The organism is Streptomyces sp. NPDC001450 (genome assembly GCF_053597295.1).
On the sequence record NZ_JBSFHY010000037.1, the window covers coordinates 1 to 55,543 of the forward strand.

The 55,543-nt window shown below is 70.8% G+C and carries 56 protein-coding genes; 26 read left to right on the forward strand and 30 right to left on the reverse strand.

Annotated features, from left to right (window positions below; all coding sequences use genetic code 11):
• Positions 1-127 precede the first annotated feature (127 nt).
• The 12 genes from ACWC5O_RS32920 to ACWC5O_RS32975 form a co-directional block, all read right to left on the reverse strand.
• Positions 128-1,159, reverse strand: coding sequence for a YIP1 family protein (locus ACWC5O_RS32920; RefSeq protein ID WP_450590697.1), 1,032 nt, complete (start codon positions 1,157-1,159; stop codon positions 128-130).
• 173 nt (positions 1,160-1,332) lie between these two features.
• On the reverse strand, positions 1,333-2,811 hold the full coding sequence (locus tag ACWC5O_RS32925) for a VCBS repeat-containing protein (protein ID WP_450590695.1): 1,479 nt from the start codon (positions 2,809-2,811) through the stop codon (positions 1,333-1,335).
• A 193-nt stretch (positions 2,812-3,004) separates the two neighbouring features.
• On the reverse strand, positions 3,005-4,267 hold the full coding sequence (locus ACWC5O_RS32930; RefSeq protein ID WP_450590694.1) for an FG-GAP repeat domain-containing protein: 1,263 nt from the start codon (positions 4,265-4,267) through the stop codon (positions 3,005-3,007).
• A gap of 159 nt (positions 4,268-4,426) precedes the next feature.
• The gene (locus ACWC5O_RS32935) at positions 4,427-4,681 is read right to left on the reverse strand and encodes a hypothetical protein (protein ID WP_094215896.1); all 255 of its coding nucleotides are present in this window, start codon (positions 4,679-4,681) and stop codon (positions 4,427-4,429) included.
• On the reverse strand, positions 4,678-4,908 hold the full coding sequence (locus tag ACWC5O_RS32940; protein WP_450590693.1) for a hypothetical protein: 231 nt from the start codon (positions 4,906-4,908) through the stop codon (positions 4,678-4,680). Before ACWC5O_RS32940 ends, ACWC5O_RS32935 begins: the two co-directional genes overlap by 4 nt.
• A gap of 12 nt (positions 4,909-4,920) precedes the next feature.
• Positions 4,921-5,763, reverse strand: a complete 843-nt coding sequence (locus tag ACWC5O_RS32945; RefSeq protein WP_450590692.1) for a peptidoglycan-binding protein — start codon at positions 5,761-5,763, stop codon at positions 4,921-4,923.
• A 20-nt stretch (positions 5,764-5,783) separates the two neighbouring features.
• Positions 5,784-6,434 carry a hypothetical protein gene (locus ACWC5O_RS32950; protein WP_450590690.1) on the reverse strand — a complete coding sequence of 217 codons (651 nt, stop codon included), beginning with the start codon at positions 6,432-6,434 and terminating at the stop codon, positions 5,784-5,786.
• Positions 6,431-6,637, reverse strand: a complete 207-nt coding sequence (locus ACWC5O_RS32955) for a hypothetical protein (RefSeq protein WP_450590689.1) — start codon at positions 6,635-6,637, stop codon at positions 6,431-6,433. The genes ACWC5O_RS32950 and ACWC5O_RS32955 overlap by 4 nt, the downstream gene beginning before the upstream one ends.
• Positions 6,630-9,020 (reverse strand): hypothetical protein, encoded by a 2,391-nt coding sequence (locus ACWC5O_RS32960; protein WP_450590688.1) that lies wholly within the window; start codon positions 9,018-9,020, stop codon positions 6,630-6,632. The genes ACWC5O_RS32955 and ACWC5O_RS32960 overlap by 8 nt, the downstream gene beginning before the upstream one ends.
• A complete protein-coding gene (locus tag ACWC5O_RS32965; RefSeq protein ID WP_450590687.1) occupies positions 9,007-9,831 on the reverse strand; it encodes a hypothetical protein in 825 nt (274 codons plus the stop codon). The genes ACWC5O_RS32960 and ACWC5O_RS32965 overlap by 14 nt, the downstream gene beginning before the upstream one ends.
• A 23-nt stretch (positions 9,832-9,854) precedes the next feature.
• Positions 9,855-10,832: a hypothetical protein gene (locus tag ACWC5O_RS32970; protein ID WP_450590686.1), complete on the reverse strand. Its 978-nt coding sequence runs from the start codon at positions 10,830-10,832 to the stop codon at positions 9,855-9,857.
• 49 nt (positions 10,833-10,881) lie between these two features.
• Complete coding sequence (locus ACWC5O_RS32975; protein WP_450590685.1) at positions 10,882-11,403, reverse strand: hypothetical protein; 522 nt, start codon at positions 11,401-11,403, stop codon at positions 10,882-10,884.
• A gap of 86 nt (positions 11,404-11,489) precedes the next feature.
• Here ACWC5O_RS32975 and ACWC5O_RS32980 point away from each other — a divergent pair, with 86 nt between their 5' ends.
• Entirely contained in the window at positions 11,490-11,879 is a 390-nt protein-coding gene (locus tag ACWC5O_RS32980; protein ID WP_450590684.1) for a hypothetical protein, read from the forward strand.
• A 217-nt stretch (positions 11,880-12,096) separates the two neighbouring features.
• On the opposite strand, the gene ACWC5O_RS32985 is transcribed toward ACWC5O_RS32980, so the two are convergent.
• The 7 genes from ACWC5O_RS32985 to ACWC5O_RS33015 form a co-directional block, all read right to left on the reverse strand.
• On the reverse strand, positions 12,097-12,393 hold the full coding sequence (locus tag ACWC5O_RS32985) for a hypothetical protein (RefSeq protein ID WP_450590682.1): 297 nt from the start codon (positions 12,391-12,393) through the stop codon (positions 12,097-12,099).
• Positions 12,394-12,509: 116 nt separating this feature from the next.
• A complete protein-coding gene (locus ACWC5O_RS32990; RefSeq protein WP_450590681.1) occupies positions 12,510-12,800 on the reverse strand; it encodes a hypothetical protein in 291 nt (96 codons plus the stop codon).
• A gap of 80 nt (positions 12,801-12,880) precedes the next feature.
• The gene (locus ACWC5O_RS32995) at positions 12,881-13,474 is read right to left on the reverse strand and encodes a phage tail tube protein (RefSeq protein ID WP_450590680.1); all 594 of its coding nucleotides are present in this window, start codon (positions 13,472-13,474) and stop codon (positions 12,881-12,883) included.
• Between the two features lie 23 nt (positions 13,475-13,497).
• Complete coding sequence (locus ACWC5O_RS33000; protein WP_450590701.1) at positions 13,498-13,833, reverse strand: hypothetical protein; 336 nt, start codon at positions 13,831-13,833, stop codon at positions 13,498-13,500.
• Between the two features lie 298 nt (positions 13,834-14,131).
• Positions 14,132-14,320, reverse strand: coding sequence for a helix-turn-helix domain-containing protein (locus tag ACWC5O_RS33005; protein WP_450590679.1), 189 nt, complete (start codon positions 14,318-14,320; stop codon positions 14,132-14,134).
• Positions 14,317-14,850 (reverse strand): hypothetical protein, encoded by a 534-nt coding sequence (locus tag ACWC5O_RS33010; protein ID WP_450590678.1) that lies wholly within the window; start codon positions 14,848-14,850, stop codon positions 14,317-14,319. Before ACWC5O_RS33010 ends, ACWC5O_RS33005 begins: the two co-directional genes overlap by 4 nt.
• The gene (locus ACWC5O_RS33015; RefSeq protein ID WP_450590677.1) at positions 14,847-15,068 is read right to left on the reverse strand and encodes a WhiB family transcriptional regulator; all 222 of its coding nucleotides are present in this window, start codon (positions 15,066-15,068) and stop codon (positions 14,847-14,849) included. The genes ACWC5O_RS33010 and ACWC5O_RS33015 overlap by 4 nt, the downstream gene beginning before the upstream one ends.
• A gap of 294 nt (positions 15,069-15,362) precedes the next feature.
• Here ACWC5O_RS33015 and ACWC5O_RS33020 point away from each other — a divergent pair, with 294 nt between their 5' ends.
• The 3 genes from ACWC5O_RS33020 (at position 15,363) to ACWC5O_RS33030 (ending at position 17,034) form a co-directional block, all read left to right on the forward strand.
• Positions 15,363-15,809 (forward strand): helix-turn-helix domain-containing protein, encoded by a 447-nt coding sequence (locus tag ACWC5O_RS33020; RefSeq protein WP_450590676.1) that lies wholly within the window; start codon positions 15,363-15,365, stop codon positions 15,807-15,809.
• A 16-nt stretch (positions 15,810-15,825) separates the two neighbouring features.
• Positions 15,826-16,182 (forward strand): hypothetical protein, encoded by a 357-nt coding sequence (locus tag ACWC5O_RS33025; protein WP_450590674.1) that lies wholly within the window; start codon positions 15,826-15,828, stop codon positions 16,180-16,182.
• 525 nt (positions 16,183-16,707) lie between these two features.
• The gene (locus ACWC5O_RS33030) at positions 16,708-17,034 is read left to right on the forward strand and encodes an antibiotic biosynthesis monooxygenase family protein (RefSeq protein WP_450590672.1); all 327 of its coding nucleotides are present in this window, start codon (positions 16,708-16,710) and stop codon (positions 17,032-17,034) included.
• Between the two features lie 301 nt (positions 17,035-17,335).
• Here ACWC5O_RS33030 and ACWC5O_RS33035 read toward each other — a convergent pair whose 3' ends face one another.
• Positions 17,336-19,618: a (Fe-S)-binding protein gene (locus ACWC5O_RS33035; protein WP_450590670.1), complete on the reverse strand. Its 2,283-nt coding sequence runs from the start codon at positions 19,616-19,618 to the stop codon at positions 17,336-17,338.
• 194 nt (positions 19,619-19,812) lie between these two features.
• On the opposite strand from ACWC5O_RS33035, the gene ACWC5O_RS33040 reads away from it, so the two are divergent.
• From ACWC5O_RS33040 to ACWC5O_RS33070, 7 genes are all read left to right on the forward strand, one after another.
• Positions 19,813-20,832 carry an MraY family glycosyltransferase gene (locus ACWC5O_RS33040; protein WP_450590669.1) on the forward strand — a complete coding sequence of 340 codons (1,020 nt, stop codon included), beginning with the start codon at positions 19,813-19,815 and terminating at the stop codon, positions 20,830-20,832.
• Between the two features lie 94 nt (positions 20,833-20,926).
• Positions 20,927-22,777, forward strand: a complete 1,851-nt coding sequence (gene dnaK / locus ACWC5O_RS33045) for a molecular chaperone DnaK (RefSeq protein WP_450590668.1) — start codon at positions 20,927-20,929, stop codon at positions 22,775-22,777.
• A complete protein-coding gene (gene grpE / locus ACWC5O_RS33050; protein WP_450590666.1) occupies positions 22,774-23,436 on the forward strand; it encodes a nucleotide exchange factor GrpE in 663 nt (220 codons plus the stop codon). The genes dnaK and grpE overlap by 4 nt, the downstream gene beginning before the upstream one ends.
• A 36-nt stretch (positions 23,437-23,472) precedes the next feature.
• Positions 23,473-24,639 carry a molecular chaperone DnaJ gene (gene dnaJ / locus ACWC5O_RS33055; RefSeq protein ID WP_450590665.1) on the forward strand — a complete coding sequence of 389 codons (1,167 nt, stop codon included), beginning with the start codon at positions 23,473-23,475 and terminating at the stop codon, positions 24,637-24,639.
• A gap of 5 nt (positions 24,640-24,644) precedes the next feature.
• Positions 24,645-25,094 (forward strand): heat shock protein transcriptional repressor HspR, encoded by a 450-nt coding sequence (locus tag ACWC5O_RS33060; RefSeq protein WP_450590664.1) that lies wholly within the window; start codon positions 24,645-24,647, stop codon positions 25,092-25,094.
• A 625-nt stretch (positions 25,095-25,719) separates the two neighbouring features.
• A complete protein-coding gene (locus ACWC5O_RS33065; protein ID WP_450590662.1) occupies positions 25,720-26,826 on the forward strand; it encodes a sugar ABC transporter substrate-binding protein in 1,107 nt (368 codons plus the stop codon).
• Positions 26,827-27,233: 407 nt separating this feature from the next.
• Complete coding sequence (locus ACWC5O_RS33070; protein ID WP_450590661.1) at positions 27,234-28,277, forward strand: LuxR C-terminal-related transcriptional regulator; 1,044 nt, start codon at positions 27,234-27,236, stop codon at positions 28,275-28,277.
• On the opposite strand, the gene ACWC5O_RS33075 is transcribed toward ACWC5O_RS33070, so the two are convergent.
• Genes ACWC5O_RS33075 through ACWC5O_RS33095 form a run of 5 tightly spaced genes read right to left on the reverse strand, consistent with a single transcriptional unit; the run spans position 28,240 to position 33,222 of the window.
• Positions 28,240-29,220, reverse strand: coding sequence for a LuxR C-terminal-related transcriptional regulator (locus tag ACWC5O_RS33075; RefSeq protein WP_450590660.1), 981 nt, complete (start codon positions 29,218-29,220; stop codon positions 28,240-28,242). The two genes, ACWC5O_RS33070 and ACWC5O_RS33075, sit on opposite strands and share 38 nt — an antisense overlap.
• Entirely contained in the window at positions 29,217-30,206 is a 990-nt protein-coding gene (locus tag ACWC5O_RS33080) for a LuxR C-terminal-related transcriptional regulator (RefSeq protein WP_450590659.1), read from the reverse strand. Before ACWC5O_RS33080 ends, ACWC5O_RS33075 begins: the two co-directional genes overlap by 4 nt.
• Positions 30,203-31,207 (reverse strand): helix-turn-helix transcriptional regulator, encoded by a 1,005-nt coding sequence (locus ACWC5O_RS33085; RefSeq protein WP_450590658.1) that lies wholly within the window; start codon positions 31,205-31,207, stop codon positions 30,203-30,205. The genes ACWC5O_RS33080 and ACWC5O_RS33085 overlap by 4 nt, the downstream gene beginning before the upstream one ends.
• Positions 31,204-32,190 carry a helix-turn-helix transcriptional regulator gene (locus ACWC5O_RS33090; RefSeq protein WP_450590656.1) on the reverse strand — a complete coding sequence of 329 codons (987 nt, stop codon included), beginning with the start codon at positions 32,188-32,190 and terminating at the stop codon, positions 31,204-31,206. Before ACWC5O_RS33090 ends, ACWC5O_RS33085 begins: the two co-directional genes overlap by 4 nt.
• Before the next feature lie 21 nt (positions 32,191-32,211).
• The gene (locus tag ACWC5O_RS33095) at positions 32,212-33,222 is read right to left on the reverse strand and encodes a helix-turn-helix transcriptional regulator (protein ID WP_450590655.1); all 1,011 of its coding nucleotides are present in this window, start codon (positions 33,220-33,222) and stop codon (positions 32,212-32,214) included.
• A 300-nt stretch (positions 33,223-33,522) separates the two neighbouring features.
• Between ACWC5O_RS33095 and ACWC5O_RS33100 the strand changes: the two genes are divergently transcribed.
• Positions 33,523-33,858 (forward strand): hypothetical protein, encoded by a 336-nt coding sequence (locus ACWC5O_RS33100; protein ID WP_450590653.1) that lies wholly within the window; start codon positions 33,523-33,525, stop codon positions 33,856-33,858.
• 155 nt (positions 33,859-34,013) lie between these two features.
• Here ACWC5O_RS33100 and ACWC5O_RS33105 read toward each other — a convergent pair whose 3' ends face one another.
• Entirely contained in the window at positions 34,014-34,427 is a 414-nt protein-coding gene (locus ACWC5O_RS33105) for a pyridoxamine 5'-phosphate oxidase family protein (RefSeq protein ID WP_450590652.1), read from the reverse strand.
• Positions 34,428-34,589: 162 nt separating this feature from the next.
• Between ACWC5O_RS33105 and clpB the strand changes: the two genes are divergently transcribed.
• Entirely contained in the window at positions 34,590-37,187 is a 2,598-nt protein-coding gene (gene clpB / locus ACWC5O_RS33110; protein WP_450590650.1) for an ATP-dependent chaperone ClpB, read from the forward strand.
• 212 nt (positions 37,188-37,399) lie between these two features.
• On the opposite strand, the gene ACWC5O_RS33115 is transcribed toward clpB, so the two are convergent.
• Positions 37,400-37,870 (reverse strand): hypothetical protein, encoded by a 471-nt coding sequence (locus tag ACWC5O_RS33115; RefSeq protein ID WP_450590649.1) that lies wholly within the window; start codon positions 37,868-37,870, stop codon positions 37,400-37,402.
• A 139-nt stretch (positions 37,871-38,009) separates the two neighbouring features.
• Between ACWC5O_RS33115 and ACWC5O_RS33120 the strand changes: the two genes are divergently transcribed.
• The gene (locus tag ACWC5O_RS33120) at positions 38,010-38,540 is read left to right on the forward strand and encodes a YbjN domain-containing protein (protein ID WP_450590648.1); all 531 of its coding nucleotides are present in this window, start codon (positions 38,010-38,012) and stop codon (positions 38,538-38,540) included.
• 42 nt (positions 38,541-38,582) lie between these two features.
• Here the strand turns inward: ACWC5O_RS33120 and ACWC5O_RS33125 are convergent, their stop codons facing one another.
• The gene (locus tag ACWC5O_RS33125) at positions 38,583-39,776 is read right to left on the reverse strand and encodes a pyridoxal phosphate-dependent aminotransferase (protein WP_450590647.1); all 1,194 of its coding nucleotides are present in this window, start codon (positions 39,774-39,776) and stop codon (positions 38,583-38,585) included.
• A gap of 139 nt (positions 39,777-39,915) precedes the next feature.
• Between ACWC5O_RS33125 and ACWC5O_RS33130 the strand changes: the two genes are divergently transcribed.
• The 8 genes from ACWC5O_RS33130 (at position 39,916) to ACWC5O_RS33165 (ending at position 48,023) form a co-directional block, all read left to right on the forward strand.
• On the forward strand, positions 39,916-40,272 hold the full coding sequence (locus tag ACWC5O_RS33130) for a hypothetical protein (RefSeq protein WP_450590646.1): 357 nt from the start codon (positions 39,916-39,918) through the stop codon (positions 40,270-40,272).
• Positions 40,273-40,587: 315 nt separating this feature from the next.
• Positions 40,588-41,112 (forward strand): DUF2617 family protein, encoded by a 525-nt coding sequence (locus ACWC5O_RS33135; protein ID WP_450590645.1) that lies wholly within the window; start codon positions 40,588-40,590, stop codon positions 41,110-41,112.
• A gap of 110 nt (positions 41,113-41,222) precedes the next feature.
• Positions 41,223-42,863 (forward strand): polyamine aminopropyltransferase, encoded by a 1,641-nt coding sequence (locus ACWC5O_RS33140; protein ID WP_450590644.1) that lies wholly within the window; start codon positions 41,223-41,225, stop codon positions 42,861-42,863.
• 58 nt (positions 42,864-42,921) lie between these two features.
• Positions 42,922-43,740 carry an SRPBCC family protein gene (locus tag ACWC5O_RS33145; RefSeq protein ID WP_450590643.1) on the forward strand — a complete coding sequence of 273 codons (819 nt, stop codon included), beginning with the start codon at positions 42,922-42,924 and terminating at the stop codon, positions 43,738-43,740.
• Between the two features lie 196 nt (positions 43,741-43,936).
• Positions 43,937-44,743 carry an aldose epimerase family protein gene (locus ACWC5O_RS33150; RefSeq protein WP_450590642.1) on the forward strand — a complete coding sequence of 269 codons (807 nt, stop codon included), beginning with the start codon at positions 43,937-43,939 and terminating at the stop codon, positions 44,741-44,743.
• A gap of 10 nt (positions 44,744-44,753) precedes the next feature.
• The gene (pyrE, locus tag ACWC5O_RS33155) at positions 44,754-45,302 is read left to right on the forward strand and encodes an orotate phosphoribosyltransferase (RefSeq protein WP_145886215.1); all 549 of its coding nucleotides are present in this window, start codon (positions 44,754-44,756) and stop codon (positions 45,300-45,302) included.
• 144 nt (positions 45,303-45,446) lie between these two features.
• Entirely contained in the window at positions 45,447-46,469 is a 1,023-nt protein-coding gene (fbaA, locus tag ACWC5O_RS33160) for a class II fructose-bisphosphate aldolase (protein ID WP_450590641.1), read from the forward strand.
• 66 nt (positions 46,470-46,535) lie between these two features.
• Positions 46,536-48,023, forward strand: a complete 1,488-nt coding sequence (locus ACWC5O_RS33165; RefSeq protein WP_450590640.1) for an MFS transporter — start codon at positions 46,536-46,538, stop codon at positions 48,021-48,023.
• 94 nt (positions 48,024-48,117) lie between these two features.
• Here the strand turns inward: ACWC5O_RS33165 and ACWC5O_RS33170 are convergent, their stop codons facing one another.
• Positions 48,118-48,537, reverse strand: a complete 420-nt coding sequence (locus tag ACWC5O_RS33170) for a DUF3151 domain-containing protein (RefSeq protein ID WP_450590639.1) — start codon at positions 48,535-48,537, stop codon at positions 48,118-48,120.
• Positions 48,538-48,659: 122 nt separating this feature from the next.
• Here ACWC5O_RS33170 and ACWC5O_RS33175 point away from each other — a divergent pair, with 122 nt between their 5' ends.
• Positions 48,660-50,108 carry a recombinase family protein gene (locus ACWC5O_RS33175; RefSeq protein WP_450590638.1) on the forward strand — a complete coding sequence of 483 codons (1,449 nt, stop codon included), beginning with the start codon at positions 48,660-48,662 and terminating at the stop codon, positions 50,106-50,108.
• A 53-nt stretch (positions 50,109-50,161) separates the two neighbouring features.
• On the opposite strand, the gene ACWC5O_RS33180 is transcribed toward ACWC5O_RS33175, so the two are convergent.
• The gene (locus tag ACWC5O_RS33180; RefSeq protein WP_450590637.1) at positions 50,162-51,871 is read right to left on the reverse strand and encodes a SpoIIE family protein phosphatase; all 1,710 of its coding nucleotides are present in this window, start codon (positions 51,869-51,871) and stop codon (positions 50,162-50,164) included.
• Between the two features lie 425 nt (positions 51,872-52,296).
• Between ACWC5O_RS33180 and ACWC5O_RS33185 the strand changes: the two genes are divergently transcribed.
• The 3 genes from ACWC5O_RS33185 to ACWC5O_RS33195 all read left to right on the forward strand — a co-directional run bounded on the left by ACWC5O_RS33185 (position 52,297) and on the right by ACWC5O_RS33195 (position 55,427).
• Positions 52,297-53,145, forward strand: a complete 849-nt coding sequence (locus ACWC5O_RS33185; protein ID WP_450590636.1) for a tryptophan 2,3-dioxygenase family protein — start codon at positions 52,297-52,299, stop codon at positions 53,143-53,145.
• Complete coding sequence (gene kynU / locus ACWC5O_RS33190; RefSeq protein WP_450590635.1) at positions 53,138-54,322, forward strand: kynureninase; 1,185 nt, start codon at positions 53,138-53,140, stop codon at positions 54,320-54,322. The genes ACWC5O_RS33185 and kynU overlap by 8 nt, the downstream gene beginning before the upstream one ends.
• A 196-nt stretch (positions 54,323-54,518) precedes the next feature.
• A complete protein-coding gene (locus ACWC5O_RS33195) occupies positions 54,519-55,427 on the forward strand; it encodes an alpha/beta hydrolase (protein ID WP_450590634.1) in 909 nt (302 codons plus the stop codon).
• The last annotated feature ends 116 nt before the right edge of the window (positions 55,428-55,543 follow it).

Genomic DNA, 55,543 nt, shown 5'->3' on the forward strand with positions numbered 1-55,543 from the left:
AAAACGCTCGGCTGGGAAACCCCAGCCGAGCGCCTCGCTAAGCTCCTGGCCACAGCCAGTTGATCACTGTGTTGCAACGACCCCTGGAATTCGCCCTGTGCCGGGGGCCCTTCTCATGTCACTGCCGCTAGAACGTGCCCAGCTTCACTATCGACAGCAGCGCGATCAGCTGGATCGCCGACGCGCCCAGCGCCTTCGGCCAGGGCAGGTCGTGGGAGCGGGAGACCATCAGGGTCAGCAGGGCGCCCGCGCCGATCCAGGTGGCCCAGCCGAGCAGCTGGACGAAGCCCGCGTCGCCGCCGAAGAACATGGCGACGACCAGGCGGGGGGCGTCCGTGAGGGACGTGATCAGCATGGACAGGCCCACCGTGGGCTGCCAGGCGCCGTCGCCGCCGAGCTGGCGGGCCAGGGTGTGGGTGACCACGCCCAGGATGAAGGCGCTCACGACCATCGCGACGGCGGTGATCAGGACGATCGGGATCGCGTTGGAGAGCGTCGCGTTGATCGCGTCCGAGCGGGCGCCGTCGAAGCCGAAGACGGCGAGCAGGCCGTAGAGGAACGTGACGATCAGGGCCGGGGCCCACATCGTGTAGTCCCGCATCCGCAGGAAGGTCTGGTCGGGGGAGAAGATGATCCCCTTCAGCAGTTCCTTCCAGTGCAGGGGCGGGCCGGTCGGGCCCGACGGGGCGGCCGAACCGGCGTGGTAGGTCGCGCCCTGGGTGTAGCCGGCGGCCTCGTCGACCGAGAAGGCCTGGGTGTGGCCCGGGTTGTTCGCCGCGTACGGATCGTGGCCGCCGCCGTGGGCCTGGCCCGGGTAGCCGCCGTCGCCGAAGTACTCCGGTCCGTCGTCGGCGGGGCCCGGGTAGCCGTACGGCTGCCCCTGCGGCGGGTACGACGGCTGCGGCGCCGACGGGTAGCCGTACGACGGGCCCTGGGGCCGCGCCCCGGGCTGCCCGTGCTGTCCCCGGCCGCCGGGTCCGCGTCCCTGTCCGTGCCCGTACGACGGTCCCTGCGGAGCCTGTTGTCCCTGGGGGGTGCGGTTGTCCCGGCCCCCGCGTCCGATCCTGAATCCAGCCACGTCATCGAACGTACCTGGTCCCGGAGAGTGACGTGCCGGGCCCGGGGGTACGGGCCCGGCTTTGCGGCCGACCTGTGACATCCCCTAAGGGACCGTCAGGGGACGCGCCAGGGATTCTCCCGGTTTCACCGGCCCTTCACCGAGTCGGCGTGGTGCCGGTGCCAGCGGCGTCCACCTCGTCGATCTTGCTGACGCGGGGTTCAAGGACGAAGGAAGGGGCCGGGCCCACGGGGTGGGCCCGGCGGACGGGTTGTTCAGTCGGCGAAATTGGCGCCGAAGTACGGCGTGCCCGTCGTGGAGACGCCCGAGGTGCTCGGGGAGACGGTGCGGGAGCCGGAGGTGATGATCTTCGTACCGTTGGAGGGCAGGTAGGTCACCGCGCCGTTGCCGGAGTTCTCCGCGGAGCCGACGAGCAGGTCGGCCTTACCGTCGCCGGTGACGTCGTCGAGCTTGACGTCCTGGCCGAAGACGTCATCGTCCTCGTCGTTGCCGGGCACGCCCGCGGTGGACTGGGCGAAGAACTGGGCGCCGGAGTCGGTGTTCAGGCCGCTCGCGGTGCCGTAGAGGACGGTGACCGCACCGGTGTTCGTCGCAGTGCCGATGTTCTCGCCCGCCACGCCGATCGCGAGGTCGAGGAAGCCGTCGCCGTTGACGTCGCCCAGGTCGAGCTCGTAGCCGAAGAAGTCGTTGCCCTCGGCCGTGCCGGGGACGTTGCCCGTGTCCTGGGTGATGCCGGTGGCGCTGGTGGTGAGGGGGCCGCCGTCGGAGCCGTACGTCACCCAGACCTTGCCGCCCTTGCCGGAGTCGGGCACGGAGGTGCCGTCACCGGCGGTGGGGTTCCAGTAGGCGCCACTGACGACGTCGCCGTAGCCGTCGTGGTTGATGTCGCCGATCGCGGTGATCACGCCGGGCTTCAGGGTCATGGCCTCGGACATGTGGAGGCCGTTCACCCCGCCGGGGATGTAGTAGTTGCGGTTCCAGCCCTCGTTGGTGTCGGTCTCGAAGCCGTCGACCACCAGGTCCGTCTCCTGGCCGCCGTTGATGTTGCCGGCGGTCAGGTTGAGCGGGCCGTCCGCGGCGGTGCCCATGATCGGGGGCTTGATCGTGTACTTGCCGCCGGGGGTGCCCGAGGCGTTGATGCCGCCCTTGAGGACGTAGATGGTGGCGGCGGAGCTGCCGACGGCCAGGTCGGCCTTGCCGTCGCCGTCGAAGTCACCGGCGGCGAGGTTCTTGCCCCAGTAGTCGTGCGCGGTGGGGGCCGGGTCGGCGACCGTGACGCCCTTGCCGGTGATGCCGGAGGCCGAGCCCCACAGGATGGCGATGGTGCCGCCGTCGGTGTCGCCGCCCACGTCCTCGCCGGGGGAGCCGACCGCGAGGTCGTCGTAGCCGTCGCTGTTGAAGTCGGCGTACGCGGTCTCCGTGCCGAAGTAGTCGCCGGTCTCGGCGGTGCCGGGGCTGCCGGCGGTGTCCTGGCTGATCGTGGAGCGCTTGGCGGACGAGACGCCGGTGGCGGTGCCGTAGAGGACGACCACCTGGCCGGCCGCCCTCTTGCCGCCCACGTAGGCGCCCTGGGCGGAGAAGGCCGTGTCGCCGATCCCGTCGCCGTTGAAGTCGGCCTGCGGGACGCTTGTGGAGTCAGCGGCCGTGGCGGTCACGGCCGAGAACGTGAGCAGACCGCCCGTCAGCGCGGCGGCGGTGGCCGTCGCGAGGGCGAGTCGCAGAGGCTTGTGCATGCGTGATTCTCCTGCGGCATGCGGGAACGCCTGGCGGGGCATCCCCAGTCGATGGGGTGCGGACGTCCGTGTTCGTCGCGGGTTGTCCCGCGGTTCACGGAGCGTTCGGCGATCAGGAGACCGGCGTCGGAGCGTAAGGGTTGTACATGAGTTCGGTAACTTTTTGATGCCGCTGTGACCTGCGTGGACACGGCTACGGCGTGAGGAACTCCGAGCTGGAGAAGGTCACGGCCGGCTCGGCCTCCAGCAGCCCCCGCTTCGTCCCCCGGTACACGGCGACCGTGTCCTTCGTCTCGCCCCGGTAGGTCCGCACCACCAGGTCCGCCCGCCCGTCCCCGTCGAAGTCGGCGGCCGCGAGGACACGGGTCGTGCCGGGCGCGGGCGGTACGACGGTGACCGCGTCCTTCGTGGACAGGCCGGCCGTACCGGCGCGGAGGAGGCGCGGCCGGGAGCCGCTGGAGACGAGTTCGTCGCGGCCGTCGCCGTCGAAGTCGGCGGCGTCGAGCATCGAGCCCGGGGTGGCGAGGGCAGCCCGTGTGGCGGTCGGGAGGTCGTAGCGCAGGGACGTCTCCGCCGTGCCGCCGACCGCCGCGTCCAGTGCCCTGCCCTTGCCGAAGCGGCCCAGGGCGACGTCGGCACCGGCGGGCAGGACGGCTCCGGTGCGCGTCGGGCCGCCGGGGCCGCCGAGGACCACCGCCGAGGCTGCGGTGCCTTCCGTCGTACGGACGATGAGGTCGTCGTAGCCGTCGCCGTCGACGTCGGCCGCGGGGCCGGCGGGCACCTCGCCGGGGGAGGGCAGCGGTGCACCGGCCGCGCGCGGAGCGCCCTTGCGGCTGAACGGGCCGCGCAGGTACGACAGCCTGCCTCCGGACGCGTGCAGCACCAGGTCCTGCTTCCCGTCCCCGTCGAAGTCGCCGCACACCGGCTGGTCCGGCCAGTCGTTGCCGAAGCGGGCCGCGTCCGGCACGGTCAGCTTCACGGCGCGGCCGGTCAGGCCGGCGGGGGAGCCGAAGAGGATCTGCAGCGGCACCGGGGGCCGGCCCTGGCCGTCGTACGGCGGGTCGGTCGACACGACGAGGTCGGTGAAGCCGTCGCCGTCCAGGTCGCAGCTCTCCTCCGCGTCGAAGACGGCCGGGAGTTGTCCCCTGGTGGGCGCCGCCTGCTTCTTCGGGCCGAGCAACTGCCGGGCGCCGGGCGCGAGTCCGTGCGGGCCGCCGTAGACGATCCCGATGCCGGCGTCGTCGGCGTGACTCTGCTCCTTGACCAGGTCGTTGAGGACGAGGTCGCGGTGACCGTCGCCGTTGAAGTCGTCGGGGGTCCTGCTGCCGTTGCCGTGCGGGACGGGGAGTTGCGCGGGGGCGTCGGCGATGCGGGTGGGGGTGTCGTGGCCGGCGCCCGGGGCGGTGGGGCCGCAGGCGGCGAGGAGCAGGGTGGCGCAGAGGGCCGCCGTGGACATCCCGCCTCTTCGTACGCGCACCGTTCACCTCGTCAGCACCGTCGCCCGACAACCTCGCAATGATGCACGTGTTCGAGGGGAGGGGTAAGGGGCGGGGGGTGCGGGATCGGTCACGCGGCGGCGCCCCCCTGCCGGGGCGGGCGGGGGGCGCCGGAGCGGTCATCTGCGGGCCGCCTCCCACAGGGTCAGGGCGAGGGCCGCGCACGAGGTCAGTGCCGCCAGGGACGGCAGGGGCCAGCGGGTGCGTTCCAGGGCGTCGAGGCGGTCCTCGTGGTCGCCGAGGGTCTTGTCGGTCTGGTCGGCGCGCTGGAGGAGGAGGGCCAGGTCACCGCGGGTGGTGGCGAAGCCGACGTCGACCGAGCGGCGGAGGCGTTCGAGTTCCAGGGCGACTCCTTCCGCTTCGCGGGTGGTCACGGTGACTCCTCCTCGGACTCCTCCTCGGACTCCGCCCTGCGCAGCCAGGAAGGCAGCAGCCGCTCCACCTCCGGGAGGGACATCAGGCGGGTGAGCACGGCGGCGACCGCCACCACGCCGGCGACGGCGGGGGCGTCGCGGGCCGCTGGTTCCCCGGCGAGCAGCGGTACCAGGGCGACGAGGGTCTGTACGGCCGTTCGGAGGGTGCGACGCGTGGCGTCGGTCATCGGTCGGCCTCCTCAGCTCGTGCGCGGCACCCGCAGCCGGTCCCAGCTCGCCCGCCCCGGCACACCGTCGGCGGCGGCACCCGTGTAGCCGAGCTTGCGCTGCCACGCGGCGTACGAGCGGACGTCGGCCTCGCCCCACACCGGGCCGGGGCCGACGGAGTACCGTCCGCACCCCTCGGCGACCAGGCGCTCGCCGACCGCCGTGATCAGGGCGCCGCGGCGGCCGGGCACGAAGTAGGCGGCGCCCGGGAAGGGTTCGTACGGCACCGGACGCAGGCCCAGGCGGGCCTCGACCCGGGTGCGCATGACCGGCATCGAGAAGGACGGGTCGATCTTGCGGCGGGTCCACTCCTTGTGGCCGATCACGCTCGCGGCGGACCAGCCGTGAGCGCGGCACAGGGCCGCCGACAGGCGTTCCGCGGCGTCGAGTTGGGCGGGCGGGTACGGGTCGCGGCCGGTGCCGAGGTTCTCGATCTCGAAGCCGTAGAAGCAGGAGTTGCCGTCGACGGCGTCCGGGCCGGGGGCGGGCAGTGCGGTCCGCTCGGCGCGTACGGCGGCCAGGACCGCGCTGGAGCCGGAGCCTGCGTGGTTGGTGCGGCCGTAGCCCACCAGGTGGACGGTGCCGTCCTTGGCGACCAGGCCGATGCAGAGCGGGCCGGGCAGCGCCGCGGTGCCGTCCAGGCACAGGCGGAGGCTGTCGGTGCCGGCGGTGTGGTGCAGCATCACGCCGTGGACCGGGCCCCAGGGGCCCTTGTGGTTGCGGTTGTGGGTACGCCAGTCGGCGTGCTCGCGGACGCCGACGCCTTCGTCGCGCAGGGCGCGGACGAAGGCGTCGGCGGACAGAGGGGTTGCCATGGGCGGCTCTCCCGGTGGCTCTAGGGGATCGGATCGATGCGGATGAAACGGCTGTCGAAGTTGGCCGTGTTGGTGGTCGCGCCGGAGCGGTAGGCGGGCGTGCCCGTGTACGCGGCGCCCGGGGTCAGGCCGGTGACCAGGAACTGGGCGGACACCGACGCCTTGGAGGTGCTGTTGACGAGCGCGGCCCGGTTGTCGTCGGCCGCCAGCACCACCGTGTTGGAGGAGTTGCGGACGTTGGCCGACATGAAGGAGGAGTAGTTGGCCGCCGACGACCAGAGGTAGCCGCCGACCGTGACGAGGACCTGGCCGGAGGCGGGTGCGGTGAACGAGGCCGCCATCGGGTCGCCGACCGCGTTGTTGAGGGTCTCGGTGTACGTCGCCGTGGTCGTGTCGCCCGCGTCGAGGTTGATCTTGTAGACCGGGCTCGGGGCGGCGGGGACCCAGGCCGAACCCGTGTAGTACATGAGCCGGCCCGGGGTGCCGATCCAGGCGAGCATCCCGGCGACCGGGCTGGTCACCTTGGCGTCGCGCGCGGCGGCGTCCGCGAAGCGCAGCACGGTACGGCCGTCGAGCGCGTCGGCGAGGGCCTTGAGGTGGGCCGGCAGGTCGGCCGGGTCGCTCGGCTGCGGGTAGGGGAGGCTGCTCAGCGGGGTGTACTGGGTGGTCATGCGCGCTCCTCGGGTGCGATGGCGGACTGGACGGGGCCGTCGACGACGACCGTCAGCAGGCCGTCGTCGGCGGGTGGCGGCGCCTCGTCGGTCGGCGGCGGCGCCTCGTCGGGGCCCGGGCCGGGCGCGGCCGCCTGGGCCAGCTCGTCCAGCAACTCCTGCGGAGGCTGCACCGGCAGCGGCTCGGGCGGGGTCTCAGACAAGGGCGGTCTCCTTCACGTCGTTCCAGGTGGCGCCCGTCGCCAGCAGGTCGGCGAGGGCGGCGTAGGTACGGGTGACGTCGGCGTACGTGGCGGCCGCGGCCGGTGCGGGCAGGGCGGGCGCGTCCGGGGTGAGGCCGGCGTCCTGCGGCACGTCGTTCGCCCGGACACCGCGCAGGCTCAACGTCTGCTGGATCCCGCCGTCCGGGGCCGCGGCGGTGGTGATGCCCACGACCCAGGCGAGCGTGTCCAGCGCGGCCCCGGCGGTGTCCACGAGCCGTACGACGTCACCGAGCTGGATGCGCGGGTCGTACAGCACCTGGACGTCCCCGAACACGGGCACCGGGTATTCGCCCGCCGCCCGCATCGCGTCCGCCAGCTGCCGGGCGGCCGGCACGTCCTGCACCCAGTCGCTGGTGTCGCCGTAGAACTCCTGGCGGCCGTACCAGCGTTCGCTCGCCGAGCCGGCGACGTACGACACCGCCTGCCGCTCCACCGGATCCTTGTCCGGCCGCAGCGGGACGATGCGGATGGACGGCTCACCCTTCTGCGTGACCGTGTACAGCGTCTGCGCGGTGCGGTTGGTCAGCCGCAGCACGATCGTGCCGTCCTCGCGGCGCACCATCGCGTCCACCGCGCCCTTGACCGCCGTCGCCCCGGACGCCCGCGAGGCGGACACGCGGAAGTTGGAGCCGGAGCTGGTCACGCTGTCGTCGTCCGTGTCCGGCGGGCCGATGTCCAACTCGTCCTCGCCGAAGGTGTACGAGACGGTGAGCGTGCCGCCGCCGGGGATCTCCCGGACCAGGCTGTCGACGACCGCGTCGCCGGCCACCAGCCCCACCGCGCCGTAGTCCTTGGCGGGCTGCACACAGAAGTTGCGGCAGGCGTCGATCTCCTCGGTGACGGTGAGCGCGGCGATGTCCCGCACCGACGTCAGGGTCAGGTCGGCGTCCTTGGGCACGGTCGCGAACCGGGTGAAGTTGCGCCACCGGAACCGGCCGCGCTCGTCCAGCTCGGCCGTCGACATGCTCGCCTTGGCGATCTGCCCGATCGCCTCCCACTGCGAGCCCGACACCTTGGGGATCGTGCGCAGCGGCAGGATCGCCTCGTCCAGCTGGGCGGTCTTCGTCCAGGCGCCGGCCTGGGAGAAGTCGCTCGCCGACGGAACGGCCGCAAGACCGCTGGTGACCTGGACGTTCTCCACCGCCATGGCGGTGACCAGGCGCACCTTGCGCAGCTCGGAGACCGGCTGCGGTCCGCTGGAGGCCGTGAAGGACCCGGCGACGCCGGTCCAGGTCGTGCCGTTCGGGGCGGTCATGACGGGCGTGGCGACGGGCAGCGCGCTGCCGCCGCTCACCGTGGTCAGGTCGAGGAACACACCGACGTGCCACACGCCCCGCTGCGTCTTCATCGCGGTGCCGTTGTCGCTCCAGACCAGGCCGCTGCCGGGCACGGAGGGATCGCTGCTGAGCGACCAGACGACGGCCTGGCCCTTGACGAAGTCCAGGGCCAGGGAGAGCGTGCCGACGCCGGTGCCGGTGCGGTTCAGCTCGACGTCCAGGCGGACGGTGTCGCCGATGCCGACCGCGTTGTTCACCCACGCCTCGACGAACAGCCGGCTGCCCGGCACGGTGACCCGGCTGCGCGGGAACCAGGAGGCGGTCACGCCGGACTCGCCCGGCGGCAACCCCTTGGGCACCAGCGCCATTTCATACGGTGCTCCCGCCCGCGACCAGGTGTAGTGGCGCGGGTCCGGCAGGTCCTCCGGCATGCCGAAGGGGGTCGCGAAGCCGCCGTGCAGGGTGGCGTGCACCAGGCTGAGCGGCTGGCCCGCGACGAACTGGGCGGCGCGCGGCGGGGGCGAGGTGAGGATCCCGGCCTGGCGCAGCAGCTCGTCCACGCACCAGGTGGCGGTGGCGACCGGGCGGCCCCAGTACAACCCGGTGTACGGGCGCGGGAGTTCGGCCGGTGCGCGCAGCCGCTCGGCGCCGTCGAGGGCGGTGAGCTGCACGCTGTCGGTGCCGGAGGCGGCGCTGCGGTTGCGCAGGGTGCCGCGGAAGGCGGGCAGCGTGCTCCCGCCCACACCCGCCTCGTGCACGACCGTCTGGCCGGGGCGGGCGATGTCCCCGGTCGCGCGCGGCGCCCACGGCGAGTACAGCTCGGGCGCCAACTGCGCGCCATCGCCGCCCAGTTGCAGGGTGAGCTGGGCGGCCGAACTGCCCGAGAAGACGCGCATCGCGGCCGGCAGATCGGTCGCGTACGACCGCTCGACCTGCCAGGACTGCACCTGCGCGGAGACGTCCCGGCCGCCCAGCCGGGTGGTGTGCGTGACGGTGCGCTCGCCGGCCGCGAGCGCGTCCTTCGTCGCCTGGTCAGCCCGCTGCACGGGTCACCTCCACCAGGTCGACGCCGATGTTCCGGTACGGCAGCGGGCGGCCCGGGGTGTCCGTGTAGCCGGTGACGGCCAGCTGGGGCAGCCCGTCTCCGGGTACGTCGTCGGCGGCGCCGTCACCGCCGTACGTCAGGCAGGCGCCGGCCAGGGAGTAGGTGCCGGCGGCACCGGTCTTGGCGGTGGGGGTGAGGTAGGTGGCGCCCGCGGGGACCGTGGCCGCCACGTACGGCCCCGTCGCCGACGCCGTACTCAGATACGACCCGTCGGCCTTCTTGAAGTCGATGCCGACGGACACCGTGCCGAGGGCGGCGAACGCGGTCGGGGCGCGGAAGGACACCCGAAGCCCCGCGGCGGCCGGGAAGTTGCCGCTCCACGGCACACAGCGCCAGGCGACCTGGCCGGTGGCGTCGGCGGCGGTGAACGCGAAGACGCCGGGGGTGCTCTCCGCGACGGCTCCGGTGGCCGACACCCGGAACCACTGCGCGAGCCCGCTCGTCCCGCTCGGCCCCCGGCCGGTGGCCTGCGCGGCCTCCAGGACGTTGCCGGAGGCGGGGTCGATCAGCACGAGCGGGCCGGCGCCGTCGACGCGGCGGGCGAGCCGGTCCAGGACGCGCGCGGTCGCCGGCTCCAGCATGTCCCAGCTCAGCTTGATCCGGCGGACGGGTGGCGCGGTGCGGGTGAGGGTGACCCGGCCGGAGAGCGCCTTGAACTCGGTGACGCCGAGGTCGGCGGCGCGCTCGAAGGACTTGGCCGCCTGGTCGATCTCGTAGAGGTCACCGGGCGGGCCGATCCAGAGGTTGCCCATGAGGACTCCTTGCTGTGAGTGAGCTACCGGCGGGCGAGCTGCCGCTGCCCGAGGAACACGGCGCGGGCGATGGTCTGCGCGTCGACCTGGACGACGACGGGCCGCTCGGCGAGCCGCTCCACCGCGGCGGCCAGGCGGTGCATGCCGCCGCCCGAGCCGAGCGCCCGGTCGAGCTTCGACAGCGGGATGACGGCCTCGGACTCGCCGGCCTCACCGAGCAGCGCGAGGGTGCCGCCGGTGCGGGCGGGCACGATGCCGCCCTGGGCGAGCGCGGGGATGTTGGGCAGCATCGGCAGGTTGATGCCGAACTCGCGGCCGCCGAAGTGGGGCACCCAGCCCGGGATCTTCACGTGGATGCGGTTCAGGGCGCCGATCATCGCGTTGAGGCCGCTGATGTAGGCGCGGGGCAGGGCGGTGAAGGCGTTGATGATGCCCTTCATGACGGACTTGATCGGCCCGGCGTGGTTCTTGACGGCCCCGTAGATGGCGTTCCAGGCCCACTTCACGCCCTTGGCGAGGGCCGCGGAGACCTTGTCCATGTTGATGAACTGCGAGATGAGCGGCGCGAGCAGGCTCATGATCAGCCCGAAGGCGTTCGCCTTCATGGCCGTGTTGAGCCCCTTCTGCGCGAGGGACGCGCCCTTCAGGCCCGTCCCGAACCCCTTCATCGAAGTCCCGCTCGTGGCCGCCTTCTTGCCGGCGTTGCCGACGGACTTCTCGACGGCGTCGGACTGGCGCTTGACGTCACGGAGGGCGTTCTTGGCGTTGGCGGAGGAGGACTTGAGGTGGTCGAGGGAGGTCTTGAACTTGCCGGTGGAGGTGACGGACGTGTTGAGGCTGCCCTGCGCCCCCTTGGCGGCGGACTTGATGGAGTCGATGCTTTTCCCGCCCTGCGCGGCGGCGCTGTGCAATTGGCGGGCGGACGACGACGCCTGTGTGGCGGCACTGCGGAAGCGGGCGAGGGACTGGGTGGCCGTGGCCAGGCTGCTGGCGAGGGACACGGGAAGCTCCTTCCTGAGCCGGAGGTGCCGGCCCGATCGGGGGGTGGGGTCAGGCGATCTGGCCCGCGGCCTGCTTGGCCTCCTTGTGCAGATCGCTCAGTGACCGCGAGAGGGCGACGGCGGCACTGCGCATGCTCTTCAGACGGTCCACGTCGATCTGGCTGACCGCTACCTGGCCGCCCGGCTTGGGGGCGGAGCCCACGCCGAAGAACTTCTCGCTCTTCAGTTCCAGGCCGACTCTGTCCAGCAGCTTCTTCCCCAGCACATCCCAGTTGAGGAGCTTGTTGAAGCCGAGGGTCGCCACCACTGCGACGGTGGCCGGAAGCCATTCCTTCTTGAGCAGGTTGCCGATGACGTCGGACAGGCCGGTCAGGGGCGAGAGCTGCTCCACCAGGCCCGGCTTGTCCTCCTCCTTCTTTTTGTCTTCCCCTTTGCCGCCTGCGGGTTTGCCGAGACCTTGGATCGCCTTGTCGAAGTGCGCTTTCGTGACCCACGTGTCCTGTCGGCTAGCCAGGAGCGTCTTGACTTCGACGACTTTCTCGTAGACCTCTTCGTTGGTGCGGTTGGTCACCTTTCCTCCTGCTTCCGATGGGGTGGGCGCATGGCCTAAGGTTTTGTGACGGCTGAGGTGCCGGTGACGCTGGAGGGGTGGGGAACGTGCTCGACGGGCTGCGCGAATACGGGCCGGCTGTCCTGATCTTCGGAATCCCTGTTCTGGCCGGGGCGATCCTGTTCATCTGGCGTGACGGAGCGCTGCGGCGCCGGGGAGTCAACGTGCGCGCCCGGTGCGTCAATCAGGGCCGGAACAAGGAGGGGGCGGTGGCTCTGCGGCTCCAGTACGAGGTCGACGGCGCGCAGTACGCCATCACGACCCAGCACTACACGTTTCCTCCGGCGGGAATCGGTCAGACGGTGGACGTCGTTTACGACCCTGTGCATCCCTCGTACGGGCAAATGGCGTCGGAATTGGGCCGGGGTATCGTGCCGTGGATCGTCGGCGGCATCGCAACCGTGCTGCTCGTGCTGACGGGGATCTCCTACATGTGACCCCCGCTCACGGCTTGCGTGAGCATGGGCGCAAAGTCACGCGGTTGAGATCCGTGATTCCGGCAAGCTGCCGACGGGTATCTCGTATCGATTCGCGCCCGTTGATGTAAAGTCCGGTTCCGTTTCTCAGGACTATTCCGGGACCTCGACGTGATGTATGACTCGAAGGACCCCGGCTATTCGGGGTGATCCAGCTGCTGGTGTGACGCACCGGCCGTCAGAAGCGGAAGAATGCCGCCAGTTCCTTGGCCGAGGGTGTGCCCGCGGAGGGTCCGACGCCGTCGCCTTCTTCCTCGGCACCCGGCCCGGTTGGCTGGCCCGGCCGGGGTACCGGTTCCGGATACGCCAGGGGCTCGCTGTCCTCGTCCCGGTTGACCGTGGCGAACATCCAGTTGGCCTCGGCGAGTTTGTCGACGGCCGCGGCCAGCAGGTGGTCCGTCACCGACCACTCCGCGGCCTCCCCGTGCAGCTCCCGCAGCAGCGCGCTGTCGCGCGGCAGGTGCCGGACCAGCACCGCGAGCCGGCGCGAGGAGAGCCGGCCGCGGTGCCAGTCCAGGAGGTCGACGCCGTAGTGGCGGAGCAGGTCCGCCTCCAGGGCCTCGGCGTGCTCTTCGACGAGCGCGCCGAGGCTCAGCCTTCCCCCAGGCCGAGCCCCGTCTCCTTGCCGTAGGCCTCCAGGATCGCGGCGATGTCCTGCATGGTGACGTCGTGCTGCTCGAAGCGGGCGAACTGCTCGGGGCCGAGGAGCAGTTGGAGCAGCCCGTCCACGTCGTTGTCGTCGAGGTCGCGCAGCTTGCGGGCGGTGGTGCGGGTGAGTTCGGTCGGCAGCGTGAAGCGGTCGCCGTCCAGGGCGAAGGACCAGTCCCGGCCGAGGGATTCCAGGCGCTGGGCGCGGGCGGCGTTGACGTCGAAGGCGGTCATGTCGGGCTCCCTGTGGGTGAGTTGGGGGCGGGCGCCCGGCGTGTGCGCACACGCCGGGCACACTGCGGGCGTTACGGCGGTCAGGCCAGCGCGGCCGGGTCGTTGACCAGCCAGGTGGCCAGCGGCTTGGTCGGGTCGTCACCGGACAGCGCGGTGAAGGTGACACCGAGCTTGACCGCGCCGGAGCGGCTCAGCGACAGCTCCTCGACCTCGGAGACGGCGCCGTACGGGATCAGCAGCCGGTAGCGCAGGTCCTTGGTGCCGTTGTTGTCGGCGAAGTCGATCGCGAGGGCGCGCTGGTCCTGGCCGCCCGGGGCGCCGGAGATCTCGATCTTCTGCGCGGTGGTCTCCGTGGTGGACCCGGAGGCGACGATCGAGGACGACGGCACACCCAGGTAGAACGGGAAGGTGTCCTTGTTGATCTGCAGCAGCTGGAACTTCAGGGTCAGGTCCCGGTCGGAGAGCATGAAGCGGGCCGGGGCCATCGACTGCCAGGTGTCGACCGGGTCGTTCTTGTCCTTCTTGTTGAACTTGACCCCGTCGGACGAGGTGAAGCCCAGGTTGACCCACGGGGAGGCCAGCGGGGTGGTCTCCTTGACGGTGGTGCCGGCCGGCGCCCACCAGACGTTGCCGGTGCCGGCGATGCGGATCTCGGCGTTCTTGAAGCCTGCCATGTGTACTCCTCAGTGTTGGTCGGTCATGCCGGGCGGATCGAGAGCCGGAGCGTGGCGAGGTAGCGGTTGCCGGCCGGCCGGTTGTAGTCCGGCAGCCAGCGCGGCCCGTCGGCCTCGTCGACATCCGTGACAAGAGCGGTGCCGTACTGGGTGCCGACCAGCTCCAGCACGCAGGCGCGGGCGGTGCCCGCCGTGACGAGCGCGGTGGTCTTGTCCGGCCCGTACACCTCCAGGTCCACCAGCGGACGGTCGAGGTGCAGGTCGTCGATCCAGGCGCCGCCGGCGCGGGAGACGAGGACGACCTGCTGGGTGCCGTCGAACCCGGCGGGCGGCCGGTTGTCGACCGTGGTCCCGGCCATCTCGGTCCGGTTCTTCAGGAAGTCGACGACCAGCCGCTCCACGTCGGGGAAGTTCAGGATCGCCACATGGACGCTCCCTTCGGGGAGATGCGGGGAGTTTCGGTGAGAGAGGCCCGGGTTTCCGGGCAGCAGAAAGCGGCAGGTCCGCCGCCCGGGATGTGGGCGCAGCTCTGCCGCTGCATTCAGTGTGACGGGGGGCCACCGATCCCGCAACTGAGGTTGTTTCAGGGGTAGTTGTGGCACGCGAGAGGGCCCCGTCGCGATTCGTGCGACGGGGCCCTGACGACGTACGACTGCCTCAGCGAGGGGCGCGAGCGCGGTACGTCGCCCGCTCGGCGGCGAAGACGTCCTCCAGCCGGTACAGCTGCCGCCTGCCCTGTGTGCCTGCGGGCCGCAGATGCCCGCGCTGCACCCACTTGCGGATGGTGGCGGGGCTGACACCGGCCTCGGCGGCGGCCAACTCGGCGGTGATGAGAGGGGTGTTCATGGAGTGACCTCCTCGACGGTCTGCGGGGCCCCGCACGCGGGGTTCACGCATCGCACCTCGGCCCGCTCCGGGAAGGACCGCAGTGAGACCGAGTCGCAGGCGGGGCAGCGTCCGGGCAGGCGGACCAGTTGCTCGGGGTCGCCGAGGGTGCGGGCACAGCGGGCGGCCATGCGCCGGGTCTCGTCCTCGACGTGCGCGGCGAGGTCGGGGTCGGCGGCGATCCGCTCCAGCAGCCCGGCGATCCGGCGCAGCCGCACCGGTACGGGGGCGGGCTGCACGGACCGCAGGCCGAGCCGCTCGCGCACGGCCTCCTCCAGTTCGACCACGCCGTCGGTGATGTCGCGCAGGACGTCGCAGACGTGCAGTCGTACGGGCACGGTGGTGCCGCCGACGGGCCCGCCGCCACGCCGTTCCCGAAGCCCCCCGTGGGCCGCGGGCGCCAGCTCGGCGACGAGTTCGGGAAACCGTTTGAGGAGCGAGCCGATCCAGACGGCGGCTCCGGTGTGGTCCGGGAGAGGGGTACGGCTCATACGGCGACCGCCCGTCCGTTGCGCCACAGCCGCCCGCCGCTGACGCCGTCGAACCAGGTGTGCGCGGGATCGACTACGGCCTCGCACTCCCGCCGGATGGGGCACTGGTTGCATGCGCGCAACGTACGGCGGGCGTCGGAGGGGTCGCGGGTGAAGACGAGGTGGGGTGGAAGGTTCGCGCAGGCTGCAGCCCTGCGCCAGTCGAGTTCGCTGGTCACGTACGGTGCCTCCCAGAGTAAATGGAATATTTGTTCGACACGTGCGGACGATCGCCAGCGTGACACCGTGCGAGCGCGATCGCAAGCGTTTAGCGATGCCAATGTGACGGAATGAGGTTCAGCGGTCGCCCTTCGTGTCGAACCTCTGGGAGTGCGTGCACTCTCGGCGCGCGTTGTGCGAACATACGTTCGAAGGCGAGGTGAAGGTGTGAAGCTTCCTTGCGCGCATGCGCGCACCGAACACGTGCGCGCGCGATCGGTACGCTGCTCCCTCTACGAGGGGAGAGCGGGAGCATGGGGTCGAGCCCACGTATGGAGCGTCTGGAGCGCACCGACGGACTCGAGGAGTTCGCCGCATGGGTCGAGGACCTGATGAGGGAGCGCGGCTACGTCATCGACGGACCGCGCGGTGGCGGTAAGTCCCGGCTGGCGGACGACGCCGGGGTGCACCGGGCCGCGGTGACCCGGCTCCTGCAGCGGCAGAGCATGCCGGACCTGGAGACGATGCGCCGCCTGGCCGGAGTGCTGGGCGTACCGCTGCGGGACATGCTGATCCGCTCCGGACGCCTGTCGGCGGAGGACCTGCCGCTGGAGCCGGTGCCGGGCGGGAGCCGTGCGCCGGCGGGGCGGATCAGCCCCGAGGAGGCGGCCCGGCGGATGGGGGTCCCGGAGGATCTGCGCGGCCTGTTCGTGAAGGTGGCCCGGCAGTTCCTGCCGGAGGGCGGTTCTGGCGGTTCGTAGCGGAAGGAGTGCGCAGATGGCGAGCGATGCGGACCGGATCGACCAACTGCTGGGCACGCTGCTGATCGAACTCGGCGAGAAGGTGCGACAAGCCGGCATCGAGAACGTCCGCATCCTCACGGACGAGGAACTGCAACGGTCCCACCTCCAGTGGTACCGCATGGGCTGGGAGGAACACGCGAGGGCGGTCCGCCCCTACGGCCACTCGCCCTCCGCAGGCTCTCCGCCGGCCTCGCGCCCCGGGGGCGCTGCCTCGCCCGACTGCTCCTCCACCGAGCCCCGCCCGTCCGAACACCCCGCCGATCCCGACCCCTTGACCGAGGTGGGCCGCCTGCTCAGCTTTCCCCGGCCCGGCACGAACCCGCCCGCCTGAGCCGGAGTCGGCAGGCGGTGGCCGGTTCGGCTGGTCGACTCGTTCAGAACGGCAGGTTCGCCAGGACGCAGAGCACGAAGCCCGCTGTGCGCACGTAGCCGGTCACCTTGCCGACCACGCCGATTCCCCGTTTGCGGAGCAGCCACAGCGAGCGCGCCCGCCGCTCCACCCGCAGCAGCAGCGCGTACGGCGGCAGAGCGCAGGCGACCTCACGACGGCCTGGGCGCGCGGACCCAGTTGACGCTGCGGCCGCGGCCGCGGCCGCGTCTGCACACGCACCAGCGCATGCCCGTCCGCCGCGGGCCCGTCCGCTGCCACAGCGGCCGTCAGCTGTGCCAGGAACGCCGCTGCGGCACGTGCGTTGGGAGCTCGCTGTTCCACTCCCGACCCCAGGCCGTGCCGGGCGGCCTGGCGATATCGGGTTCGGCATGGGCGGATGATACGCAGCGCATGATCGCCGCCGTAAGGCGGAGAAGTGCGGGTGCCGCCTGAGCCGGACAAGGGGAGCCGGGGCAGGATGGACCCATGAGCGTAGTGAAGATCAACGTGCTGACCGTGCCCGCCGAACAGCGGGAGGTTCTGGAGAAGCGGTTCGCTTCGCGGGCCCACGCCGTGGAGAACTCCGACGGGTTCGAGTGGTTCGAGCTTCTGCGCCCCGTCGAGGGCACCGATCAGTACCTCGTGTACACGCGCTGGCGTGACGAGGAGTCGTTCCAGGCCTGGATGGAGGGGCCGATGAAGTCCGCGCACCAGGGTGGCGGCGAGGGCGGCGAGCGGCCCAAGCCCGCCGCCTCCGGCTCCACCCTGTGGTCTTTCGAGGTGGTGCAGCAGGCGGGGCCCAAGGAGGTCTAGTCGGAGGGTCGAGCGTGTGGCGCCACGTCGCCGGACGGCCCTGTGCGGGCGGTTCGGGTTCTTCGACGGGGCGCTTCGCCACGAAGGAGCCGAGGCCGGGTTTGGCGCAGTGACTGGCGGATTTGTTCCACCCTCCTGAGGTCCTCGGCCCCTCTGACCTGCCGGTCCGCAAGTAGCCCGTGGCCCAGATCCACCAATCACTGGTGGGCGGGTCCGGTGAGGCGGAGCCTTCAGCCCACGCATACGACGGCGCCCCCTGCCTGTGCGGGTCAGGGGGCGCCGTCGTGTCGTACAGCCGGTGTTACTTCACCGGCTCCGGCTCCGGCTCGCTCTCCGGCTCCGGCTCGCCCGCCGGGTCGACCGGCGTCTTGACGGAGTCGAGGAGCAGCTGGGCCACGTCCACCACCTGGATGGACTCCTTGGCCTTGCCCTCGTTCTTCTTGCCGTTGACCGAGTCGGTCAGCATGACGAGGCAGAACGGGCAGGCGGTGGAGACGATGTCGGGGTTCAGGGAGAGGGCCTCATCGACACGCTCGTTGTTGATGCGCTTGCCGATCCGCTCCTCCATCCACATCCGCGCGCCACCGGCGCCACAGCAGAAGCCGCGCTCCTTGTGGCGGTGCATCTCCTCGTTGCGCAGGCCCGGGACCTTGCCGATGATCTCGCGCGGGGGCGTGTAGATCTTGTTGTGGCGGCCCAGGTAGCACGGGTCGTGGTACGTGATGATGCCCTCGACCGGGGTCACCGGGATCAGCTTGCCCTCGTCCACCAGGTGCTGCAGCAGCTGGGTGTGGTGGATGACCTCGTAGTCGCCGCCGAGCTGCGGGTACTCGTTGCCGAGCGTGTTGAGGCAGTGCGGGCAGGTCGCGACGATCTTCTTCGCCGACTTCGGCTTCTTCGTCGACTCGTCCACCTCTCCCTCCTCGTTGAGGGACTCGCCGAACGCCATGTTCAGCGCGGCGACGTTCTCCATGCCGAGCTCCTGGAACAGGGGCTCGTTGCCGAGGCGACGGGCGGAGTCACCGGTGCACTTCTCGTCGCCACCCATGATCGCGAACTTCACGCCCGCGATGTGGAGCAGCTCGGCGAAGGCCTTCGTGGTCTTCTTGGCGCGGTCCTCGAGGGCGCCGGCGCAGCCGACCCAGTACAGGTACTCGACCTCGGTGAGGTCCTCGATGTCCTTGCCGACGACCGGGACCTCGAAGTCGACCTCCTTGGTCCATTCGAGGCGCTGCTTCTTGGCCAGGCCCCAGGGGTTGCCCTTCTTCTCCAGGTTCTTGAGCATCGTGCCCGCCTCGGAGGGGAAGGCGCTCTCGATCATGACCTGGTAGCGGCGCATGTCGACGATGTGGTCGACGTGCTCGATGTCCACCGGGCACTGCTCGACGCAGGCGCCGCAGGTGGTGCAGGACCACAGGACGTCCGGGTCGATGACGCCGTTCTCCTCGGCGGTGCCGATCAGCGGGCGCTCGGCCTCCGCCAGCGCGGACGCCGGGACGTCCTTCAGGGCCTCGGCCGAAGCCTTCTCCTCGCCCTCCATGGTCTTGCCGCCGCCGGCCAGCAGGTACGGCGCCTTGGCGTGCGCGTTGTCCCGCAGGGACATGATCAGCAGCTTGGGGGAGAGGGGCTTGCCGGTGTTCCAGGCCGGGCACTGCGACTGGCAGCGGCCGCACTCGGTGCAGGTGGAGAAGTCCAGCAGGCCCTTCCAGGAGAACTGCTCGACCTGGGAGACGCCGAAGACGTCGTCGTCACCGGGGTCGGTGAAGTCGATCGCCTTGCCGCCGGAGGTCATCGGGAGCAGGGCGCCCAGGGAGGTCTCACCGGTGGCGTTCCGCTTGAACCAGATGTTCGGGAAGGCCAGGAAACGGTGCCAGGCGACACCCATGTCGGTCTTCAGGGCGACCGTGATCATCCAGATGAAGGAGGTCGCGATCTTCAGGCCCGCGAAGAAGTAGGTGAGGTTCTGGAGCGTGGAGACGTCCATGCCCTTCAGCCACGACACCACCGGGTACGAGATGAAGAAGGACGCCTCGTAGCTGTCGACGTGGTGCTGCGCGCCCTCGAGCGCGTGCAGCATGAAGATGCAGACGCCGACGATCAGGATGACGGCCTCGACGAAGTACGCCTGGCCGAAGTTGGAGCCGGCGAAGCGGGACTTGCGGCCCGGGCTGCGCGGGTGGCTCAGCTGGCGGATGACGATCAGAGCCAGGATGCCGACCACCGTCATCGTGCCGATGAACTCGACGTAGACGTTGTACGGCGCCCACTCGCCGATGACCGGCAGGATCCAGTCGGCCTGGAACAGCTGGCCGATGGCGTTGACGATCGTCAGCAGCAGGGTGAAGAAGCCCACGGCGACGAACCAGTGCGCCACGCCGACGATGCCCCAGCGGTTCATCCGGGTGTGGCCGAGGAACTCCCTGACCACGGTGAGGGTGCGCTGCACGGGCTCGTCGGTGCGGGTACCCGCGGGCACGCTCTGACCGAGCCGCATGAAGTTGTAGATCTGGAGGACGGCGCGGGCGAACAGGGCTACGCCGACCACGATCAGAACCAGCGACACGATGATCGCGGCGAGTTGCATTTCGGGGCTCCTCGGGCCTGCGAGGGACATTACTAAGCGGTAACTTATGCAGTCCGTTCGAGACTACCCGCATCTTTACTCGCACTGTAGCCAGGAGTGAGGTGATCTGGGTCGCTGAGGGGAGCCTGAGCGGGCCGGGCAATCGGATCGTGTTATTCATACCGAATTGCTACATTCGCGCCTAACTTAGACCCGTGCTATACGGGATCGCCGCGGCCTCCGCCGCCCTCCTCCTCGCCGCCGTGCTCGCGGCGCTGCTCCGGGTGCCCGCCCTGCGCGCGGGCATCGTCGACCGGCGGCGGCAGCGGCCCCTGCCGGTGCCCGGAGGGGTGGCCGTCGTGGTCGTCACCTGTCTGGTGGCATGGGCGGGGGTGTGGACGAAGGTCGCCCCGCTGGGGCAGGGGGTCGGGCGGCTGCTCGTCGCCGGTGCCGGGGTCGCCGTGCTGGGGCTGGTCGCCGACGTGTGGCGACTGCGCGCGCGGGTGCTGTTCGCCGGTACGGCCGTGGCGGCGGCCTGCGTGGTGCCGTACGACGAGACGGGCGTCTGGGGCGGGATCCTGGCCGTGGGCTGGATCGTCTTCGCCTCGCTCGCCTTCAAGGGGCTCGACCACGCCGACGGGCTGGCGGGCACGGTCGGGGTGGTCACCGCCTTCGGGGCGGGGGCCTGCGCCGCCGTGGAGGTGATGGACGGGCTCGCGGTGCTGCTGAGCGTCTTCGCGGCCGCCCTCACCGGGTTCCTGATGCACAACTGGCATCCCGCGCGGGTCGGAATGGGCGCCTGCGGGTCGTTGTTCACCGGGTTCCTGCTCTCCTCGGCCGCGGTCTTCACGCGCGCGGGCTACGCGCTCGGGCCGACCACGGGCGTGCTGTTCTGCCTCGGTGCCGTGGCCGCCGCCGACTTCCTGCTCGTGCTCCTCGCGCGCGGGACGGCCCGCCGGACGTTGCTCAGGCGCGGCCCCGGCCATCTCGCGCACCGGCTGCGGTGGCTCGGGCTCACTCCGCCCGGGGCCGTCGTACTGCTCGGCGCCGGGTCCTTCTCCACGGTGCTGGTGGGGGTGCTCGTGCATGCCGGGTGGACCGGGGAGGGAGCCGTGCTGTGGGTGGCCGGTGGGGTGGTCCTCGCCGTTCTCGTACTCCTTCGTGTCGCTGTCCAGCCGCCCCGGCGGACCGCATCCACGCAGGTCAGAGGGCAGTTGCGTGTAAGGAACGGATAAGAGTTGAGTCTGGCTGGCTCAGGTCTGTTGACCCGGAGGACCCGCTCGTGCACACTTGAGCCTGTTCCACTCAAGTCAGCTGGAGGAATCAACCATGGCACGTGCGGTCGGCATCGACCTGGGCACGACTAACTCCGTCGTCAGCGTTCTGGAGGGCGGCGAGCCCACCGTCATCACCAACGCCGAGGGTGCCAGGACCACGCCGTCCGTCGTCGCCTTCGCGAAGAACGGCGAGGTGCTCGTCGGCGAGGTCGCCAAGCGTCAGGCGGTCACCAACGTCGACCGGACCATCCGGTCCGTGAAGCGCCACATGGGCACCGACTGGAAGATCGCGCTCGACGGCAAGGACTTCAACCCGCAGCAGATCTCCGCGTTCATCCTGCAGAAGCTGAAGCGGGACGCCGAGGCGTACCTGGGCGAGAAGGTGACCGACGCGGTCATCACCGTCCCGGCCTACTTCAACGACTCCGAGCGCCAGGCGACGAAGGAGGCCGGCGAGATCGCCGGTCTGAACGTCCTTCGTATCGTCAACGAGCCCACCGCGGCCGCGCTCGCGTACGGCCTCGACAAGGACGAGCAGATCATCCTGGTCTTCGACCTCGGTGGCGGCACGTTCGACGTCTCGCTCCTGGAGATCGGCGACGGTGTCGTCGAGGTGAAGGCCACCAACGGTGACAACCACCTCGGTGGTGACGACTGGGACCAGCGCATCGTCGACTTCCTGGTCAAGCAGTTCCAGTCCGGCCACGGCGTGGACCTGAGCAAGGACAAGATGGCTCTGCAGCGTCTGCGTGAGGCTGCCGAGAAGGCGAAGATCGAGCTGTCCTCGTCCACCGAGACCTCGATCAACCTGCCCTACATCACCGCGTCCGCCGAGGGCCCGCTGCACCTGGACGAGAAGCTCACCCGGGCGCAGTTCCAGCAGCTGACGGCCGACCTGCTGGAGCGCTGCAAGACGCCGTTCCACAACGTCATCAAGGACGCCGGCATCTCCCTCGGCGAGATCGACCACGTCGTCCTCGTCGGTGGCTCCACCCGTATGCCCGCCGTCGCCGAGCTCGTCAAGGAGCTGACCGGCGGCAAGGAGGCCAACAAGGGCGTGAACCCGGACGAGGTCGTCGCCATCGGCGCCTCGCTCCAGGCCGGTGTCCTCAAGGGCGAGGTCAAGGACGTCCTGCTCCTCGACGTCACCCCGCTGTCCCTCGGTATCGAGACCAAGGGCGGCATCATGACCAAGCTGATCGAGCGCAACACCACGATCCCGACCAAGCGCTCCGAGATCTTCACGACGGCCGAGGACAACCAGCCGTCCGTGCAGATCCAGGTCTACCAGGGCGAGCGCGAGATCGCGGCGTACAACAAGAAGCTCGGCATGTTCGAGCTGACCGGTCTGCCGCCGGCCCCGCGTGGCGTCCCGCAGATCGAGGTCTCCTTCGACATCGACGCCAACGGCATCATGCACGTCACGGCCAAGGACCTCGGCACGGGCAAGGAGCAGAAGATGACCGTCACCGGCGGCTCCTCGCTGCCGAAGGACGAGGTCGACCGCATGCGCCAGGAGGCCGAGCAGTACGCGGAGGAGGACCACCGCCGCCGCGAGGCCGCCGAGACCCGCAACCAGGGCGAGCAGCTCGTCTACCAGACCGAGAAGTTCCTCAAGGACAACGAGGACAAGGTCCCGGGCGAGATCAAGACCGAGGTCGAGGCGTCCGTCGAGGAGCTGAAGGCCGCGCTCAAGGGCGAGGACACCGCCGAGATCCGTACCGCCACGGAGAAGGTCGCGGCCGTCTCGCAGAAGCTGGGCCAGGCCATGTACGCCGACGCCCAGGCGGCGCAGGCCGCGGGCGGTCCCGAGGGTGCCACCTCCGGTGGGGCCAAGGCCGCTGACGACGACGTCGTCGACGCCGAGATCGTGGACGACGAGCGCAAGGACGGTGCCGCGTGACGGAGGAGACCCCGGGCTTCGAGGAGAAGCCCGACGTCCCCTCCGGCGCGACCCCCGAAGACGCCGCGTCGAAGGCCGCTCCCGAGGAGGGGGCGGCCCCGGCCGGGGACGTAGCAGCAGACGCGGGTCTGGTGGCCCAGCTGGACCAGGTGCGCACGGCACTGAACGAGCGCACCCTCGACCTCCAGCGGCTCCAGGCCGAGTACCAGAACTACCGCCGCCGAGTGGAGCGCGACCGGGTCGCGGTCCGGGAGGTCGCCATCGCGAACCTCCTGACCGAACTCCTGCCCGTGCTCGACGACATCGGCCGCGCGCGGGAGCACGGTGAGCTGGTCGGCGGCTTCAAGTCGGTGGCCGAGTCGCTGGAGACCGTCGCGGCCAAGATGGGCCTGCAGCAGTTCGGCAAGGAGGGCGAGCCCTTCGACCCGACGATCCACGAGGCCCTGATGCACAGCTACGCACCGGACGTCACCGAGACGACGTGCGTGGCCATCCTGCAGCCCGGGTATCGCATCGGCGAGCGCACCATCCGCCCCGCGCGGGTGGCCGTCGCCGAGCCGCAGCCCGGCGCGCAGGCCGTCAAGGCGGAGGGCGCCGAGGAGACCACCGAGGCGCCCGCGGCCGACGACAAGGAGAACGGTGGCCCGGAGGAGGGCTGACGTAATCACTGAAGACAGGAAGGAGGGACGTCGGGGATGAGCACCAAGGACTTCATCGAGAAGGACTTCTACAAGGTCCTCGGCGTCCCCAAGGACGCCACCGAGGCCGAGATCAAGAAGGCGTACCGAAAGCTCGCCCGCGAGTTCCACCCGGACGCCAACAAGGGCAACGCCAAGGCCGAGGAGCGCTTCAAGGAGATCTCTGAGGCGAACGACGTCCTCGGTGACCCCAAGAAGCGCAAGGAGTACGACGAGGCACGCGCCCTGTTCGGCAACGGCGGCTTCCGCCCCGGGCCGGGCGCCGGCGGCTCCTTCAACTTCGACCTGGGCGACCTCTTCGGGGGCAACGCGCAGAGCGGGGGCGGCTTCGGCGGCGGCATCGGTGACGTCTTCGGGGGCCTGTTCAACCGCGGCGGGACCACGGGCACCCGTACCCAGCCACGGCGCGGCCAGGACATCGAGTCCGAGGTCACGCTGAGCTTCACGGAGGCCATCGAGGGCGCCACGGTGCCCCTGAGGATGTCCTCCCAGGCACCGTGCAAGGCCTGCTCAGGCACCGGCGACAAGAACGGCACACCGCGTGTGTGCCCGACCTGCGTCGGCACCGGGCAGGTCGCCCGCGGCTCGGGCGGCGGCTTCTCGCTGACCGACCCCTGCCCCGACTGCAAGGGCCGCGGCCTGATCGCCGAGCACCCCTGCCTGGAGTGCAAGGGCAGCGGCCGCGCCAAGTCGTCGCGCACGATGCAGGTCCGCATCCCGGCGGGCGTCACCGACGGGCAGCGGATCCGGCTGCGCGGCAAGGGCGCGCCCGGCGAGCGGGGCGGACCGGCGGGCGACCTGTACGTGATGGTCCACGTCGGTGAGCACCCGGTGTTCGGGCGCAAGGGCGACAACCTCACCGTCACCGTGCCGGTGACGTTCGCCGAGGTGGCTCTGGGCGGCGAGGTGCGGGTCCCCACTCTCGGCGGCCCCACCGTCACCCTGAAGCTGCCGCCCGGCACTCCCAACGGCCGCACCATGCGGGCCCGGGGCAAGGGCGCGGTCCGCAAGGACGGCACCCGAGGCGACCTCCTGGTCACCGTCGAGGTGAGTGTCCCGAAGGACGTCTCGGGGAAGGCTCGTGACGCACTGGAGGCGTATCGCGAGGCGACCGCGGGCGAGGACCCGCGGGCGGAGCTGTTCGAGGCCGCGAAGGGAGAATGAGAGTGATGGACGGCCGTCGGCGCAACCCGTACGAACTGACCGAGGAGAGCCCGGTCTACGTCATCTCGGTCGCGGCCCAGCTCTCCGGACTCCACCCGCAGACGCTGCGCCAGTACGACCGCCTGGGCCTGGTCTCCCCCGACCGCACCGCCGGCCGGGGCCGCCGCTACTCGGCCCGTGACATCGAGTTGCTCCGCCAGGTGCAGGCGCTGTCTCAGGACGAGGGCATCAACCTGGCCGGCATCAAGCGGATCATCGAACTGGAGAACCAGGTCGCCGCGCTCCAGTCCCGCGTCGCGGAGCTGCAGTCGGCCCTGGACGGCGCGGCGGCCGCGATGCAGCAGCGCGAGGCCGCCGTCCACGCCTCCTACCGCCGCGACCTGGTTCCGTACCAGGAGGCCCAGCAGACCAGCGCGCTGGTCGTGTGGCGGCCGAAGCGGCAGCAGAACGACTGAGTCGTCCGTGACACGCGAAAGGGGCCCGGATTCCGGGCCCCTTTCGCGTGCTCAGGGTGTTCAGGGCGCGAGGGACACCCAGTCGGCGCCGGGTGGGGACTCGGTGCCGTCGGGCTGCAGTGCGGTCACCCGGTAGAAGTGGGAGGTGCCCCTGGCGGCGTCGGTGTCCTGGTAGGAGGTGTCCGTCGTGCCGCCCCAGCAGACCTGATCGCCCGGGTCGCCCGTCGGCTCGCCCCAGTGGATCTCGTAGTACTTCAGGTCCGTGGCCGGGTTCTTACCGGCTCTCGGACCGGGCGGACTCGTTGCACCGTACGTCTGGCTGGGTTCATTCGGTCCTCTGCTCGAGCCGGAGAGACGGCACGCGGCCGCCGGCGATCACGACTCGCGAGGATTGCCGTTGGTTGTCCGGATCTTTGCCTGCCCATGAACTCCGTTTGGATGAAGGGTCCGTAAAGGGTGTTTGGAGGGGATTCCGTTCCTTCTTCACAGGTGCAGCGGAGCGTGCTGTTGCGCACTCGTTAAGTAGTTCTTCTTGACGCCGGGTAGTGGCTCCGCGTTGTCTTTTCAGACACCTGGGTCGTAAAGCAGCACCCTCGTCCGGAACGCACCTGAAGTGAGCCCCTGAATGCGTCGTATCGCCATAGCCGTGGCTGCATCCACGATGACCCTTTCGCTCGCCGGCTGCGGCGTGCTGGACGCGACGGGGGACGGTGCGAGCGCGAGCCCGACGAAGGGCGACGAGGTCACCATCGGCCTGCTGCTGCCGGAGAAGGCGAACACGCGCTACGACAAGTTCGACTACCCCATCATCAAGAGCAAGGTCGAGGAGCTGACCCACAAGAAGGGCAGGGTCGAGTACGCCAACGCCGACGCGGACGCCGCCCGGCAGGCCGGCCAGATGCAGTCGATGATCGACGACAAGGTCGACGTCATCCTGCTCGACGCGGTCGACTCGCACGGCATCGCGGGCCAGGTGAAGAAGGCCAAGGAGGCGGGCATCCCGGTCATCGCCTACGACCGGCTGGCCGAGGGGCCGATCGACGCCTACATCTCCTTCGACAACGAGCTGGTCGGCGAGGTGCAGGGCCGCACGCTGCTGGAGGCGCTGGGCTCGAACGCCGACACCTCCGACAAGGTCGTCATGGTGAACGGCTCGCCCACCGACCCGAACGCCAAGCAGTTCAAGCAGGGCGCGCTGTCCGAGCTGAACGGCAAGGTCACGATCGCGGACACCTTCGACACCCCGGACTGGAAGCCGGAGAACGCCCAGGCCGAAATGACCCAGGCGATCAACAAGATCGGCAAGAACAACATCGCCGGGGTCTACGCCGCCAACGACGGCATGGCGGGCGGTGTCATCAAGGCGCTGAAGGCGGCCGGTGTCACCAGCCTGCCCCCGATCACCGGCCAGGACGCCGAACTGGACGCGGTGCAGCGGGTCGTCGCCGGCGAGCAGTACATGAGCGTCTACAAGTCCTACCCGGACGAGGCCGAGGCCGCGGCCCAGATGGCCGTCACCAAGGTGCAGGGCAAGGACATCCAGTTCGACGCCCTCACCCAGGACAAGGTGGACAGCCCCACCAGCAAGGCCATCCCGTCCAAGCTGGTCCAGGTGAGCCCCCTGGTCAAGAGCAGCATCAAGGACACGGTCATCGCCGACGGGATCTACACGATCGGCGAGATCTGCACCCCCAAGTACAAGGCGGCCTGCGCGGCCGTCGGCCTGAAGTAGGCCCGGGGCGGCAGCCCGTCGGCCCGGAACAGGGCCGAGGCAGTGGGCTCGCACGTGACGCGGCGGGCGCCGGATGGTCGGCGCCCTGCCGCGTCACGTGCTGAGCGGCCCTCCCGTATCGCGCCACCCCCGTGGGCGCGATACGACGGTCCCGGCCGAACGGGGGGAGTCCGACCGGGACCGCTCCGGGTGCTGTTGCACCCGGGGGAAGCGAGATCAACGATGCCCCGGTGGCGTGCGCCCCACCACCATCATCTTGTTGCAATGCGACGGGCGGAGGCCGGTTGAAAACGGGTCGTAACGTCGGTTTTTGCCGCCCGTGGTGCGTCGAGCCGTGTTGCGGACCCGGTCCCGGCCGCGCATAGTTGCGCTGCGGAAGAGGCAGCAAGCCGGGGGTGGAATGGGCGATGGCCAGGCACGGGACGGAGAAGCATCCCCACGGTGCCGACCGACTGTGCGAGGCCGGGGATCGCGTGTATTCCCGGGCCGTACGTCGGGGACGGGTGCCGCGCACGGACGCGGAACAGGTGCCCTGCCTGCTGGAACTGGCCCTGCTGCACCCCGACCCGGACGACATGGACTGGCTGGTGCCGACCTCCCCGCAGGAGGTCATGACCCGGCTGTTGCGCGGGGTCTACGACGAGGTCAGGGAGAGTCAGCAGCGGGTGGGTTCGGCGGTGGCCGCGGTCGAGTGGTACGCCGGTCTCGGCCGGCAGCTGCAGGCGCTGGCGGCACCGGGCGAGGGCACGGCCATCCGTGTGCTGGACGGGTTGTCCCGCATCCAGGCCGCGATGGACGAGGCGACCGAGGCGTGCACCACGGAAGTGCTCACCGTGCAGCCCGGCGGTATCCGGCGCGAGGCCGAGCTGACCGAGGGACTGCACCGGGCGCTGGCGCTGCGCGGCCGGGGCGTGCGCATGCGCGACCTGTACACGCATGTGGCCCGGCACGGGCAGGGGCTGCTCAACTACCTGGAGCTGATGGGTGACACGGTGGAGGCCCGCACCCTGGACGAGGTCATCGACCGGCTGATCCTCTTCGACCGCACGGTCGCCTTCATCCCCGCCAACACCGAGCGCACGATGGCCCTGGAGCTGCGCCACCCGGCGCTGGTCGAGTACCTCGTCACCGTCTTCGAGCGGCTGTGGCGGCTCGCCCTGCCGCTGACGGCGCCCCTCCCCGACACCGGCATCGAGGGCATCTCGCACCGCGAGCGCTCCATCGCCGCACTGCTCGCCGAGGGCCACCAGGACGCGGTGATCGCCGAGCGGCTCGGCATAAGCGTCCGTACCTGCCGGGCCCACATCGCCCGCCTGTCGGACACCCTCGGCGCGGCGAGCCGTACCCAACTGGGCGTGCGCATAGCCCAGGTGGGCCTGAACGGCCCCCCGCACCCCGGCCCGCCGGCCGCGTTCACGGTTCCTGATCAAGGATCCCCGAGCGTGCGATGAGGTAGCCGAGCTGGGCGCGGCTGTCGCTGCCGAGGGTGGTGGCGAGTTTGGCGATGTGGACGCGGGCGGTGCGGACGTTCATGCCGAGGCGGTCGGCGATGACGGTGTCGGTGTGTCCTTCCACGAGGAGGGCGGCGATGGCGCGTTGGCGCGGGGTGACGCCGTTGAGGGTGGGGCGCTGGACGGCCTCGGGGTACATCGGGGTGGCCAACTGCCACAGCCGCTCGAAGGTCGTGACGAAGTACGTCAGCAGGGCCGGGTGGCGGACCTCCAGCGCGAGCCTGCCGTCCTCGTCGGCGGGGACGAAGGCGACCGTGCGGTCGATGACGATCAGCCGGTCCGGCAGTTCGTCCAGACCACGAGCCATGACGTCGCCCCGCAGCTGCTCGAAGGTGGCGTACACGGAGGGCAGATGGCGCAGGGTGTGCTGGTAGAGGCCGCGCAGCCGGGCGCCGCGGTCGAGCAGCGCCTGGTCACGTGCGAGGGCGGTCGCGGTGGCGGCCTCGCCGCGCGGGCCGCTGAGCCCGGCGTGCGACTGGATGCAGAGCACCTCCTCGGTGGCCTCGGCCATGGCCTCGGTGATGGCCCGGTTGATCCGCTCGGTGCCGCTGTGCAGCCGCAGCAGGGGGGTGCCGGGGCCGGTGGCGTGCGGGGTGTCGATCCGCATCAGCGACGCGAACTGCTCCACCAGCCGCTCCTCGCGCCGCCGTTCGTCGGCGACGCGTGCCGCCGAGGTGCTCAGCAGCCGGTGCAGGGCCGCGGCCGGGGAGACCGGCTCCAGCAGCTCCGGGTCGTCCAGGACCGGGTGCAGCAGCCCGAGATCGGTCAGGCAGGGGGCGTCCGCCGCGTCCACGGCCCGTACGTGGCCGTCCTGCAGGGCCTGTTCGTACAGCTTGGCGCCGGCCGCGCACAGCTCCGCGATGCCGTGCTCGAGATGGGTCATCGGACCGCCTCCTCCCGCTCCAGGATCCCCGAGCGTGCGATGAGGTAGCCGAGCTGGGCGCGGCTGTCGCTGCCGAGGGTGGTGGCGAGTTTGGCGATGTGGACGCGGGCGGTGCGGACGTTCATGCCGAGGCGGTCGGCGATGACGGTGTCGGTGTGTCCTTCCACGAGGAGGGCGGCGATGGCGCGTTGGCGCGGGGTGACGCCGTTGAGGGTGGGGCGCTGGACGGCCTCGGGGTACATCGGGGTGGCCAGCCGCCAGAGGCGGTCGAAGGCGGTCACGAAGAAGCGGAGCAGCGCCGGGTGGCGCACCTCGAGGGCGAGCAGGCCGTCGTCGCCGGCCGGGATGAACGCCACCTTGCGGTCGGCGACGATGAGCCGGTCCGGCAGCTCGTCCAGCGTGCGCGCCTCCGCCTCCCCGCGCAGTTCCTCGTAGCGGGCGAGAACCAGCGGCACATGGCGCTGGGTGGCCTGGTAGAGCGTGCGGATACGGCCGCCCCGGTCGAGCAGCGCCTGGTCGCGCTCCATGGCCACGGCCTGCGCGACCCGGCCGCGTTCGGTGTTGTAGTGGACGTTGGGCTGGATGCAGAGCAGTTCGTCGGCCGCCTGGGCCATGGCGTCGCTGATGGCGCCGTTGATGCGTTCCGTGCCGCTGAGGATGCGCAGGGTGGGGGTGTCGGTGTGCGCACTGTGCCGGGGCTCGACGCGCATCAGCGGCTCGAACAGCTTCGTCAGCCGCTCCTCGAGGCGGCGTTCCTCGGCGATGCGGGCGCGGGAGCCGCGCAGCAGATGGTTCAGCAGGGCGGCGGGTGCGACGGGTTCGAGCCGGCCGAGGTCGTCGACGGACGGGTGCAGCAGCCCGAGGTCGGTCAGGCAGGGGGCGTCCGCCGCGTCCACGGCGCGAATGTGTCCGGCCCGCAGGGCCCGCTCGTACAGCTCGGCGCCCGCGTCGCACAGTTCCTCGATCCCGTGCTCGCGGTGGTTCACCGGACCGCCTCCTCCAGCTCGAGTATCCCGGACGTCGCTATCAGATAGCCGAGTTGGGCCCGGCTCTCGCTGCCGAGGGTGGCGGCGAGCTTCGCGATGTGGTCCCGGGTGGTGCGGACGTTCATGCCGAGCCGCTCGGCGATCACGGCGTCGGTGTGCCCCTCGGTCAGCAGCCGGGCGATGGCGCGCCGGCGCGGGGTGACGCCGTTGAGGGTGGGGCGCCGCACCGGTTGCGGGTACACGGGGGTGGCCAGCCGCCACAGCCGCTCGAAGGTGGTCACGAAGTACGCGACCAGCGCGGGATGGCGGACCTCCAGCGCGAGGGTGCCGTCGCCGGCGGCGGGGAGGAAGGCCACCGTGCGGTCCATGACGATGAGCCGGTCGGTCAGCTCGTCCAGGCAGCGGCCCTCGATGTCGCCGACGAGCCGCTCGTTGTAGGCGTGGACGGCCGGCAGATGGACCACGGTGTGCTGGAAGAGGGTGCGGATACGGCCACCGCGGTCGAGCAGCCGCTGGTCGCGGTGGTAGGCGACGTCATGGGCGACCTCGCCGCGCGGACCGGCGAGGCCGGTGTGCGGCTGGATGCACAGGACCTCCTGGCGCGCCTCCTCCATGGCCTCGGTGAGGGCGTGGTTGATCCGCTGGGTGCCGCTGTGCAGGCGCAGCAGCGGGGTGTCGGCCCCGCTGTCGGCGGGGCGTGGTCCATCCGTCCGCATCAGCGGCTCGAACTGCTCCACCAGCCGGTCCTCGCGCCGGTACGCGTCCGTGATCCGGGCGCGGGAGTCGCGCAGCATGCGGATCAAGGCGGCGGCGGGGGCGACGGGTTCGAGGCGGGCGGGGTCGTCGTGGGCCGGGTGCAGCAGCCCGAAGCGGGCGAGGCAGGGTGCCCCGACGGCTTCCTCGGCGCACAACCAGCCGTCGCGCAGGGCCTGTTCGTACAGCTGCACCCCGGCGGCGCACAGCTCTTCCGCTCCGTGGTCCCGGTGTGGTGCCGCGGTCACTCCGATATCTCCTCCTCCAGGTCGAGTATCCCCGACTGCCCGATGAGGTAGCCGAGTTGGGCCCGGCTCTCGCTGCCGAGGGTGGCGGCGAGTTTGGCGATGTGGAGGCGGGCGGTGCGGACGTTCATGCCGAGGCGGTCGGCGATGACGGTGTCGGTGTGGCCCTCGGTCAGCAGCCGGGCGATGGCGCGCTGGCGCGGGGTGACGCCGTTCAGGGACGGGCGCTGGGCGACCTCGGGGTACATGGGGCTGGCCAGGTGCCAGAGGCGGTCGAAGATGATCGCGAAGTAGTCGAGCAGCGCCGGGTTGCGGATCTCCAGGGCGAGGGTGCGGTCCTTGTTCGCGGGGATGAAGGCCACCTGGCGGTCGATGACGAGCAGCCGCTCGGTGACCTCGTCCAGGGTGCGGACCTCCACGTCGCCGCGCAGCTGCTGGTAGCGGGAGGCGACCCTGTGCACGTGGCGCTGGGTGTGCTGGTAGAGGGTGCGGATGCGGCCGCCGCGGTCGAGCAGCGCCTGGTCGCGGATCAGGGAGGCGTTCTGTGCGGCTTCGTTCCCGCGGGAGTGGGGCTGGATGGCGAGGATCTCCCCGGAGACGCGCTCCATGGCCTCGGAGATGGCGATGTTGATCCGGTCGAGTCCGCTCAGCATCCGGATGCCGGCGGCGTCCGCCGGGGCCGGGTCCGGTGCCGCGAGGGCGAGGAGCGGTTCCAGCGCCTCGGCGAGGCGGGCGCCCTGCCGGCGCCGGTGGGCGATGTCCTCGTCCACGGTGCGCAGCAGCCGGGGGAGGGCGACGGCGGCTGCGACCGGTCGCAGCCGTTGCGCGTCCGCCACGTCCGGCTGCAGGAGTCCCGCGTCGAGGAGACAGGGCAGCGCGTCGGCGTCCTCGGCCGGGACCTGGCCCTCACGCAGCGCGCGGGTGTAGAGCCCCAGACCCGCCTCGCACAGTTCCTCCGGTCCGTGGTCGTGCGCTCTTGCGGTCAAGGATGGCTCTCCCCGTGGGGTTCAGGGCTCCTGCTTCAGGATTCCGGACTGGGCTATGAGGAATCCGAGCTGGGCCCGGCTGCCGCTGCCCAGGGCCTGGGCGAGCTTGGCGATATGGGCGCGGCAGGTACGGACGTTCATGCCCAGGCGGCGGGCGATGGCCTCGTCGACATGGCCCTCGACCAGGAGCTTGGCGATGGAGTGCTGGATGTCGGTGATTCCGTCGGGGGCGGTCTCGTAGGGCGCGCCGGCGCTCAGCGGTACCGCCCGGTTCCACATGAACTCGAACACCTTGATCAGATAGCTGACCAGACCGGGGTGCCGGAGTTCCAGGGCCACCTGACGGTCGTCCCGGATGGGGATGAACGCCACGGTGTCGTCGCAGATGATGAGCCGCTCCACCAGTTCGTCGATGGTGCGGTACTCCACCTTGCCGTTGGCGAACTGGTCCACATAGGCGAGTCGCTCGGGGCTGTACCTGGCGGTGTGCTGGTAGAGGGTCCGGATCCGGACACCTCGGTCGATCAGCGGCTTGTCACGTTCGAGCCCTTCGATGAGTCTGCGCTCGGGGTGACGGGCGCTGGGCTGGACCGTGAGGACTTCGCTCTGGCACTGAGCCGTGGCCAGGTCGAGTGCCGCGTTGATCCGGTCGAGACCCTCCAGAACGGTGACGGCGTGCGCGGACGTCGTCGCCTGGGCGCTGAGGTCCATGAACGGCTCGAACGCATCAGCAAGTTCGGTTGACAGCTTCCTGCGCTCGGTGATTTCACGCTCGAGGGGGTTGAGTCGCTGGGCCAGGGCGACCGGTGCGGGGACGGGCCGCAGCCAGTTCGGATCGTCGGGATCGGGATGGAGGAGGTCGAACTCCATCAGACAGGGGGCGATCCCCACATCTGCGCGGGCGATACGGCCTGTGCGCAGCGCGTTGGCGTAGAGACGGCTGCCCGCCTCGCACAGATCGGTCAAGGCGTGGGGATGTGTCTCTTTAATGCGATTCGTCACCAAATCTCCACCCCCCAGGGTCCTGAACATGCAGGAACATGATGCACTGAATGTGTGGCCATGACGTGCCCGAATGAGCCATCGTCTTGTTCGACGGGGGAAGAGGGGACTTTCAAGTGAGGACGAAGCCGACTATGCGAAAGAGAATGCTTCGCTCGATACTTGTCGCCGCCTTCTCCGCCGTTGTGGCCTTCGGATCGCTGAGTGGCCTCTCTGGCGCGAAGGGTGACGCGCGAGCGGACACCGTTTGGTCTGTCGTCAAGGCTGACACGGGTCAGGTCGCCACGGACGCCGCTCCCGCCGTCCCGGACGACACGGTCTGGAGCTGACGTGACCACTCCACCGGACGACCGCTCCTTCCGACGTGAAATGGCCACCGCCTACCGCTCAGGCTGGCACTTCATCGACCTGGTCACCGCCATCCCCCACAGCGGTGACTCGCTGATGGTGACCGTGTTCGGAGAGCCGGTCGTCGTCACCCGTGACGAGGAAGAGGACGTACGGGCGTACCGGTGTCTGCGCAAGCCCCGCGGGGCGCCGCAGCCGGTCCGGTGCGCCATCCGGTACGGCATGATCTTTGTGAACCTGGACCAACGTGACCACCGGCTGGCAGAACCGGAGATCGCGGACTTGAGGACTATTTCGGCCACCCCCCGCAGTGCCTGACGCGATTCCCCCGTCGTAAAAGATCGCTCAGGTACTTCCCCCCGCAGCGGCGTCACCGTGACCTGAACACGGTGACGCCGCTGCAGTTTGTGGCGACATTTCCGAGTATGGGAGCGATCCCAGGTGGCTGAAACCGACCGGTTGACCGCCTCGTCTCAGCCCCTCCCGAGTGCCCGCTCCAACTCGATCTCGATCACCACCCGGGAGGGGTTCTCCGCGGGCTCCCGGTGGTACCGCTCGGCGTACCGCCGCTCCGCCTCGGCGACCCGCTCCGGCTCGGTGCGCACGTACGCCCGGCCCTCCAGCGTGGCCCAGCGCCGGCCGTCCACCTGGCACACGGCGACCCGCGCGCCCTCGGGCTCGGCCGCGAGGATGTGGGACACCTTCGCGCTCGTCTTGTTCGTGATCACCCTGGCCAGCCGCGCCTCGGGGTCGTAGGTCACCCCGACCGGCACCACGTGCGGGCTGCCGTCGGGACGCAGCGTGGTCAGGGTGCACAGGTGCCGTTCCCGCCAGAAGGCGAGGTACGGCTCGTCCGGGGCGGCCGGGTCCTGGGAGTAGGTGGGCATGGCCCGAAACCTAATTGCAGGAAGCTGCAAACCCCCAACGGAGCCGCATCCCGCACCTTGAGCGGAATAGACTCAACTTTGTGTACGCTGGTTAAGTCAGCAGTGGGAGAGTGACAGCGGAGACACGGCCTGCGAGCCGACGCCGAGGAGGAGAACGCGAACGTGGACGCCGAGCTGACCAACAGGAGCCGGGACGCGATCAACGCGGCCGGCAGCCGGGCCGTGACCGAGGGGCACCCGGACCTCACGCCCGCCCACCTGCTTCTCGCGCTGCTCGCGGGGCAGGAGAACGAGAACATCACCGACCTGCTGGCCGCCGTGGAGGCCGACCAGGTGGCGGTACGCTCCGGCGCCGAGCGCGTGCTCGCCTCGCTGCCCAGCGTGACCGGCTCCACCGTGGCGCCGCCGCAGCCCAACCGTGAGCTGCTCGCGGTCCTCGCGGACGCCGCCGAGCGGGCGAAGGCACTGGGTGACGAGTACCTGTCCACCGAGCACCTGCTGATCGGCATCGCCGCGAAGGGCGGCGCGGCCGGCGAGGTGCTCCAGGGGCAGGGAGCCGATGCGAAGAAGCTGCAGGAGGCCTTCCAGAAGGCCAGGGGAGGACGCCGCGTGACCACCGCAGACCCCGAGGGTCAGTACAAGGCCCTGGAGAAGTTCGGCACCGACTTCACCGCCGCCGCCCGCGAGGGCCGGCTCGACCCGGTCATCGGGCGGGACCAGGAGATCCGCCGGGTCGTGCAGGTGCTGTCGCGTCGTACGAAGAACAACCCCGTCCTCATCGGCGAGCCCGGCGTCGGCAAGACCGCCGTGGTCGAGGGCCTCGCCCAGCGGATCGTGAAGGGCGACGTCCCCGAGTCGCTGAAGGACAAGCGGCTGGTCTCCCTCGACCTCGGCGCGATGGTGGCCGGCGCCAAGTACCGCGGTGAGTTCGAGGAGCGGCTGAAGTCCGTGCTCGCCGAGATCAAGGAGTCCGACGGGCAGATCATCACGTTCATCGACGAGCTGCACACCGTCGTGGGCGCCGGCGCCGGCGGGGACTCCGCCATGGACGCGGGCAACATGCTCAAGCCGATGCTGGCCCGCGGCGAGCTGCGCATGGTCGGCGCCACCACGCTGGACGAGTACCGCGAGCGGATCGAGAAGGACGCCGCCCTGGAGCGCCGCTTCCAGCAGGTGCTGGTGGCGGAACCGACCGTCGAGGACACGATCGCCATCCTGCGCGGCCTCAAGGGCCGGTACGAGGCCCACCACAAGGTGCAGATCGCGGACAGCGCGCTGGTGGCCGCGGCCGCCCTGTCCGACCGGTACATCACTTCCCGTTTCCTGCCCGACAAGGCCATCGACCTCGTCGACGAGGCGGCCTCCCGCCTCCGCATGGAGATCGACTCCTCGCCCGTCGAGATCGACGAACTCCAGCGCTCCGTCGACCGGTTGAAGATGGAGGAGCTGGCGATCGCCAAGGAGACCGATCCGGCCTCCCTGGAACGCCTGGAGAAGCTGCGCCGTGACCTCGCCGACAAGGAGGAGGAACTGCGCGGCCTCACCGCCCGCTGGGAGAAGGAGAAGCAGTCCCTCAACCGGGTCGGTGAGCTGAAGGAGCGCCTCGACGACCTGCGCGGCCAGGCCGAACGCGCGCAGCGCGACGGCGACTTCGACACCGCGGCCAAGCTGCTGTACGGCGAGATCCCGCAGCTGGAGAAGGAGCTGGAGGAGGCCTCGGAGGCCGAGGAGGAGGCCGCCAGGGGCACGATGGTCAAGGACGAGGTCGGCTCCGACGACATCGCCGACGTCGTCGCCGCCTGGACCGGCATCCCGGCCGGGCGCCTGCTGGAGGGCGAGACGCAGAAGCTGCTGCGCATGGAGGGCGAGCTGGGCAAGCGCCTCATCGGCCAGACCGAGGCCGTCGGGGCGGTCAGCGACGCCGTACGACGCTCCCGCGCCGGCATCGCCGACCCCGACAGGCCCACCGGTTCCTTCCTCTTCCTCGGCCCGACCGGCGTCGGCAAGACCGAACTCGCCAAGGCACTCGCCGAATTCCTCTTCGACGACGAGCGGGCCATGGTCCGCATCGACATGTCGGAGTACAGCGAGAAGCACAGCGTGGCCCGCCTGGTCGGCGCACCTCCCGGATACGTCGGCTACGAGGAGGGCGGCCAGCTCACCGAGGCCGTCCGCCGCCGCCCCTACACCGTGGTGCTGCTGGACGAGGTCGAGAAGGCCCACCCCGAGGTCTTCGACATCCTCCTGCAGGTGCTGGACGACGGCCGCCTGACGGACGGTCAGGGCCGCACGGTCGACTTCCGCAACACCATCCTGGTGCTCACCTCCAACCTGGGCAGCCAGTACCTGGTCGACCCGGTGCTCGGCGAGGCGGAGAAGAAGGAGCAGGTCCTGGAGGCCGTACGCACCTCCTTCAAGCCGGAGTTCCTCAACCGGCTCGACGACCTGGTGGTCTTCTCGGCTCTGAACAAGGACGAGCTGGCCCGCATCGCCCGGCTGCAGATCGACCGCCTGGCCGAGCGGCTGGCCGAACGCCGGCTCGCCCTGGACGTCACCCCCGAGGCCCTGGCCTGGCTGGCGGACGAGGGCAACGACCCGGCCTACGGCGCCCGCCCGCTGCGCCGTCTCGTCCAGACCGCCATCGGTGACCGCCTCGCCAAGGAGATCCTCTCCGGCGAGGTCAAGGACGGCGACACGGTCCGCGTGGACCGCTTCGGCGAGGGGCTGATCGTGGGCCCGGCGACGGGCAAGACGCTGTAGGACGCGTCGGCGTGCGGCCCCTTCCTCCGCTCACCTCCGGTGGCCGCAGGAGGGGGCCGTGGCGTTTCGGCGGTCGGCTCAGACGCTGCTCACGGCGACGTACAGCGTCCAGAAGAACCAGATCGAGAACCCCAGACAGCCCAGCCACAGGGCCCACAACACCCATCGCGCCGGTCTTGGTATGCGCATGACCGCATCATCGCTCACCCGTGTCACACGGTGAACGCGGAGAAGTTCACCCGTGCGGTGTCCGGGCCCTCGTAGGTCACGTTCACGACGACCGCGTTCGCGTCGACGCCGGCCGGGGGCTGGTGCTCGTCGGTGTTCAGGTTCAGACACAGGTCCGCGCCCTGGTCGCACAGCTCCGTGCCGGGCGCGGGCCCTTTCGGGTAAGTGCTCCTCAGCCAGTCGCGCACCCCCGCCCGGGGCATCCGGAAGGTGGCCTCGTAGTCGGTGTCCATCCAGGCCTGCACGATGCAGTCGGTGTCGTACGCCCCGTCCGGCAGCTTCGCCCCGCCGAAGTCCAGCGCCTCGGCGCACGGCACCTTCTCCGGTCCCCCGCCCAGCGGATAGTCCGAGGTCGCGAACCGCACCACCACCACGGCCGGCCACACCACGACCAGGCCGGGAAACGCCCCGATCAGCGCGAACAGGCCCCATCTGGTCCGCCCTCGTGCCGCCACGCCGACCCCCATCGCTCGCCGACCCTCCACCTGACCAGACGGATCATGTCAGCCGACGGCTGACAGACCCCGGCGGGGCTTGCCACCCCCCTCCCCGCATGGGGGAGGATGACGGAATCCGTACGAAGGGAAAAACACGGTGACCATCGACCCGTCCTCGATTCCGAACTTCGGGGGCCAGCCCGAGCCGCAGCCCCAAGGACCGGCGGGCCCCGTCGTCCCGGATCAGGACCTCGTGAAGCAGCTCCTCGACCAGATGGAGCTGAAGTACGTCGTCGACGAGGAGGGAGACCTCGCGGCGCCGTGGGAGCAGTTCCGCACGTACTTCATGTTCCGCGGGGAGGCCGAACAGGCGGTCTTCTCGGTGCGGACCTTCTACGACCGCCCCCACAAGATCGACGAGCGGCCGCAGCTGCTGGAGTCCGTCGACGACTGGAACCGCCGCACGCTGTGGCCCAAGGTGTACACCCACACCCACGACGACGGCACTGTCCGCCTCATCGGCGAGGCCCAGATGCTGATCGGCACCGGCGTCGACATCAACCACTGGGTCTCGTCCACGGTCAGCTGGGTGCGGGCCGCGATCGAGTTCGACAAGTGGCTGGTCGAGCAGCTGGGTCTGGAGCAGGAGATCGACGACGCGGAGAAGCCCGAGGAAGACGGGGAGTAACCGAGTCGGCCGGGTCCGGGGGCCACAGCCCCCGGACAGGGCTCACATGCGGCGCAGCCGCTCCGCCGCCTCCCGCAGGACCTCCTCGCGCTTGCAGAACGCGAACCGCACGAACGGCGCTCCCGCCTCGCGGTCGTCGTAGAAGACCGCGTTGGGAATGGCCACCACGCCCGCCCGCTCCGGCAGGGCCCGGCAGAAGGCGAAGCCGTCCTTCTCGCCCAGGGGGCGGATGTCGGTCGTGATGAAGTAGGTGCCGGCCGTCCTGAAGACCTCGAAGCCGGCCTCCGAAAGGCCGGCCGCCAGGATGTCCCGCTTGGCCAGCATGTCGGCGCGGAACGCCTCGAAGTAGGTGTCCGGGAGCGCCAGGGCCTCTGCCACCGCGTACTGGAAGGGGCCCGAGGAGACGTACGTCAGGAACTGCTTCGCCGAACGGACCGCGGTCACCAGCTCCGGCGCCGCCGTCACCCAGCCGACCTTCCAGCCGGTGAAGGAGAAGGTCTTGCCTGCCGAGCCGATCGTCACCGTCCGCTCGCGCATCCCCGGGAACGCGGCCAGCGGCAGGTGCTCGGCGTCGTCGAAGACCAGGTGCTCGTAGACCTCGTCCGTCACCACCAGCAGGTCCCGCTCCACCGCCAGCTCGGCGATCGCGGCCAGCTCCGCGCGCGTGAGGACCGTACCGGTCGGGTTGTGCGGGGTGTTGATCAGCAGCAGCCGGGTGCGGTCCGTGACCGCCGCGCGCAGCTCGTCCAGGTCCAGCCGGAAACGCGCCCCTTCGGCGAAGGACGGCCGCAGCGTCACCGGCACCCGCCGCCCGCCCGCCATCGCGATGCTCGCCGCGTAGGAGTCGTAGTACGGCTCCAGGGCCACGACCTCGTCGCCCGGCTCGAGCAGCGCCAGCAGCGAGGCCGCGATCGCCTCCGTCGCGCCCGCCGTGACCAGTACCTCGGTGTCGGGGTCGTACGACAGCCCGTAGCGGCGCTGCTGGTGCGCGGCGATCGCGGTGCGCAGCTCGGGGACGCCCGGGCCCGGCGGGTACTGGTTGCCGCGGCCGTCGCGCAGCGCGCGTACGGCGGCCTCCCGGACCTCCTCGGGGCCGTCGGTGTCGGGAAAGCCCTGGCCCAGGTTGATCGACCCGGTCGCCACGGCGAGGGCGGACATCTCCGCGAAGATCGTCGTCCCGAACTCGGCGAGACGGCGGTTGAGGTGCGGGCGCGCGCTGGAGGTCATGCCGGCCATCCTGCGCCCAAGCTCTGGAGTTCCTCAACTCTGCTTTGACCCACAAGACGGCCGGGAATCCCCCCGTCACCGCACGACAGGCGGGAAGGACGAGGCGTCCACGGGGGCCGCTTCGGGGGAACGGAAGGAGGGCGACGCCATGAGTGACACCGCGATCGAACTCATCATGCTGGTGGCGGGCGTGGTTGTGCTGACCGTGGCGAGCGGGATCCGCCGCAAGCGGCATGCCGGGCCGTCGCTCGGCAAGGGACGCGGGCGGAACCGGGCGTACGGCTCGTCGTCGTCCAGCGCGGGTGCCAGCTGGTGGGCCGGCGACGGGGGCGGCGGTTCGTCGTCCGGTGGCCATCACTCCGGTGGCCATCACTCGGGTGGCCACCACTCCTGCGGAGGCGGTCACTCGTCGTGCGGCGGGGGCTCCTCCTGCGGCGGGGGCTCCTCCTGCGGTGGCGGTTCTTCTTGCGGCGGGGGCGGTGGCGGGTGTGGGGGAGGCGGCTGACACGGGGCAGCCGAGCTTCACCGCTCCCGGGCGCCCGTCGGACGAAGGCATTCCGCGGGCGCCTGACCGTTTCGTCCACGCGCCGGGCGCACGCCGTGGTTGAACAGTTGAACTGTGGAGCCCTCTGAGGGATGGAAACCCCACGAAGTTGGGTAAAAACGCTGTGGCGGAGCCACTCTTCATGATTCCCTCTAAACCACCAGCGCAGCCCCTCGGACGTCCTGCAGACTCCCCTCCCCGGCCGGGCCGGCCGGGCTGACCGGGCTGACGTGGCCGATCTCCCCCCTCTTCTTTGCGTGTTAGCGGAGCCGATCCATGCTCACGACCCTCAACACCTCCTACACCGATACCCGCGCTGCCGATCTGGCCTGGGCCCTGGGGCGCGAGCCGCTGCCCGCCCTGGCCACCCTCGATCTGGAACTGACCGGGGCGAAGCTGCAGTTGAGACTGCTCGGCGCATCCCACCAGGTACTCCTGGAGGAGGAGCGGGGCAGTTGCTCGGAGACGGTCGCGTGCATTCCCGGGTCCAGCACCCCGCTGCCGCTGGGCGTCGCCAAGCGGGTCGGCGACTGGGAGTACGAGTTCGCGGCGCGCGTCGAGGTGCTCACACCGGGCTCGTTCGCGGGCCGCGCCCAGGAGTTGCTGGCCCTCGTCTCCGAGCACCCGCACGGCCTCGCCGGTGTCTTCCCCGGCAGCCCGCACGCCTTCACCGCGATGCTGGCCCAGCGTCACGAGGGCCAGGTGCACTGGCGTACCTGGCACGCCTACCCGCAGGACGGGCAGTTGGTGGCGACGCGGACCCGGGTCGGGTCGCGGGTGACGGTGACCCGGTCGAGCTAGAAGTCGTCGGACACGCTCTCGGCCGACATAAACCCGTCATGCGTCAGCCGCCCCGAGTTCCACACGTGTGGGTGACGAAGCGTACCGAGCATGTGACGTAACGTCGCAACGTGATCGAACCGCACGCCCCCGCCCGCCCGGGTACCTCGCCCTGGCAGTCCGGCCCCGCACGGCTGCCCGTCCGGCCCGGTACCGGGCGGTTTCTGGTCCTCGTGTGCGTCTTCGTCTGCGCGGCCTGCGGACTGGTGTACGAACTCGAACTCGTGGCCTTCGCCTCGTACTTGATCGGCGACTCGGTCACCCAGGCGTCCGTCGTGCTGTCCGTGATGGTCTTCGCGATGGGCATCGGCTCCCTCGTCGCCAAGCGGCTGCGCTGGCACGCGGCCGCCGGCTTCGGCGCGATCGAGACCGCCCTCGCCCTGGTCGGCGGCTGCAGCGCGATGGCGTTGTACGCCGTCTTCGCCTGGACCGGCGGCTGGGGCGGGGTGTGGGCCGACGGCCCGCGCTGTCTGCTGGTCGCCTTCTCCCTCGCCATCGGTCTGCTCGTCGGCGCCGAGGTCCCCCTGCTGATGGAGCTGATCCAGCGCATCCGCCGCCAGGACGCGGGCGGCGCGGTGGCCGACCTGTTCGCGGCGGACTACGTCGGCGCACTGGTCGGCGGCCTCGCCTTCCCCTTCCTTCTCCTGCCCTTCCTGGGCCAGTTGACCGGCGCCCTGCTCACCGGCACCGTCAACGTCGTCGCGGGCGGCGCCCTGGTCCTCGGCCTGTTCCGCCGCGACCTGACCCGCCGCGCCCGCTGGACCCTGCTGCTCGTCGGCCTCGCCGTCCTCGCCGTGCTCGCCTCCGCCGCCGCCCTCGCCGACGAGTTCGAGCGGGCCGCCCGGCACGCGGTGTACGGCAAGGACGTCCGGGTCGCCCTGCAGACCGACGTGCAGGAGGTCGTCCTCGCCGGCGGCACCCATGGCCGCCCCCTCGACCTCTTCCTGGACGGCCGGCTGCGGGTCGGCGGCCGCGACGAACGCCGCTACCACGAGGCGCTCGTCCACCCCGCGATGGCCGGCCCGCACGCGCGCGTGCTGATCCTCGGCGGCGGCGACGGCCTGGCCGCCCGCGAGGTCCTGCGGTACGGCGGCGTGCGCCGCGTCGACGTCGTCGAACTCGACTCCGGCCTGATCGGCCTGGCCCGCAGCGACCCCGGCCTGTCCGCGCTCAACGGCCACGCCTACGACGACCCCCGCGTCCACGTCACGACCGCGGACGCGCTCAACTGGCTGCGCGGGGCACGGCGGCCGGCGTACGACGTCGTGATCGCGGACCTGCCCGACCCCGGCATCACGGCCAGCACGAAGCTGTACTCACAGGAGTTCTACGGCCTGACCCGCCGCGTCCTGGCCCCCGACGGCCGCCTGGTCGTGCACGCCGGCCCCGTCACGGCCCGCCCCCGCGTCTTCTGGACGGTGGCGTCGACCCTCCGCGCAGCCGGCTTCGCCATCTCCCCCTACCGCGTCCTGGGCCACGACTCCGGCTTCCCGGCGGGCCCGGACCGCTCGGCAGGTGCCTCGCGGGCACCGCACGACTGGGGGTTCCTGCTGGCGGCGCCGGAGGGCTCGGCTCCTCGGCCGGCCCTGAGCGCGGGGGGTCCGCACCCACGGACCCTGTCCCGGGCGGACCTGACGGCTGACGCGCGGGCGGCGGAAGGTACGCGGATCGAGGGGTTGCCGCCGTCGACGCTGGTGCATCCGCGTTATTGACGGGGCACCTGCTCACGGGAGGGTACGTTCCGCCCGCTCCTGGGTAGGCTCAGCCGACATGGAGCACCAGGTCTTCGTCCCGGTTCCGGCCGAGCGGCTCAGAGAAGCCCTTGCCGACCCCGCACGGGTGGCGCGGGCGGTCCCCGGACTCCAGCAGGACGCCGGCGCCGAACCCGTCGCCGGGCGCCTGAAGTTGCGCGTGGGCGGGCACTCCGTCACCTACCGCGGAGCACTCCGCGTCACACCCCGCGAGAACGGCACGTACGCGGTCGAGGGCGACGCCACCGAAGCCCGCGGCACCGGCGCCGCCGTAGTCGCCCTCACCCTGCGCCTCACCGACACCGACGACGGCACCACCGTCACGGTCGAGGGCACGGCGAACGCGGACGGCCGCATCACGGAACTGCCGGCGGACGCGGTCACCTCGGCGGTGACCCGGCTGCTGAACCGTTTCGTGGAGAGCCTGGCGGAGACCCCCGAGGAGAAGGAACCGGAGCCGGAGTTCGAGCCGGAACACACCTCGATCTTCGACACAGAGGTGCCCCCACCCTCGTTGGACACCGAGGACACCGAGGACACCGACGCGGACGAATACAAGACCCCCACCTCCGACAAGGCCCCGACCTCCGAGGACCGCTTGAGCGACGACTTCGCCGACCTGGGCGGGCCCCCCGCCGAGGCCGCGCACGCGCGCCGCACGATGATCGGCCGCAGCGCGGAGGAGGTCGACCACGCCCCGCCGCGCGGCCGCTACGCCCCCGTACCGGCCCCCCAGACCGTCGCCGGTCACCCGGCCCTGCGCTGGGCGGCCCCCGCGGCGGCCCTGGCCCTGGCCTCGGCGATCGTCCTGGGCCGCGCCCTGCGCAAGCGCCGCTAGCGCCCGACAGGGCCTAGCGATCCGGCGCCTCCCCGTGGAGCGCTTCGTGCCTGCGGAACACCTCGGCGCGCTGCTCGGCGGTCATGGCCTCGGTCGCCGCCGGGCCGGCGTACATCAGCACCAGGTACTTCATGGCCCCACCCTGGCACCGCGCGGACGGCGCACGCCCCCTTGAACGCCCCAGTAGGGTCGTCCCGTGAGTAACGAAGACATCACGCTGACCGCGGGCGACGCGGAAGTGGTCGTGCGGCCCGGCAACGGCGGCCGTATCGGTGGGCTCCGGATCGGCGGCGTGGAGCTGCTGCGCCAGGGCGAGCGCTTCGGCTGCTTCCCGATGGTGCCCTGGTGCGGCCGGATCCGTGAGGGCCGCTTCCTGGACGGCGCCACCGTCCGTCAGATGCCCCTGAACGCGCCGCCGCACGCCATCCACGGCACCGCGCGCGACGGCGACTGGCGCACGGCCCGCGTCGGCGCGCACGAGGCCGTCATCACGCACGACCTGGCCGACCCGTGGCCGCACCGCGGCCGCGTCACCCACGTCGTCACGCTGACCGAGGACAGCCTGACGCTGACGATGTCCGTGGAGGCGTACGACGACTCCTTCCCGGCGCAGATCGGCTGGCACCCCTGGTTCCACCGACGCCTCGAGGGCGAGGACGGTACGGTCGGCGCGGACGTCCGGCTGGACTTCACTCCCGCCTGGCAGGAGGAGCGCGGCGCCGACCACCTGCCCACCGGCAACCGCGTCGACCGGAAGCCCGGTCCCTGGGACGACTGCTTCGGCATGCCCGGCGGCGTCGACGTCACCCTCACCTGGCCCGGACAGCTGGAGCTGAAGGTGACCAGCCGCGAGGAGTGGGTCGTCGTCTACGACGAGCAGGCGGAGGCCGTCTGCGTGGAGCCGCAGACCGGCCCGCCCAACGGCCTGAACACGCTGCCCCGCCTGGTCACCCCGCTGGAGCCGCTGGAGGCGACGACCACCTGGAGCTGGCGGCGCCTCTAAGCTGTTCGGCATGACGGACGTACGTGGCGCGCTGCTGCAGCAGATCAAGGACAAGGCCGTGGTGCACGGCAAGGTGACCCTGTCGTCGGGCAAGGAAGCCGACTACTACATCGACCTTCGCCGGATCACGCTGGACGGCGAGGCCGCGCCGCTGGTCGGTCAGGTCATGCTCGACCTGACCGCCGAGCTGGACTTCGAGGCCGTCGGCGGCCTGACCCTGGGCGCCGACCCGGTGGCCACCGCGATGCTGCACGCCTCCGCCGCGCGCGGGAAGGTCCTCGACGCCTTCGTGGTCCGCAAGGCGGGCAAGGCGCACGGCCTGCAGCGCCGGATCGAGGGCGCCGAGGTCAAGGGCCGCCGCGTCCTCGCCGTCGAGGACACCTCCACCACCGGCGGCTCCGTGCTGACCGCCGTGGAGGCGCTGCGCGAGGCCGGCGCGGAGGTCGTCGCCGTCGCCACGATCGTGGACCGGGCGACCGGGGCGGCCGAGGCGATCGCCGAGCAGGCCGGGGTGCCGTACGTCTTCGCCTTCTCGAAGGATGAACTGGGTCTGGACTGACGCGCCGGTTTGACCTGGACTTGACCGGGGCGCCGACCATCACGTCATGTCTGGAAAGATGGGGGCGACGATGACGTCGCCCCCAAGGTCTAGGTCAGGGCCGTAGTACGCAGATCGCAACCCGCACACCCAAGGAGCGGACAGATGCCCATCGCAACCCCCGAGGTCTACAACGAGATGCTCGACCGGGCGAAGGCAGGCAAGTTCGCCTACCCGGCCATCAACGTCACCTCGACCCAGACCCTGCACGCGGCACTGCGCGGCTTCGCGGAGGCGGAGAGCGACGGCATCGTCCAGATCTCGACGGGCGGCGCCGAGTTCCTGGGCGGCCAGTACAGCAAGGACATGGTGAGCGGCGCGGTCGCGCTCGCCGAGTTCGCGCACATCGTCGCCGAGAAGTACCCGGTCAACATCGCGCTGCACACCGACCACTGCCCGAAGGACAAGCTCGACGGGTACGTACGTCCGCTGCTCGCGATCTCCGAGGAGCGCGTCAAGGCCGGCCGCAACCCGCTGTTCCAGTCCCACATGTGGGACGGCTCCGCCGAGACCCTGGCCGACAACCTGGCCATCGCGCAGGAGCTGCTGGAGCAGGCCCGCCGCGCCAACATCATCCTCGAGGTGGAGATCACCCCGACCGGTGGCGAGGAGGACGGCGTCTCCCACGAGATCAACGACTCCCTGTACACCACGGTCGAGGACGCGATCCGCACCGCCGAGGCCCTGGGCCTGGGCGAGAAGGGCCGCTACCTGCTGGCCGCCTCCTTCGGCAACGTGCACGGCGTGTACAAGCCGGGCAACGTCGTGCTCCGTCCCGAGCTGCTGAAGGAGCTGAACGAGGGCGTCGCCGCCAAGTTCGGCAAGGCGTCCCCGTTCGACTTCGTCTTCCACGGTGGCTCCGGCTCCACCGAGCAGGAGATCCTGACCGCGCTGGAGAACGGCGTCGTGAAGATGAACCTGGACACGGACACCCAGTACGCCTTCACCCGTCCGGTCGCCGCTCACATGTTCCAGAACTACGACGGCGTCCTGAAGGTCGACGGCGAGGTCGGCAACAAGAAGGCCTACGACCCGCGCACCTGGGGCAAGCTGGCCGAGGCGTCCATGGCGGCCCGTGTCCTCGAGGCCACGCAGAACCTGCGCTCGGCGGGCAACAAGATCAAGTAAGCGCGTCCGACGACGTCTGCGGCGGACCCGGTGCCACGGCACCGGGTCCGCTGTATATCTGAAGGCATGCCCGGCGCCCGGATCGCCTCGTCCCAGGGCAAGTGGATCCTGTTCACCACGGTCCTCGGCTCCAGCATGGCCATGCTGGACTCGACCGTCGTCAACGTGGCGCTCCCGACCATCGGCCGTGACCTCGGCGCGAGCCTCGCCGCCCTGCAGTGGACGGTGAACGCGTACATGGTCACGCTGGCCGGCCTGATCCTGCTGGGCGGCTCGCTCGGGGACCGCTACGGCCGCCGCAGGATCTTCGTGCTGGGGGTCGTCTGGTTCGCGTCGGCGTCCCTGCTGTGCGGCCTGGCCCCCACGTCCGGGGTCCTCATCGGTGCCCGAGCCCTCCAGGGCGTCGGCGGCGCGCTCCTCACCCCCGGCTCCCTCGCCCTCATCCAGGCCTCCTTCCACCCGGACGACCGGAGCCGGGCGGTCGGCCTGTGGTCCGGCTTCGGCGGCATCGGCGCGGCCGTCGGCCCGTTCCTGGGCGGCTGGCTGGTGGACGGCCCCGGCTGGCGCTGGGTGTTCCTCCTCAACGTCCCGCTGGCCCTCCTCTGCGTCCCCGTCGCCGTACGCCATGTCCCCGAGTCGGCCGACACACGCCCCCACGGCCGCTTCGACGTCCTCGGCGCGACCCTGGGCGCCCTGGCGCTCGCCCTGCTCACGTACGCGCTCATCGAGGCCCCCAGCGGCTCCCTGGGCGCCACGCTGAGCGCGGTCGCGGGCGTGGCCGCGGCCGTCGCCTTCGTCCACGTCGAGAGGCACCGCCCCGACCCCATGCTGCCGCCGGACATCTTCGCCTCGCGCCAGTTCACGGCGGTCAACCTGGTCACGCTGTGCGTGTACGCGGCCTTCGGCGGCTTCTTCTTCCTCACCGCGCTCCAGCTGCAGGTGGTGGCCGGCTACTCCGCCCTGCAGGCCGGGACGGCCCTGCTCCCCACGACGGCCATGATGCTTCTGTTCTCGGCCCGCTCCGGCGCGCTGGCCGACCGCACGGGCCCGCGTCTGCCGCTCACCGTCGGCCCTCTCCTGTGCGCGTCGGCGATGCTGCTGATGCTCCGGGTGGGGCCCGGCGCGAACTACCTCACGGACGTCCTCCCGCCCCTCCTCGTGATGGGCACGGGTCTGGTCACCCTGGTCGCCCCGCTGACCGCCACGGTCCTCGCCTCCGTCGACACCGCCCGGGCCGGCCTGGCCAGCGGCATCAACAACGCGGCGGCGCGGGCGGCGGGCCTGGTGGCCGTGGCCGCGCTCCCCCTTCTGGCGGGCATGGGCCCGGAGGCGTACCGGTCCGCTGCCGCGTTCGACGCGGCGTTCGACCGCGCGATGCCGATCTGCGCGGGCGTGCTGGTCCTGGGCGCGACCCTGTCCTTCACCTTGATCCGCCGCCCACCTCCGAACTGCCTCCACCCCGAATGCAAGAGGCACGGCTGCGTCACGTCTCCACCGCTGGAGTCGGAGCACGAGCCCGGGCGCCCCCAGGGTGCTGCAGGCACCGTCGGCTGAGCCGTCCGGTCGTAGGGGTGCCCATGTGATCGTGCGCTGCGTGCCGCCGCCTCCTGCTGAGGGACGGCGGCACAGCTCGTTTCTGCCGTGGTGACTACCGCTTCAGCTCGGCGTACGCCTCGGCGCTGCTGTCCTGAAGGAACTGCCAGCAACGCTCCGTCTCGTCCTTCTCGTTGATCGCGCCGGCGGCGCGGGCGAGTCCCGCGAGGCAGCGCAGGAACCCGCGATTGGCCCGGTGGTCCCAAGGAATGGGGCCATGTCCCTTCCATCCGGCCCGGCGCAGGGCGTCCAGACCGCGGTGATAGCCGGTGCGCGCGTACGCGTATGACTCGACCACTCGCCCCGCCTCGAAGGCGTCATCGGCGAGCAGGGCCCAGGCGAGCGAGAACGTGGGGTGCTTCGCCGCGACCTCCGCCGGTGACAGGGACTCCTCGCCCAGAAGGCGGTACGCCTCTTCGTTCTCTGGCAGGTACGTCGGCTCCGGGCCGCCGAGCAGGTTCTTGTGCGTCGTCATGTCGCCAGTCTGCCACTTGTGGCCAGGCGTTCGGGGCGTTCACACAGGGAATCGGCCGTGGTCCGAGGGCAAATGAGAATGGCGGTTGATGTAACTGTCCGCCACGTGCGACGATCCGGCGCATGGCAGCACGACGGGGATCCTCCGGGGCTGTACAGGTGGGCATCTACACCCGGATCAGCAAGGACGACGAGGCCGAAGGGCTGGGCGTCGCGCGGCAGGAGGAGGACTGCCGACTGCGCTGTGCTGCCAGGGGCTGGGAGGTGGCCAGGGTCTACGAGGACAACGACCTCTCGGCGTACAAGCGCAAGACCGTGCGCACGGAGTTCCGTCAGATGCTGGAGGACCTCAAGGCCGGGCGGATCGACGGAGTTGTCGCCTGGGACATCGACCGCTTCACGCGCCGGCCGCGCGAACTGGAGGCGTGGATCGACGAGTACGAGGACGCCGGGCGCCGCAAGCGCCGCCTCGTCTTCGACTCGGTGTCGGCGTCGGACATCGACCTCTCCACGGAGAACGGCCGGTTCATCGCGCGGATCAAGGTCACCATCGCCGACAAGTCATCGGCGGACACGTCGCGGCGTACGAAACGCAAGCACCTGGAACTCGCGACGCAGGGCAAGCTCCCGGGTGGCCGGGCACCGTACGGCTGGAACCGCGAGGATCGCAGGACGCTGGTACCGGAAGAGGCGGAGAACCTCCGTAAGGCCGTGAGGGACTTCCTGGACGGCGTCCGCTGGGCGTCCATCGCGCGAGCGTGGCGTGCCAAGGGGGTCAGGTCGCACAGTGGTGGCGTCTTCGACGACTCCAAGATCAAGCGGATGCTCATGAACCCACGGATCTGCGGTTACCGGATGCACCAGGGGGAGTTGTTCCTGGACGAGCACGGCGCCCCTGTCGTCGGCGACTGGGAGCCGATCGTCACCCCTGACGAGTGGTACCTGCTCATGGAGAAGGTCCGGAAGGAGTCGGAGGGGCGCACCGCACGGGACTACGCCACCAAGTACCTGCTCTCCGGCATCGCTCGGTGTGGCCGATGCGGCGCGAAGATGCGGGCCTTCCCGTCGTACCGGAAGTCGAAGACGTCATCCCGGTTCCGGTACGCGTGCCCGGGCAAGAACGACGGGGGATGCGGGGGAGTGGCCAGGGCCGGCGAACCGGTCGACAGCCTCATCAGGAACGCCGTGTTCCTCAGTTCGGACAAGGCGTCGGCGCAGGTGCGCGAGCGTGCGCCGGAATGGACCAAGGAGGGGCGACTGACCTCCCTGGAACGGGACATGGCCGAGTTCAAGCAGGCGTGGCAGGAAAGGCGTATGTCGGCCGCTCGCTACATCGCGCTCACCGAGGACTTGGAGAAGCAGATCGCGGAGCTACATCGAGAGCGTGCCCTGCACCGGGCCGAGGGCGTGGCCTTTGAAGTCGGTCCCATCGACATTCGGGACCGGTGGGAGAAACTGACGATCGAGCAGCGGCGCGCTGCTGTCCTCAAGGTCTTCCGTGCCGTCATCGTCAAACCCGCTTCCAACGGGCGGATCTTCGACCCGGCGGACATCGAGCCAGTGCTCAGGTGACGGTGGCCGCTGGTGGGGCGACGAACATCCAGCGCAGGACGGGCCTGGCCCGCTCACCCTGGACCCTGCTGTCGTCGTGCCGCGAGGAGCGCGATGTCGTCGTCACAGATGCCGCTGGTCAGCTGGGTCAGGAGCGTGTCGAGCAGGTGGTCCAGCGGATCGTCTGCCGACAGTCCCATCTCGGCGAGGGACCGTACGGAGTCGTCTATGTCTACGCCGCGCTGTTCGACGAGACCGTCCGTGTAGAGCAGCAGTACGGAGCCCGGCTCGAATGCGAACGTTGTCATCTCGTAGTCGCCGAGTTCCGTACCGATGGGAGGGCCGGCCGGGAGGTGCAGCAAGCCGGTGCTGCCGTTCGGGTGGATGACCAGGGGTGGCAGGTGTCCGGCCGTGGCCGCGGTGCAGGTGCCGGCCTTGGGGTCGACGAGAACGAGCAGGCAGGTGGCGGCGCGGTCGAGGCCGATGCGTGCGGATCTGCGGTCGGCTTCGGTGAGCATGGCGTCCACGGGCAGTCCGGCGGCGGCGACGGTGCGCAGGACGGAGCGGTATTGACTCATGGCGACCGCGGCTTGGAAGCCGTGTCCCATCACATCGCCCATGACCAGCAGCGTGCGGTGGTCCGGGAGGGCGATGGAGTCGTACCAATCCCCGCCGACCAGGGCACTGCGACCCGAGGGCAGGTAGCGCGTGGCCACCTCGACGGTGGGATGTGTGCTGTCGGGCTCCGACAACAGGGCGCGCTGGAGTTCCAGCGTCATGGTGTGCTCGTGGCTGTAGCGGTGGGCGCTGTCGATGGCGGCACCGGCCCGCGCGACGACGCCTTGCACGGTCAGGATGTCGTCGTCGCCGAACGGCGGTGATACTCCGACCCGCATCAGAAGGACGATGCCGACGCAGCGCCCGGCCATGGGCAGCGGAACGATGAGCACCGAGTGGACGCCGGCCGAGCGGAATATCCTCACGCGTTCGGGATCCAGGGTGATCTTCTGGAAAAGCTCGTCGGAAGCCAGGTTGCCAAGCCACGGACGTCCGCTTTCGATGCAGCGCCGGGTCACCGAACCGCGCGGAAGATCCACGTAAGGTTCCGGCCCACCGAACTCGCGAAGGTGCCGTTGCAGCTCAGATGGTGCCGTCAGCTTCATCTTTCTCAGCCGAAGCAGTCCGGGAGCCGGCGGTGGCACGCCGAAGAACTCCTCCTCGACGATCCCGACCGCGGCGACATCCGCAAGGGACGGCGCGAGGAAGTTGGCCAGTTCGGCGCAGGTGGCCTCAACGTCGAGGGTGGTGCCGACCCGGGTGGCCACGGCATCCAGGAGGGCGAGCCGCTGATGGGCGTTCTCAAGGTCGTCCAGGTACTGGCGCAGGTTGCTGACTTCTACCCCGATACCGCACACACCGGCAACATGCCCCTGCACCTCAAGACGGTGAAAGACCGCGCGCCAGAGTCTGCGCCCGACCGGGGACGGGATACGCGTGGTGCCGTTGAGCGTCACTTCTCGGGGCTGGCCGTCGGCGAACACCTCGATCAGCACGTCGTCGGGTGCCTGCACATCCGGCAGTACCTCGCCGAACGTCTTGCCGAGGAAGGTGGCGGCGGGAATGCCGGTGACGCGGGTCCACGCCGGGTTCACGTAGAGGTAGCGCAGATGGCGGTCCAGGATGACCACGGGGGCGGAAGTGCCCTCGACGATCCCGCGCAGTAACCCGCACTCACAGGAGGTCAGAGTACCGTCGACCAGCGGTATGAAGGGGTCGGTCCCCATGTTCGGCGGCGCATGTACCTGGCCCTGGGGAAAGAGCCACGACGGCGGGAGTTGTTCAGCATTCACCGTTTTCTCCTGCTGTCCGGGCAAAGCACGGCTCTTTTCCATCGTGAGGGGGAGGCAGATGCGACGCATCTCGGCCGACAGGACTCTTCCGCGACCTGGGTGAGCCATTGCAGGTCAGCCTCGCCGGCGCTCAGGACAAGCTGGCCCAACTCCATACCGGAGAAGCCCGCCGCTCTTCGAGGCAAGGCCGAGGCGGCAGTCACTCGTCCGCTGCGGGAGTGACCGGTGTGGCCCGTCTGGCAGCAGACAGGCCTTGCCGTATCCGGTGGGATTGCGGAGGATTCCGCTTGGGGACCGGGGCCCCCGTGCCGGCATCGGCAGGGGCGGACCGCTACCCGGAGTAACAACAGGAGACAGCGATGTCCCCAAAGGGTCACCCTTCTTCCGAGGCCGCTGAGCCCGAGACCCCGCATCTCGACTTCGCCGGCACGACGCCGTACGAGGACTACGTCAGGGCGGACGTGCTCACCCACCTCCAGCACACCCTCTCCGACGACCCCGGAGAGATGGTCTTCCTGGTCACCACCCAGGTCATGGAGCTGTGGTTCACCGTGATCGTGCACGAGTGGGAGACCGCCGCGATGGCCCTCCGCTCGGACGACGTCCCGACCGCCGTCGCCGCGCTGAAGCGTTCCGTGCGGGAGCTGGAGGCCCTGAACGCCTCCTGGAAGCCGCTCGGCCAGCTGACCCCGGCCCAGTTCAACTCGTACCGCTCCGCCCTCGGCGAGGGCTCCGGTTTCCAGTCGGCGATGTACCGCCGCATGGAGTTCCTGCTCGGCGAGAAGTCCGCGTCCATGCTCGTCCCGCACCGCGGCGCCCCGCGCGTCCACGCGGAACTGGAGAAGGCGCTGCACGAGCCGAGCCTGTACGACGAGGTCGTACGGCTCCTCGCGCGCCGCGGCCACGCGATCCCCGAGTCCGTCCTGCACCGGGACGTCGCCCAGCGCTACGAGACCTCCGACGCCGTCGAGGCGGCCTGGACGGAGATCTACTCCGGCGACCAGAACGCCGAACTCGCCCGCCTCGGCGAGGCGCTGTCCGACGTCGCCGAACTGGTCTGGCGCTGGCGCAACGACCACCTGGTCGCCACCCGCCGCGCGATGGGCGCCAAGCCCGGCACGGGCGGCTCCGCGGGCGTGGCCTGGCTGGAGAAGCGGGCCGGCAAGAACGTGTTCCCGGAGCTGTGGACGGCGAGGTCCCATGTCTGAGCTGTCTCTGCGCGCGAAGAAGCTGGACGCGGCTGACGAGCTGGCCCCGCTGCGCTCCCGTTTCGTCCTCGACGACGTTGTCTACCTGGACGGAAACTCCCTCGGCGCCCTGCCGGCGAACGTGCCGGCCCGGATCGAGGACGTCGTCCGCCGGCAGTGGGGCGAGCTGCGCATCCGCTCCTGGGACGAGAGCGGCTGGTGGACGGCCCCCGAGCGGATCGGTGACCGCATCGCCCCGCTGGTCGGCGCTGCGCCGGGCCAGATCGTGGTGGGCGACTCCACAAGCGTCAACGTCTTCAAGGCACTTGTGGCGGCGGTCCGCATGGCGGACCCGGCCCGCGACGAGATCCTGGTCGACGCGACGACGTTCCCCACGGACGGCTACATCGCCGAGTCGGCGGCCCGCCTGACCGGCCGCACCCTGCGCCCGGTGCCCCCCGCGGAGGTGCCCTCGGCGCTGGGCGACCGTACGGCGGTGGTGCTGCTGAACCACGTCGACTACCGCAGCGGCCGGCTGCACGACCTGCCGTCGCTGACCGCCGCGATCCACGCGTCCGGCGCGCTCGCGGTCTGGGACCTGTGCCACAGCGCGGGCGCGCTGCCGGTGGGCCTGGACGAGCACGGGGTCGACCTGGCGGTCGGCTGCACCTACAAGTACCTGAACGGCGGCCCGGGTTCGCCCGCGTTCCTCTACGTCCGCCGCGACCTGCAGGACCGCTTCGACTCCCCGCTGCCCGGCTGGAACTCGCACGCCGAGCCGTTCGGCATGAGCCAGTCCTACGACCCGGCGCCGGGCGCCCTGCGCGGCCGCGTCGGCACCCCGGACATCCTGTCCATGCTGGCCCTGGAGGCGGCCCTGGAGGTCTGGGACGAGGCCTCCGTCACCGCGGTCCGCGCCAAGTCGCTGGCCCTGACGGACTTCTTCCTGGAGTGCGTCGCGGCGTACACCGAGCCGGGCCGGGTCACCTCCGTGACCCCGGACCTCCACGAGGAACGCGGCAGCCAGATCGCCCTGCGCTGCCCCGACGCGGGCGACGTGATGAAGCAGCTCATCGACCGGGGCGTGGTCGGCGACTTCCGCAACCCCGACGTCCTCCGCTTCGGCTTCAGTCCGCTGTACGTGAGCTTCGCCGAGACGGAGCGGGCCGCGCGGGTGCTGGGGGAGGTGCTCGGCTAGGCGAGTCGAGGCAACTGGGGCGGGGTGCGATTGCGCCCCGCCCTCACCGTGCGTGACAACCCCATGTCCGCGCACGTCACCGGCCTGATACCGTCCCCGCCAACGGTCGACGAAGAATCGCCGCCTGGTCCGCCAAACCCTCCCCCCAGTGCCGAAGGCCTGGGAGGCACCCCCATCGTCGCTGAGAGGTTGGAGCATGCCGGACGACGCCGCCGCAGCCCGCGCCGCCGCCGAAGAGGAGTCGGCCTTCTCGCACCCCCCGGTCGACCCCGACGTCACCGCCGTATACGGCGACCACCCCGACCAGGTGATCGACTTCTACGCCCCGCGGACCGACGTGACCCTCGCCCCCCTGGTCGTCGTCCTGCACGGCGGGGCCTGGCGCGCCCCCTACGACCGCCGCCACGTCACCCCCTTCGTGGACTACCTGGCCCGTAAGGGTTTCGCCGTGGCCAACGTGGAGTACCGGCGCGGCGGCGACCCCCGGATCCCGGCACAGAACACGGGATCCGGACCTGGCACCGGAGCCCCGGCCAGCCCCCTGGCCGGCCGCTGGCCCGACACCTTCGACGACGTGGCCGCCGCCATGGACGTCCTCCCCTCCCTGGTCCACGGGGCACTCCCGCAGGCCGACCCCCGCCGCATGGTCCTCACCGGCCACTCGGCGGGCGGCCACCTCGCCCTGTGGGCGGCGGCCCGTCACGTCCTGCCCGCCGACGCCCCCTGGCGCACGGACCGCCCGGCCCCGCTGCGGGGCGTGGTCGCCCTCGCCCCGATCGCGGACTTCGCGATGGCGGAGAAGCTGGACGTGTGCGGCAACGCCGCCCTGCAACTCCTCGGCGGCCAGGACAGCTTCGCCGAGCGCCGACCGTACGCCGACCCCGCGCTTCTGCTCCCGACGGGCATCGCGACGACACTGGTCCAGGGCCGTGCGGACCTCGACGTGCCGCAGGCGGTGGCCGAGTCCTACGCGGACGCGGCGGCGAAGGCGGGCGAGGTGGTGGGCCTGACGCTGCTGGAGGACGTGGGCCACTTCCCGCTGATCGACCCGGCGGCGGACGCGTGCGCGGTGGTGGCGGAGGAGATCGCCCAACTGGCCTGGTAATCCCCGGCTTCTGCCCCCGTCATACCCGTAGTACCTGAGAGCTACCTCGCAGGACAGCTCCCTGGCGGGACGCCGACGACACCCCCCGATTCCTAACTTCCTTCTCGGACAAGCCC

Coding starts and splice junctions, on each gene's coding strand:
- ACWC5O_RS32920 (WP_450590697.1), bottom strand. CDS start 1,159: ATGTCACAGGTCGGCCGCAAAGCCGGGCCCGTACCCCCGGGCCCGGCA.
- ACWC5O_RS32925 (WP_450590695.1), bottom strand. CDS start 2,811: ATGCACAAGCCTCTGCGACTCGCCCTCGCGACGGCCACCGCCGCCGCG.
- ACWC5O_RS32930 (WP_450590694.1), bottom strand. CDS start 4,267: ATGTCCACGGCGGCCCTCTGCGCCACCCTGCTCCTCGCCGCCTGCGGC.
- ACWC5O_RS32940 (WP_450590693.1), bottom strand. CDS start 4,908: ATGACCGACGCCACGCGTCGCACCCTCCGAACGGCCGTACAGACCCTC.
- ACWC5O_RS32945 (WP_450590692.1), bottom strand. CDS start 5,763: ATGGCAACCCCTCTGTCCGCCGACGCCTTCGTCCGCGCCCTGCGCGAC.
- ACWC5O_RS32950 (WP_450590690.1), bottom strand. CDS start 6,434: ATGACCACCCAGTACACCCCGCTGAGCAGCCTCCCCTACCCGCAGCCG.
- ACWC5O_RS32965 (WP_450590687.1), bottom strand. CDS start 9,831: ATGGGCAACCTCTGGATCGGCCCGCCCGGTGACCTCTACGAGATCGAC.
- ACWC5O_RS32990 (WP_450590681.1), bottom strand. CDS start 12,800: ATGACCGCCTTCGACGTCAACGCCGCCCGCGCCCAGCGCCTGGAATCC.
- ACWC5O_RS32995 (WP_450590680.1), bottom strand. CDS start 13,474: ATGGCAGGCTTCAAGAACGCCGAGATCCGCATCGCCGGCACCGGCAAC.
- ACWC5O_RS33000 (WP_450590701.1), bottom strand. CDS start 13,833: ATGGCCGGGACCACGGTCGACAACCGGCCGCCCGCCGGGTTCGACGGC.
- ACWC5O_RS33005 (WP_450590679.1), bottom strand. CDS start 14,320: ATGAACACCCCTCTCATCACCGCCGAGTTGGCCGCCGCCGAGGCCGGT.
- ACWC5O_RS33010 (WP_450590678.1), bottom strand. CDS start 14,850: ATGAGCCGTACCCCTCTCCCGGACCACACCGGAGCCGCCGTCTGGATC.
- ACWC5O_RS33020 (WP_450590676.1), top strand. CDS start 15,363: ATGGGGTCGAGCCCACGTATGGAGCGTCTGGAGCGCACCGACGGACTC.
- ACWC5O_RS33025 (WP_450590674.1), top strand. CDS start 15,826: ATGGCGAGCGATGCGGACCGGATCGACCAACTGCTGGGCACGCTGCTG.
- ACWC5O_RS33030 (WP_450590672.1), top strand. CDS start 16,708: ATGAGCGTAGTGAAGATCAACGTGCTGACCGTGCCCGCCGAACAGCGG.
- ACWC5O_RS33035 (WP_450590670.1), bottom strand. CDS start 19,618: ATGCAACTCGCCGCGATCATCGTGTCGCTGGTTCTGATCGTGGTCGGC.
- dnaK (WP_450590668.1), top strand. CDS start 20,927: ATGGCACGTGCGGTCGGCATCGACCTGGGCACGACTAACTCCGTCGTC.
- dnaJ (WP_450590665.1), top strand. CDS start 23,473: ATGAGCACCAAGGACTTCATCGAGAAGGACTTCTACAAGGTCCTCGGC.
- ACWC5O_RS33060 (WP_450590664.1), top strand. CDS start 24,645: ATGGACGGCCGTCGGCGCAACCCGTACGAACTGACCGAGGAGAGCCCG.
- ACWC5O_RS33065 (WP_450590662.1), top strand. CDS start 25,720: ATGCGTCGTATCGCCATAGCCGTGGCTGCATCCACGATGACCCTTTCG.
- ACWC5O_RS33070 (WP_450590661.1), top strand. CDS start 27,234: ATGGCCAGGCACGGGACGGAGAAGCATCCCCACGGTGCCGACCGACTG.
- ACWC5O_RS33075 (WP_450590660.1), bottom strand. CDS start 29,220: ATGACCCATCTCGAGCACGGCATCGCGGAGCTGTGCGCGGCCGGCGCC.
- ACWC5O_RS33095 (WP_450590655.1), bottom strand. CDS start 33,222: ATGTTCAGGACCCTGGGGGGTGGAGATTTGGTGACGAATCGCATTAAA.
- ACWC5O_RS33105 (WP_450590652.1), bottom strand. CDS start 34,427: ATGCCCACCTACTCCCAGGACCCGGCCGCCCCGGACGAGCCGTACCTC.
- ACWC5O_RS33125 (WP_450590647.1), bottom strand. CDS start 39,776: ATGGCCGGCATGACCTCCAGCGCGCGCCCGCACCTCAACCGCCGTCTC.
- ACWC5O_RS33130 (WP_450590646.1), top strand. CDS start 39,916: ATGAGTGACACCGCGATCGAACTCATCATGCTGGTGGCGGGCGTGGTT.
- ACWC5O_RS33135 (WP_450590645.1), top strand. CDS start 40,588: ATGCTCACGACCCTCAACACCTCCTACACCGATACCCGCGCTGCCGAT.
- ACWC5O_RS33145 (WP_450590643.1), top strand. CDS start 42,922: ATGGAGCACCAGGTCTTCGTCCCGGTTCCGGCCGAGCGGCTCAGAGAA.
- pyrE (WP_145886215.1), top strand. CDS start 44,754: ATGACGGACGTACGTGGCGCGCTGCTGCAGCAGATCAAGGACAAGGCC.
- fbaA (WP_450590641.1), top strand. CDS start 45,447: ATGCCCATCGCAACCCCCGAGGTCTACAACGAGATGCTCGACCGGGCG.
- ACWC5O_RS33165 (WP_450590640.1), top strand. CDS start 46,536: ATGCCCGGCGCCCGGATCGCCTCGTCCCAGGGCAAGTGGATCCTGTTC.
- ACWC5O_RS33170 (WP_450590639.1), bottom strand. CDS start 48,537: ATGACGACGCACAAGAACCTGCTCGGCGGCCCGGAGCCGACGTACCTG.
- ACWC5O_RS33175 (WP_450590638.1), top strand. CDS start 48,660: ATGGCAGCACGACGGGGATCCTCCGGGGCTGTACAGGTGGGCATCTAC.
- ACWC5O_RS33180 (WP_450590637.1), bottom strand. CDS start 51,871: ATGGGGACCGACCCCTTCATACCGCTGGTCGACGGTACTCTGACCTCC.
- ACWC5O_RS33185 (WP_450590636.1), top strand. CDS start 52,297: ATGTCCCCAAAGGGTCACCCTTCTTCCGAGGCCGCTGAGCCCGAGACC.
- kynU (WP_450590635.1), top strand. CDS start 53,138: ATGTCTGAGCTGTCTCTGCGCGCGAAGAAGCTGGACGCGGCTGACGAG.
- ACWC5O_RS33195 (WP_450590634.1), top strand. CDS start 54,519: ATGCCGGACGACGCCGCCGCAGCCCGCGCCGCCGCCGAAGAGGAGTCG.